This window comes from Ruegeria sp. CK2 (assembly GCF_056536585.1).
The window spans coordinates 392,808-435,001 of sequence record NZ_JBQFPW010000003.1 but is presented as its reverse complement, the minus strand read 5'-3'; the positions used below and the strand labels follow the sequence as shown (position 1 = coordinate 435,001).

The window sequence follows — 42,194 nt, the reverse complement described above, 5'->3', positions numbered from 1 at the left end:
AGCCAGTGTGGCGAGAAGCGTAAAACTCTTGCTGAGCAAATGTCCCTAAGCGGCCATTCACATTGATCTATCCAAGGTCGGCTTCGTCCGCTTAGCATTCGTTAGGCCCAACTTTGTACGCTGCGCTGCCGTTAATGATCACTCATTCTTGCACAATCAACATAGGAACCAACCGCTGCGAATTACCCGGTTCGGTGCCCCAGGAAACGGCATCTGTTCAAAAGGATCTCGTTATTTTCGGTCCGGTCGTAACGCGGGCTTGCACCCAAGGCCGTGCAGGGTGATCCTTGGGCAAGTTTACGACCCGGAGAGTCATGACAAAACCTTCGACCCTGCGTATCGGCAGTTACAACATCCAGAAATGTGTCGGGCTGGATTTCAGGCGGCAGCCGCAACGCATCATGCAGGTGCTGCACTGCATGCAGGCCGAGATTGTGGTGTTGCAGGAAGCCGACAAGCGATTGCCTCCCCGGCCGGCAGCGCTGCCACATTTCATGCTGGATGAAGCCGGGTGGCAAATTGTCGATCTGGGCGGTGCGGGGAGCTTGGGCTGGCATGGTAACGCCGTGATCTGGCGCGGCGATCACATCAAGGTTAGGCAGACCGGGCATCACGATTTGCCGGGGCTTGAGCCTCGGGGCGCGGTGCGCGTGGAGTTTGACACGCAGATCGGCCCGTTGCGGGTGATGGGGATGCATCTGGGGCTGCTGCCTGCATCCCGGAGGCAGCAGATCACGCATATTCGTCATTGCGACGCGTCTCTGGAACAGATGCCGACGGTTTGGGCAGGTGATTTTAACGAATGGTCCAGGCAGCCCGTTCTAGACAATCTGGCGCCGGAAATGCAGTTTCTGCCACCAGTACCAAGCTATCCGGCCGCGCAGCCTTTGGGCGCGCTGGACAGGATTGCGCTGGGGTATGGCGTTGAGGCGGCTGATCACGGCGTGCATGGAGAGCGTCCGGCGCATATAGCCTCGGACCATCTGCCGATCTGGGCAGATCTGCGACGCATGGTCTGAAACCTGCACCGGCCAACGAATCCCTGTGGCGCTGGGCGCGCGGACATATTAAGACAGAAACCCGAGCAATTCCTGAGGGGCATCATGTCGGACACGATCATCTCGCGGTGCGAAGGCAAAGGCCTGCGCATGACCGGACAGCGCCGCACCATTGCGCATGTGCTGGAGCAGAGTGAAGACCATCCGGATGTCGAGGAATTGTATACACGCGCCTCGGCGTTGGATTCGGGCATTTCGATTGCCACCGTGTATCGCACCGTGAAGCTGTTCGAAGAGGCCGGGATTCTGGAGCGGCTGGAGTTTGGTGACGGGCGCGCGCGCTATGAGGATGCCGAACGCGATCACCACGACCATCTGATCGACATGCAGTCTGGTGAGGTGATCGAATTCGTCGACCCCGAGATTGAAGCACTGCAGGAAAAAATCGCGGCCAAGCTGGGGTACAAGCTTATTGGCCATCGGTTGGAACTGTACGGCGTTCCTTTGGACAAGGACTGACCTATCACGAAACGCGATAGGTCGCCTCAAATCATTTCATCAATCGAATGCTGAAAATGCTTGCCACAGCGATGTCCTTCGGCTTTTGCTGAAGGTAGCAGCGGTAATCGGTGCCGCCAATTCCAACGGACATGAATATGAACAACGTTAATGGCATTTTGCTGGTCATTGCGGCTATGGCTGCGTTCACGCTTGAGGATATGTTCATCAAGCAACTGACGGCGTCGGTCGCGCCGGGTCAGATTCTGATTGTGCTGGGCCTGATCTGCGCTGGCGTTTTCTTTTGCATGGCTCTTTTTTCGCGTCAGCGGATCTTTGTCGCGGTCGCGTGGCAGCCTTTGCCCATGATCCGGGCGATGGCTGAAGCCGTTTCTGCAGTGGCGTTTGTGACCGCTTTGTCGATGGTGGATCTGTCGATGGTGGCGGCTGTGTTTCAGGCCATGCCTTTGGCAGTGACCATGGGCGCGGCCTTGTTCCTGGGCGAGCATGTCGGGTGGCGCCGCTGGAGTGCCATCGGCGTTGGCTTCATCGGTGTTCTGATGATCATCCGTCCGGGACTCGAGGGGTTTCGCCCTGAATCCTTGTTCGTTGTCGTGGCGGTCATCGGTGTGGCCGCGCGGGATTTGATCACACGCCGGCTAGACCCCCGCATATCATCGGCGGTGGTGTCATCGCAGGCCTATCTTGCACTTGTTGTCGGTGGGGCCGTCCTGATGATCCTGGGCGCGCATCCCCCTGAACCGTTGCAAGCGGGACAGATCGGTCCCTATGCAGGCGCGGTTGTTTTTGGTGTTCTTGGATACTACGGGATCGTTACAGCGATGCGAGTGGGCGAGGCCTCGGCCGTGACGCCGTTTCGCTATACGCGACTGTTGTTCTCGATTCTCGCCGGGGTTCTGGTGTTCAACGAGCGGCCTGACCTGATGACCTTAGCCGGTTCGACGCTTATCATTGGATCCGGATTGTACACTTTTATCCGCGAACGCAGATTGGCGCGCGACATGGCCATGGCCACAGCCTGAACATGTTGGCGCAAACAGAAGACTGTTAGCCCTAAACGCCGGAAAATATGAGTGTTAGCGATAACAGAGATAGTTTACTTTTCGGCGCGGGCTGGTATGAGGCTTGCAACCGAAGGCATCTTTAGGAACCGGTATCATGAGCACCATCATCGACATCCACGCACGCGAAATCCTGGACAGCCGGGGGAACCCGACGGTCGAGGTGGACGTGATCCTCGAAGACGGCACCATGGGCCGCGCCGCAGTGCCCTCGGGCGCATCGACAGGCGCCTACGAGGCGGTGGAAAAACGCGATGGCGACAAGGCACGCTATCTGGGCAAAGGCGTGTTGGAGGCTGTGGCGGCGGTCAACGGCGAAATCGCCGAAGAGCTGGTCGGCTTTGACGCGACCGAGCAAGTGGCCATCGACGCCGCGATGATCGAGTTGGACGGGACCGAAAATAAGGGCCGTCTGGGCGCGAACGCTATACTTGGTGTCTCGCTGGCAACTGCCAAAGCTGCGGCGGATTTCACCACGCAGCCTCTGTACCGCTACGTTGGCGGCACTTCGGCCCGCGTTCTGCCGGTACCGATGATGAACATCATCAACGGCGGTGAGCACGCGGATAACCCGATCGACATTCAGGAATTCATGATCATGCCGGTCTCGGCCAGCAATATCCGCGAAGCGGTTCGCATGGGTTCAGAAGTATTCCACACCCTGAAGAAAGAACTGTCTGCCGCTGGCCTGAACACAGGCATCGGCGATGAAGGTGGCTTTGCCCCCAATATCGCATCCACTCGCGAGGCGTTGGACTTCATCCTGAAGTCAATCGAGAAAGCGGGTTACAAACCGGGCGAAGAGATCCACCTGGCGCTCGATTGCGCGGCCACCGAGTATTATAAGGATGGCAAATACGTTCTGTCCGGTGAGGGCAAGACCCTGAGTTCAGAAGAAAACGCAGCCTATCTGGCGGCGCTTGTCAAAGACTATCCAATCATTTCGATCGAAGACGGTATGTCCGAGGATGACTGGGATGGCTGGAAGGCCCTGACCGATGCGATTGGCGACAAGGTGCAACTGGTCGGTGACGATCTGTTCGTGACCAATCCTGTACGTCTGGCCGAGGGGATCGAGCGTGGCTGTGCCAACTCGATGCTGGTCAAGGTGAACCAGATCGGGTCGCTGACCGAAACCCTGCGCGCCGTCGATATGGCCCACCGCGCGCGGTACACCAATGTTATGTCCCACCGCTCGGGCGAGACCGAGGACGCAACAATTGCCGATCTGGCAGTTGCGACCAATTGCGGGCAGATCAAAACCGGTTCGCTGGCGCGTTCTGACCGGTTGGCCAAGTACAACCAGTTGATTCGCATTGAAGAAACGCTGGGTGAAGTAGCGGAATATGCTGGGTCGTCGATCCTTCGTTAAGGTCTCGAACCATGTTATGGTCATCTGCTGAAAAAGGGGGTGACCATGCTGACAATTGTTAGGCCGAAAACACCCGAACAATTTGATGCCGTTAGAGCTTTGTGTTGGGAATATCGGGATTTTCTGGTCAGCCTGGGTGGCCGGGATGCCGAGGTCGTGTTGTATGCCTATCCTCAGGACAAGTTCGAAAGGTTGATGCAATCGTTGGAGTCCCAGCATGCGCCGCCCGATGGGGGCATTCGACTTGCGCTGGTGAATGGGTCAGCGGTTGGGTGCGGCATGTTCCAGCGCATTGGCGACCAGACCGCCGAGATTAAGCGTGTTTTCGTGCGCGACAGCGCGCGCGGAACTGGGGCTGGGCGCGCCCTCATGGAGGCACTGATCGCTGATTGCCGGGCACTGGGGTTCAAGCGGATACTCATGGACACAGGAAGCGCACTGACGGCGGCCCAAAAGCTATACCAGTCGCTGGGGTTTGTGCCGCGCGGACCCTACAGCGCGTTGCCAAAGTCAATTCTGGACGGATTGGTCTTTTTTGAAATGAACCTAGAAGCCGAGTGCTAGAAAACGGTGACCGATGGCCCCGTTTTCTAGGTATGCTCAAGATGTTCAGCCCCTGACGCGTTTTCCGCCTCCGATGCCGCTGAGTGGACCACCGACCAGTTACCCGATCAATTGTTCCGTCTTCGTATCTCTGGAATTTTCTGTTTTATTTGCACCGCCTTGCCTAGGTGCCGACAGGAATGCTGATCAGGGGGAAAGCCGCAACAGAAAAGCCCGCTAAGGGGAAAGGTCTTAGAAAACAGAGATTTGGTCGCTGAAACCAGATCGATGATTCACAAATATCGGATCAGAGCTTCCGGCTCATCAGCATGTAACGCTCGCGGGCTTTGAACCCGGTGCGTAGGTACAGTTTTTGTGTTGCCTCATCGGTGCGGTCGGCTTCCAGGTGCAAAGCCGTCAGACCGGCACCTGCCAGCGCTTTGGGCAGATCCAACAAGACCTCAGTCGCGATGCCGCGACCCCGAACAGCGGGCCGGATGTAGATCTCGTCCACAAATCCATCCATGCCGCCAAACTCGACTGACCAGCCGAAGGTGAGGATGATGTAACCCAGTGGCGCGCGCCCAGGGCCAATCAGGTAGATACACCCATGCGGGAGACCTTCGAGCAGCGGCAGCAGTGCATCGCGCCGTTGATCCGAGTCTTGTTCAATGCCTGTCTCGGTATGAAAAGCCCCGACAAGGCTCATCAGACGGTCAAGGTCGTCCGGGCGGGCAAGGCGAAGTGCGGCGCTCATAACCGGGCCAGACGTTCAGTGAGCAGGGCAAAGAAACCATCGGCATCGAGGTCGCCGACGAACAGCGCGTTCGGCGCGCGTTCAGTGACACGCCACCAGTCAGCGACGGTCATGCCCAACGTCAGTTCTGATGTCGTTTCGATTTCCACATTGACGTGACGGCCCGAGAACAGCTCGGGTCGGATCAAGTAGGCGGTCACGCAGGGGTCGTGCAGCGGCGCGCCTTCGCTGCCGTATTTGTTCTTGTCGAAACGTTCGAAGAAGTCCGTCATCTGTGCGGTGGCAATGCCAGCTTTGTTGCCCAGGGCGCGGAACGCATCGTTGCGGGGCTTGGTGACCAGCGCCTTGTGAGTGACGTCCAAAGGCATGACCACAATTGGTCTTCCCGATTTAAACACAATATCAGCGGCTTCGGGATCGACGTGAATGTTGAACTCAGCCGTGGGCGTGATGTTCCCAACTTCGAAATACGCCCCACCCATCAGGACGATTTCCTGAACGCGGTCGACGATATCGGGGGCTTTCTGGAAAGCAGTGGCGATATTGGTCAGCGGACCCAGCGGGCAGAGCGTGACGGAGCCAGGCTCATGCGCGCGCAGGGTGTCGATGATGAAATCGACCGCGTGTCCGTCGGTCAGCTGCATTTGCGGGTCGGGCAGATCGGGACCGTCGAGCCCAGTTTTACCATGCACATGTTCCGCGGTGATCAACGGGCGGGTCAGCGGGCGGTCGCATCCGGCATAAATCGGTATTTCGGTATGGCCGGCCAGTTCACAGACGATACGCGCATTCTTGGCGGTCAGCGCCAGCGGAACGTTGCCCGCAACGGCCGTGATACCCAGCACATCGATCTCGTCCGGGCTGGCCAGTGCCAGCAGGATTGCGACAGCGTCGTCCTGTCCGGGGTCGGTATCGATTATAATCTTGCGCGCTGACATTGCAGGCCTCCGGGGTCGTGAAGGGCGGACACTGGCAAGTGTCGTCGGACTTGTCCAGCAGTTTCAGCCGCTGGTTGCGGCGTCCACAGGCGGGAGTTTGCCGTTGGCGCGATGCTCTGCAATCTTCACCTCATCCCACAGCGCATCCATCTCGGTCAGATCGCTTTCCGAGGGGGTTTTGCCACGGTCAGCAAGACGTGCCTCGACCTGCGCAAAGCGGCGTGTGAACTTGGCATTGGTGCGGCGCAGGGCGGCCTCGGGTTCAATGCCCAAATGGCGGCCAAGGTTGACCATCACGAACAGGAGATCGCCGAATTCATCTTCCAACGCATCGGCATCCTTGCGATCACGCGCCTCTTCCAACTCAGCCGCTTCTTCGGTGATCTTGGCAAGGACATGGCTGGCGTCAGGCCAGTCAAAGCCCACACGCGCAGCGCGTTTTTGCAGCTTGTGCGCCCGCAACAGGGCGGGCAGGTTGGCCGCTACGCCGTCCAACGCGCCTTTTTGCTCTTTGCCGGCACGCTCGGCTGCTTTGACTGTTTCCCAGTCCAGCGTCTGCTGGTCGGCCGATTTGTCACGGGATTCATCACCAAAGACGTGCGGATGGCGGGACACCATCTTGTCGGACATTGTGCGCACGACATCCTGAAAGGCGAAATGGCCGGCCTCTTCGGCCATCTGCGCATGAAACACCGACTGAAACAACAGATCACCCAGCTCACCCTCCAGCTCATCCCAGGCCTGCCGTTCGATGGCGTCTGCGACCTCATACGCTTCTTCGATGGTGTAAGGCGCAATCGTGCCGAAATCCTGTTCGATATCCCAGGGGCAGCCGGATTGCGGGTCGCGCAGGCGGCGCATGATTTCCAGCAAGCGTTCGATCCCGGCGTCCGGGTCGTGGATCAGTGGATTTTCAGCCATTGCGAAGCCCCTTGTTCCAGTGTCTGATGCAGACATCCCGCAGCTTGGATCAGGAGTCCACCCCATATGCCCGTTGTGAACCGTATTGCCGACTATGCCGCTGACATGGCGACATGGCGTAAGCATCTGCATACGATCCCTGAACTCGAGTTTGAATGCTACGAAACGGCGGCATTTGTGGCCGAGCGGCTGCGTGAATTTGGCGTGGACGAGCTGCATGAAGGCATTGCCAAAACCGGAATCGTTGCGATCATCAAAGGTCAGGGCGACGGGCCGACAATTGGCCTGCGCGCCGACATGGACGGGCTGCCGATCCCCGAGGAAACGGGGTTGGACTATGCCTCGACAAACGCCGGGAAGATGCATGCCTGCGGGCATGACGGGCACACAACGATGTTGCTGGGCGCGGCGCGCTATCTGGCCGAGACGCGCAACTTCAAAGGCCGCGTCGCGCTGATCTTTCAGCCCGCCGAGGAAGAGGGCGGCGGCGCAGGCGTGATGGTCGAAGAAGGCATCATGGACCGGTTCGATATTTCTGAGGTTTACGCGTTGCACAACGACCCCGGTAACCCCGAAGGCGCATTCTATACGACACCGGGGCCGATCATGGCGGCGGTGGATACGTTTCACATCCATATTCAAGGGGTAGGTGGGCACGGGGCGATGCCGCATCAGACTCGCGACCCGGTGATGGCGGCCTGTGGGATTGCCCAGGCCATTCAGACGATTGTCAGCCGCAATCACTATGCGGTTGAAGATCTTGTGGTCTCGGTCACGCAGATCCACACCGGGACGGTCAACAACGTGATCCCCGATACCGCCTATCTGAACGGAACTGTCAGAACCTTCGATCCTGCGGTTCAGAAGATGGTGATGGAACGGATGGAACAGATCGTAAAAGGTCAGGCGGCTTCATACGGGGTTGAGGCAGAACTGGTGTATGACGTCGGTTATCCTGCGACTATCAACGACGCCAACAAGTGCGCCTTTGCGGCTGATGTTGCGCGGGAAGTTTCCGGTGAAGATCGCGTGGTGGATTCGATAGGGCGCGATATGGGGGCCGAGGATTTTTCCTACATGCTGCAGGCACGACCGGGCGCGTATCTGTTTCTGGGGCAGGGCGACGGTGCCGGACTGCATCACCCAAAATACAACTTCAATGACGACATTGCACCAGTCGGCGCGTCGTTCTTTGCGCGGGTTGTCGAAAAAGCGCAGCCGCTGAGCTGAAAATACCAAGGGGGAGCGGACCAAATGGCTTTGGAAGATTCAAAGAACTTCGTGGATGAGGCGTTTACGAACCCCGAGTTGAAAGGGGTTTCTCACGAGAATACGTTTGGTGGGGCAACATCTTTTCTGCGCCGCCTTTATACCAAGAACCTGAAGGATGTGGATATTGCAGTGACAGGCGTGCCCTTCGATCAGGCGGTCACCAACCGTCCGGGCACCCGTCTTGGCCCGCGTGCGATCCGAGAAGCCAGTACACTGCAATCCCCGGACGAACCGTATGGCTGGCCCTTTGATGCGTTAAGCGAGCTGGCCATTGTGGACTATGGCGACATGGCCTTTGACTATGCCAATATCCCAGCCTTTCCCGACACGCTGACCGATCATATTCGGACGATTTTGGCGGCGGATGTCGCCTCTGTCACGTTGGGCGGGGATCATTATATCAGTTTTCCGATCCTCAAAGCTTATGCCGAGAAATATGGGCCGATGTCCCTGGTACAATTCGATGCGCATACCGACACATGGGCCGATGATGACATGTCCCGGGTGGATCACGGGACGATGTTCTACAAGGCCGTGAAATCCGGGATCGTGGATCCCAAGCGATCGGTTCAGGTGGGGATACGAACAACCAACGAAGACACGCTGGGCGTCAACATAATCGACGCGCGCGAGGTGTATGAGGCCGGTCCGGCCGCCGTGGCGCAAAGGATCAAGGAAATCGTCGGCGACAGCCCGGTCTATCTGAGCTTTGATATCGACGGGCTGGACCCGGCTTTCGCCCCGGGAACCGGCACGCCCGTTTGGGGTGGGCTTTCGTCCATTCAGGCGCAAATCATCCTGCGCGATATTGCCGGGATCAATATCAAGGGTGGCGATGTGGTCGAGGTATCGCCCCCGTTTGACACATCCGGTGCGACGGCCATCGCGGGGGCGCATGTGGCGACTCAGATTATTTGCCTGTTGGGATGGAGCAAGCTGGTCTGACGTTAACTATTGATTAGCCATACCTCCGATATGTGCTTAACCAAGTGACCGGATGGGAGAGACAACAGGCATGACAGATTTCAACCAACCGATCAGCGGCAATGATCTGGCCCGTTTTTCGGGGCCGAATACCTTTATGCGCTTGCCTCAGGCGGCCTCGCTTGTCGGGTTGGATGTCGCGGTTCTGGGCATCCCGATGGATATAGGTACCTCGTGGCGGTCCGGGACGCGGTTTGGACCAAAGCAGATCAGGTCTGAAAGCGCGATGATCCGGCCGTACAACATGGCCACATCCGCAGCACCATTTGATAAGCTTCAGATTGCCGATATTGGCGATCTGGCGATCAATACGTTTTCGTTGGCGGACAGTCTGAAGATCATCAAGGAAAGCTATGATGCCATTCTGGCGAAAGGCGTCACGCCGGTTGCCATGGGTGGTGACCATTCGATCACCCTGCCGATCCTGCGGGCGATAGCTGCAAAACACGGGCCCGTGGCGCTGGTCCATGTAGACGCCCATGCGGATGTAAATGATGAAATGTTTGGCGAGCGTGAGACCCACGGCACCGTGTTTCGCCGCGCTTACGAAGAGCAACTGATTGTGCCTGACAAGACCTTTCAGATCGGCATCCGAGGGTCCGGTTATGCGGCGTCTGACTTTACCGAGGCCAAGGGCTGGGGTTTTCGTCAGTTCCCGGCGTGGGAGTTGTGGCAGCAGAACCTGACCCAGATTGGCTCGACAATCCGCAAAACGATCGGCGATCATCCGGTCTATATCACCTATGATATTGACAGTCTGGACCCGTCCTTTGCCCCGGGCACCGGCACACCGGAGATTGGCGGGCTTACAACGCCTCAGGCCTTGCAACTGATCCATGCCCTGGGTGGGGTCAATGTGGTGGGCTGCGACTTGGTCGAAGTATCTCCGCCGTATGATCCGTCGGGAAACACGGCGCTGACGGCCGCCAATCTGTTGTTCGAGATGTTGTGCATTCTTCCCGGCGTGACGTTGCGGTAGGGGCCGTCGCAATGGCTTGTTTGACTGTTCGTAGCAGCTAGGCTTTGGGTCAAAGAAGGTATGGGGCAATGAAATATATGATCTGGCTGCTGGTCGCGTTGGTCATTTTGGTCGGTGGCTATATCCGCCTTGCCCCATCTGATCCCGATCTTTGGCATGTGCCCCCGAACGGTGACGTAAACCGCGACATGAAGGGCGGCGTCTACCGTTTGGCAGAAACAGGCCCTGACGGTCTGGCTCAGTTGGACAAAATCGCGCGTGTTTCACCACGCACCTCGGTTCTGGCCGGTTCGGTCGATGAGGGGATGATCACGTACGTCACGCGCACAAAGTGGATCGGCTTTCCCGACTACACGACGGTGCAGCAGGACGGTGACATTCTACGCATCCATGGCCGGTTACGTTTTGGCCGGAAGGATTTTGACGTCAATCGACACCGGGTCGACGGGTGGCTTGCTTTGTTCTAGCCCTGACGACAAACACCCTTCCTGAACCTCGCGCCACATGGGGACGTTCAGGGACATCTGACACTGCGCTGTGAACATGCGCCCATCGACCTGCAGACAGATCATCTCACCCAATTCGATCCGGCTGCCGGATTTGTCAGTGCAATAGCAATCCTGAACCTTGCCTCCGGGGCCAAATACATCGGCCAAGGCAGGGGTTGCGCAAAGGGTCAGGGCTAGAATGAGCCGTTTCATATGATCAGGTTAGCATAAGGCGGGGCCTTGACCATAGCCCCGGATTGATAGACACCGCCCGGATGATCCCCGAAGAACGACTTGAACAGATCACCCAGCGTTTTCAATACCTCGAAGCAGCCATGGCCGATGGTGCCTCGGGCGGAGACATCGCGACGCTGGCGAAAGAGTATTCTGATCTGAAACCGGTGGTCGATCAGATCATGGCCTGGCGTCAGCTGGTCACCGATCTGGCCGATGCCGAGGCTATGCTGACCGACCCGGATATGAAAGAACTGGCCGAGGAAGAGATTCCTGCGTTGCAGTCGCGTATCCCGGAGGCAGAACATGCGCTGCAACTGGTGCTTTTACCCAAAGATGCCGCGGATGCCCGGCCAGCGATGCTGGAAATCCGGCCCGGAACCGGCGGGGATGAGGCCGCTCTGTTTGCCGGAGATTTGCTGCGGATGTATCAGCGCTATGCCGAGGCGCGCGGCTGGAAATTCGAGATCATCGAGGAACAGGCCTCTGATCTGGGTGGTATCAAAGAGGTTGTGGCCCATATCAAAGGCGAAAATGTCTTTGCCCGGATGAAGTACGAATCCGGCGTGCACCGGGTGCAGCGGGTGCCTGAAACCGAAAGCGGCGGGCGCATTCATACCTCGGCCGCGACGGTTGCCGTCCTGCCCGAGGCGGAAGACGTAGACATCCAGATCGACGCCAATGACATCCGGATCGATACGATGCGATCGTCAGGCGCTGGCGGGCAACATGTGAACACCACCGATTCGGCGGTGCGGATCACGCATTTGCCCAGTGGTCTGGTGGTGACCAGTTCCGAGAAGTCGCAGCACCGCAACCGTGAAATTGCCATGCAAGTGCTGAAAACACGCCTTTATGATCAGGAACGTCAGCGGATCGACAGCGAACGTTCGGCCGATCGGGCCAGTCAGGTGGGGTCGGGTGATCGGTCCGAGCGCATCAGAACCTATAATTTTCCGCAAGGCCGCATGACAGATCACCGTATCAACCTGACGCTTTATAAGCTGGATCAGGTGATGCAGGGCGATCTGGATGAGGTGATTGACGCGCTGACCGCCGACGATCAGGCGCGTTTGCTTGCTGAGATGGCGCAATGACAGGAATGCAGACAGCCGCGCAGGCGATGGTGGCCGCAACGGCGCGGCTGCGCGCAGCTGGTGTGGACGATCCGGCGCGGGATGCGCGTGTGTTGCTGGCTCATGCCGCCCGGATAGAAGCCAGCCGTGTGACGCTGATCGCGCCCGAAGAACTGTCGCCTGAGATTTCTGAGCGTTATGATCAGTTGATCTCGCTGCGCGCTATCCGGGTGCCGGTTTCGCATCTATTGGGCGAACGCGAATTCTATGGGCGCGGATTCCGCGTCAGCAGTGATGTTTTGGACCCAAGGCCTGAGACCGAGGCCTTGGTAGAGGCGGCGCTGAGCGAGCCTTTTGATCATGTTTTGGACCTGGGAACAGGCTCAGGCTGTATCCTGGTCACTTTGCTGGCCGAGCGTACCAGTGCAACAGGTGTGGGTGTAGATGTGAGCGAAGCCGCCTGCCTGCAGGCCAGCGCAAATGCCGTGAAACACAATGTTCAGGAGCGGATCGATATTCGCAAATCCAATTGGTTTGACGGCGTTAACGACGTGTTTGATCTGATCGTGTCGAACCCGCCCTATATATCGCTGGCCGAGATGAACGAATTATCGCCGGAGGTTCGTGAGCATGAACCCCGGTTGGCTTTGACGGACGAGGGCGATGGGTTGGGTGCGTATCGCCACATCGCCGCAGGCGCGCCTGACTTTCTGATGCCTGGTGGGCGTATATTGGTCGAAATTGGCCCCACACAGGCAGCGCAAGTGTCCGCCCTGTTGGATGCGTCAGGTCTGACTGACATCCGGATAATCCCCGATCTGGATAGGCGCGACCGCGTGGTTGGTGCCAGAATGCCAGGGTAAACGCAAAACTGAGGCCGAAAAACGCCGATCTCGGTAAAAAAGCTGAGAAAATTCCGAGAATCCTCTTGTCTGCGCGCGCAGGACATGTTTACTCAGGATTAGTCGGCGAGGTAGACGCTGTTTCAGCGCGCCCCTGACGCCAAGCCCAAAAAGTCGATGACGCGTTACGGCACAAGCCTCTGAGCAGCGTAAGGTACGGGTTGATCGACAGCGAATGACAAGGCTGACGTAAAGTAGATGAGATCTTCCAAATCCCGCTCGCGGGCCAAGAATAACCGCAATCGTCCTTCTGGCGGCAACGTCGTAAACCGGGTTTTTGACAGCTCGGGTCCGGAAGGAAAGGTGCGTGGCACACCGCAGCAAATCATAGATAAGTACAATCAGTTGGCGCGCGATGCCCAGCTGAGCAATGACCGTGTTGCGGCCGAGAACTTTCAGCAACATGCTGAGCATTACTTGCGATTGCTCAGCGAAGCACAGAAAGAGATGGAAGCGCGCCGCGAAGAGCAGGAGCGACAGAACCGCGAACGCCAGGCAGAACGCGATCGTGAACGCGCCGAGCGTCAGGAACGCGAAGCCGCCCGTCAGTCTGATCCGGCCGAGACGCCGCAGCCCGACGTCATGGATTTCGGGTCCGAGGCAGCTGCGCCTGAAAGCGGGCTGGTCGAAACCCCCGAAAGCCAGGGCAATGCGCCTGCAGAAGGTTCCGAGGCGCCAGAGCGCAAGGAAAAGCCAGCGCGCAAACCTCGCGCCCGCAAGCCGAAACCGGCACCCAAACCGGAAACGACCGGTGACAATGGTGATACGCCCGAGGCTGCTGAATAGTCAGCCCAAAAGGATCTGATTTAAGAAACCCCGGTATATGCGCCGGGGTTTTCTTTTTACTGTGTCAGGTTTTTTGAATTTCGCGGGCCAATGCACAAAACGCTTCGAGCGAGATTTGCTCGGCCCGGTCTGTAGGCTTGATACCGGCGGCGACCAAGCGGTCTTCGATGTCCGGGGCGACGCCCTTCAGGGACGCGCGCAGCATCTTACGCCGCTGGTTGAAGGCGGCGGCGACTGTGCGGGACAAAGTGGCGGCATCTGCCGGATAGCGCGGCTCGGGCAGGGCAGTCAGATGAACGACCGAGCTGGAGACTTTGGGCGGCGGAGTGAACGCGCCCGGCGGCAGGGACATGGCAATACGCGCCTCGGCGCGCCACTGGGCAAGAATGGCCAGACGCCCGTAGGCTTTACTGCCGGGTTGGGCAACGATGCGCTCGGCCACCTCGCGTTGGAACATCAGCGTCAGGCTTTGCCAGAACGGGGGCCATTCTGGTGGTGTCAGCCAACGCACCAAAAGCTCGGTTCCGACATTGTATGGCAGGTTGGCTGCGACCCGGATCGGCGGCGTCAGATGAGCCAGAGGATCGATTTCCAGCGCATCACCGTTGATCACCTCAAGCTTGCCGGGATAGGCCGCGGCAATGTCATTCAAGGCGGCAATACACCGGGTGTCTTTTTCCACGGCGACAACCTTGCGCGCGCCTTCGGACAACAAGCCGCGCGTCAGACCTCCGGGGCCTGGGCCGATTTCCAGAACATCGCAGTCTTGCAAATCACCGGCCTGGCGCGCGATCTTGGCAGTCAGGTTGAGGTCCAGCAAAAAGTTCTGACCCAGCGACTTGCGGGCGGACAGTTGGTGTGACGCGATAACCTCGCGCAATGGGGGAAGTGTGTCGATGGCGCTCATGATCCGACTACCGTGGCGCGGAAAGGCAGCGTGGTGCCAGAGGTTTTTTGCCTCCGGCGGGGATATTTTTGGCCAGATGAAGGATCAAGGGGTCTTTGCCATCCGTTGGGCGAGTTTCAGAGCTTCGATCAGGCTGGTGGGGTTGGCGATGTTTTTTCCCGCGATATCCAGTGCAGTGCCGTGGTCAGGTGAGGTGCGTATGAAGGGCAGACCCAGCGTCACATTGACACCGCGGTCAAAATCCAGCGTTTTGATCGGGATCAGGGCCTGATCGTGATACATCGCAATCGCCGCGTCATAGCGGGTGCGGGCGGCGCTGTGGAACATAGTGTCCGCAGGCAGCGGGCCGGTAACCGTGTAGTGGTCGCTGTTCAGGCCCACCAGCAGCGGTGATATCCAGTCCAGCTCCTCGGTGCCCATTTTGCCTCCCTCGCCGGCATGGGGGTTCAAACCAGCGACGGCAAGTCGCGGGTGAGGGATGCCGAAATACTGCCGCAGGCCTTCAGCGGTGATCGCGATAGTTTCGCGCAACACCTCCGGGGTGAGTTCCTGAGGAACGCGTGACAAGGGAATGTGGATGGTCGCAGGAACCACGCGCAGCTGATCGCTGGCGAGCATCATCACCACGCGGTTACGCCCGGCCAGCGCAGCGAGAAACTCGGTATGGCCGGGATAGGCGAACCCGGCCCCGTCGATGAGCGCCTTTTTATGGATCGGGGCGGTGCACAGCGCCGAAGCTTTGCCGGATTGCACCAAAGCAACCCCCTGTTCGATGGCATCAATGACCGACGGTGCGTTTGCTGGATCAGGATCGCCGGGTCTGTTCGCGGACGGGAACTCTAGTTGCAGCACTGGCAAGGCGGTTGAACTGACTCGTGACGCTTGCGACGGGTCTTCGATCACTTGCGTGGGCGTTTCATCCGGCAGGTGAGCGGCATCGCCGATATAGACAAACGGGCAGGCGTCACGCAGGTGATTCCACGCTTTAGCTGCGACTTCCGGGCCGATTCCAGCCGGATCACCGCAGCTAAGCGCGATAGGAGCCGTCATTGCTCGGTGATGGTTGCGTCGGCCCGTAGCTGTTCCAGCAGGCTGTCGGCAAATGCTTGCAGGCGCTGCTGGGTCAGGGCATTGGCCACATCTTCGCGTGACGTGTCTTCACCCAGGTCGCGAGTTCGGTTGCACAGCATCAGGAACACCAGCGTTTGGCCATTGTTGCGGGTTAGCGTTGTCGACACTTCGTTTCGGTCAAGTTTGGCCAGTTCGACGGCCACATCGCGCGGAATCTCGGACGGGGCTGCGTCGATGCGATCCAGAACCTCGCGCGGCTGATCCTTCGCGATGCCATAGAGGTCATCGCAAGTGTCGATCTCTTCTTTCAACCGCGCAGCAGTTGCCAGCGTGTCGGCGCTGCGGCCGCCGGGCAGGTAGTAAATGGCGTAGTCGATCTTGGAGTATCTGGGTGCGCCTGTTGCAACTTCGCGTAGACCACGTAGCTGAAACAGAGCGACGGCATTTGGCAGAGAGATCGGATCAGTGACCTCGCCATTCTGCAGGCCCAGAATCACCGGTTGCAGCGCAGGTGGCAGGTTGGAGATATTGAGCCAATCCAGGCGTCCGCCATTGTCGCGAGTGGACGCTGCGGAATATTGCGCGGCTGCGGCAGAAAACGCATCAAACCCCTGTAATTGGGCAATTTCTTCTGCCAAAAGCTCGGTCTGGGCCAAAGTTTGGGGGTTTACGGGAATAATGATCTCGGACAACAAAACTTGCAGCCCGCCACCACCTGCCTGTCCCAAAGCGCGGTTGATTTCGTCTTGCGTCGGGCGGGCCTGAGACAGGTAGCGAGAACTGATGTAGTCGCGCCAGGACAATTGATCTGCCACGAAGTCCCGAACGGTTTCAGGTGCAACGCCGGCCTCGCCGAGCAGTTGCAGGAATTGTTCTGTCGTCAATTGTCCGCGCGCTGCAAATTCATCGATTCCCAATTGCACATCTTCGGGGGCAACCTGAATTCCAGCCTCGTTCATCGCTTGTTTACGCAACCTGTCATCGATCAAAGCCTGTCGGACTTCCTCATCCGAGCCGCCGGGAATGCCCAGCACGGTCAGAAACTGAAGCCTTTGGTCCAATTCGTACCACGTGACGATGTCCTGATTGACGCGTATCGCAGGTGAGAACAAACCTTGGGCACTGACATGCGGCGCAACGAAGCTAAGCGACGCGGCGATCAAAGCCGGAGCAACCGGTTTAAGCCAACCGGAACGAAGAAACCTGAAGAAACCTGATATCAACTGCATTTTCTCTTGTATGTTTTGCCACCACCTTCGAGGGCGTAACCTGTCAGCGACAGGGTAAAGCCGAATTCGGTCGAAGGCTCAATAGTTGATGTTGAAGTAAAGCGTCGCGTTACGGACATGTTAACCTGAACGCATTCGTTCTGGTAGGTCACACCGAGCCCAAGGCGGATGGGTTCGGATTCGGCGAAATCATAGCGAGCTTCGGCTTCTGTTAGCCAGTTTTGATCGATTGGGTACCGCCCAAGCAGCCAAATCTCAGAGATCTCGTCGGTAGCATTTTCAGCGGGGTCTGTTTCTTGCCAGATGTAACTGCCTGACACGCCGGCACCATCTTTCTCCCAAGCGCCGCGAACCTCGGCTTTGACAAAACTCAGATCGCTATCCAACAAGCCGCGCCCGGCAAGTGACCAGCCATTGGCAGTGCGGATCTGGCCCGCCAACAACAGGTCTGAGGATGTGCCTTGTAATCCGGACGTCAGATTGAAATTCGGATCGGCATCCGCCCGGAACACCTGACCAACCGTAGCCAGCGCCTGCCAGCCATTTGCAGCATACCGGGCCCAATTGAGGCCCACGACCGCTGTCGCACCATCTTCTCGTTGGTCTTCTGCGGGGAACCGTGACAGCGATAGTAGGTTGCCCTGATCGAAGTCTTGAAAGGTGCTTTCGTCATTGGGGACGTCGGTGTCAGAAACATCTGTCCAGCCAAATTGCGCAATCGGTTCAAGGAATTGGGTCGCGCCGGATTTCTCACGCCGGGTCATCGGATAGCGCAGGGTGAGGGCCGCGCGCGGGGTCGAACGGGTGACTTCCGTGGGAAAGTTGCTGTCGTGGCGAATGTTGAACGTGTCAATCGACGCCCCAAGCCGGGCATCTGCCCGCAGGCCCGAGGCAAAGGTCCAGCTGCGCAACCACTCTGCATCAAACGTTGCCCGGGCTATGTCCCGCCCGACGACATCTTCGTCGCTGGTGCGTTCATGGGCATGACCGATAAAGCTCAGCCGGACTTCGCCCCCAAGTGTGCTTGGAAAAAAGCGTTTCTGGTAGTTCAGATCAAACACGCGCGACGGAATCTCGTCCTGATTTTCGCTGTCGCGCAGGGTTTTGTAGTGAATGAGACTGGTTCTGAACGCTGTGTCGCGTTTGATCCGTTCTAACGCAATTTCGCTGCGCAGGCGATCCAGATCCGGGAGGCCGTAATCGGCAAGATATGCATCGTCCGACGCGGTCTGAAGATTGAAGGTAAAACGGTAGTCGTTCTTCAGGGTGAACCAGCCGTTGGCAAACAGATAGCCGCGGTCCTGGTCCTGCTGCACATCATCTCGTGTATAGGCGCCTTCGATCTGGATGCGGCCGTTCACAAACGCCTGACGGTATCGATAGCCCAGTGTTGTGGTTTTGGGCGAGAGGTAGGGCGTCAGCGTCAGGTCCTTGTGATCTCCCAGCTTGAAGAAATACGGGACCTGCACCCCTGTGCCCAACTGCGAGGTTGTCCGGATCGACGGGACCAGAAAGCCTGTCGCGCGGTCCAGTGTCGGATCAGGCAGGCGCAGGTAAGGGAAATAGAATACCGGATAGTCCAGCACCCTAAGCTGCGCGCCTTCGAAATAGAGTTGTCGTTCCAGCTGATCATGCGTGACCTTGCGGGCCCGAATTTGCCACAGCGGCGGCTTCCCATTGTCGCAGACATGACATGAGGTAGCCGAGACCTTACTGAATTGCGTATAGCGGCCCGATGCCCTTTTCGCTTGCACCGACGCAATTTGAACTTGCTGGTCAAACACCATCCGCGCGCCGATCAGCAGGCCGTTTTGAATGCCGCTGTCTAGCTGGGCGGAATCGGCAAGAACCGTGGACCGACCACCCTGATCGATGCGAATGGGGCCTTCCAGTGTCAGCTCGCCGGTTTCCCGGTTGTAGACAACGCGCCTCGCAGACAATTTGATGTCGCCCTGGAACGCCTCGACATTGCCCTCGGCCACAAGGGCGCGATCTGAGGTGATGAACACCTTGTCGGCGACCAGAAGAGCCGGTTCCTGCTGTTCCTGCGATCCTTGCGCCTGCAGCGTTGTCGTTTGCGCAACAAGGCCATCGGGAACCGACAAGGCAATTGCGCTTGTCAGCAGCAGAGCAACAATGTGCCGCATCAGCCATCCTCCGCATGTAAGAGCAAGCCGAGAGCCAGTAAGATTGCGGCAAAGGGCGGCGCCCAGGCAGCGACATAGATGGGCAATTGTCCGTTTTCCCCGAGAATTTGCGCAAAATTGCGGATGAAATAGATACCAAAGCCCAACAGAACGGCCGTCAGCACGGCAATTCCCGTACCACCGAAACGGACATGGCGCATGGTGAAGGCTGCTCCGATCAAGACCATTGCGACCAGGAAGAAGGGGCGGGCCAGTTGGGCCTGGAGCCAGACTTCGTATTGTTTGGTCGAAAACCCGGCCTCGCGCAGATCCGATATCAGCTGTGGGAGGTCATAGACCGAGACCGAGTCTTGTTGCCCAAGAGTATCCAGAATGCGTTCGCGCGTAAGTGATGTTGGCAGCTCTAACCGGTCATGCGCCACCGAGTTGAATTCTGGGTTCTGCCCATCCTGCAGCGTCCAGATTTTCGCTTGCGACAACACCCATTTTCCATCCTGCAGCTCGGCTCGGTCAGCGATGATTTGTTGAGTTGGTTTGCCATCGGGGGCAAAAGTAATGATGGTCACGTCATTCAGACCCAGCGTATCTCCATTCGAGGTGCCACGGGCGTGAATCACAGCCTGACCGTTTTCAGCACTTTGCCGCAGCCAAAGACCCTCGCTGCTGATCGACAGCGCAGAACTGCCATTGTTGCGATAGGAATCGGACAGGCGCTGAAATTCTTCAGAAGTGGCCGCTGCGATCGGGTTCAGCAATGCCACGGCAAGCGCACCGATGGTCAGCGCCAGCAGGACAGGGGCCACCAGCGCACGGATGCCGGACCGGCCCGTGGCGCGGGTCACCACCAGTTCAGATGTACGCGCCAGCCCAACAAACAGAGCGATTGTGGACAAAATGACCAGCAAAGGCAGCATTTCGCTGATTGCGGCCGGGGTGTTCAGCAGGGTCAAGTGCAGCAAACGTCCAAAGGACAAATCAACATCGTTAAAGCGGCGCACCTGTTCGATCAGATCGATCAGAATCATCAGGGTCAGGAAAATGGCTCCTATGACCAGAAAACTCTGCAGAAATCGACGGGCGAAGTAACGATCGAGGATCACGGGCGTGCCCTCGTTAAGCTTGTGAAGTGGGGGTTCAGGCCGGAATCGACCACGCATTTGACAATGCGCGACGGCCTATGCCTGCCGTTTGGTGCCACTTCATTCTCCCCCGAGCCCGCCGGTTATTTTTTCGGGACCTTAATGCAATTGCGAGACGGGGAAAACTGCTATCTGGTCAAGTTGGGCAGCGCAGGCTAGGTCTTGGGGAACAGATTTTGAGGAGTTTGCAATGAGCAGTCTTGTACCGATCCATTTTCAGGCCTTCGACGTAGACGCAATGGCGCAGGCCGAAGGGCGCGTCGTGATCATTATTCCGTCGGACGGTAAAATGAGCCCGGCTGCGCGCCGCGCGAACCGGTTGACCAAAGGCGCTGTTGCACGGCTGGTGGAAAGTGAGAAATTTGGGAAGTCCAAATCAGGCGACGTGATCTCTCTGGCTTGGCCCGCGGGTATGGCGGCTGAGGCATTGGACGTTCTGGTTCTGCCGCGCCGCCCCGAACATGACGAAGCGCGTAAAGCCGGTGCCGCCGTGGCCAAACTGGCGGGCAGCAAAGATATATTGGTGATGGCGGGAAATCAGGTGCATGTCGAACATCTTGCGATGGGGATTGCCCTGCGCAGCTACGACTTTGACGCGCATAAAACCAAGGAAAGCGACGGTGCTGGGGCGGTGACCATCGGCCACTCGAAACACGAAGAAGCCAAGGCAGCGTTCGCACCTCTATACGCAATCGCGGATGGTGTACGGATGACGCGGGATCTGACCAACGAGCCTGCGAATGTTCTGACCACCACCGAGTTTGCAGATCGCCTGGCCGAGATGAAAGATCTTGGCCTTGAGGTCGAAGTTCTGGAAGAAGATAAATTGGCAGAGCTTGGCATGCGCACGCTGTTATGCGTCGGGCAGGGCTCGGATAGCCCGTCAAAAGTCGTTGTCATGCACTGGAAAGGCGGAGACAAGGGCGATGCCCCGCTCGCGCTGGTCGGCAAGGGTGTCGTGTTCGATACCGGTGGCATCTCGCTGAAGCCTGCAGGCGGCATGGAAGACATGACCATGGATATGGGCGGTGCGGGTGTGGTGGCCGGCACTATGCGGGCCCTGGCCAAGCGCAAGGCCAAAGCCAATGTGGTCGGGCTGGTCGGGCTGGTAGAAAACATGCCCTCAGGTAACGCAACACGTCCCGGTGATGTGGTGACGTCGATGAAGGGCGATACGGTCGAGGTTATTAATACCGACGCCGAAGGCCGTTTGGTTCTGTGTGATGTCATGTGGTACGCGCAGGAGCGGTTCGAACCGGTTGGCATGATCGATCTGGCAACACTGACCGGCGCGGTGATCATCGGTCTGGGGCACGAGAATGCCGGTGTGTTTTCGAACAACGATACGTTCTGTGATGCATTCCTGAAATCCGCCAAGGTAGAAGATGAAGGCGCGTGGCGGATGCCGCTGGGCGCCGGGTATGACAAGCTGTTAAAGTCGCGTATTGCCGACATGAAGAACGTGGGTGGCCGACCGGCGGGATCGATCACGGCTGCGCAGTTCCTCCAACGCTTTGTCAAAGAAGAAACGCCTTGGATTCATCTGGACATTGCGGGTGTCGCCTCGGTCACCACAGAGACGTCTTACGCGCCCAAAGGGGCGACTGGCTGGGGCGTGCGTGCGCTAAGCCGCTTCGTGCAGGACAATTTCGAGACCGATGAAGAATAATCTGATGGGGGCAGTCTATTTCTATCACCTGACCCGCCAGCCGTTAGAGCGGACCTTGCCGGCCCTGTTGGACAAGGCGCGGCAGGCCGGGTGGCGGATTGCCGTGCGGGGCACCGACCCTGCACGGTTGGATTGGCTGGATGAAAAACTGTGGCTGGGACCCGAAGAGGGATTTCTGCCGCATGGCCGTGCCGGTGGGCCACATGACCAGGCACAACCCATATTGCTGACGACTGAGGCCGAAGCCGCCAATGATCCGGCCTGTGTCATGGCGGTCGACGGCGCAGTGGTTGATCCCAGCGAGGTTGGGGCGCTTGAGCGGGTTTGTATCCTGTTCGACGGCAATGACGACCAGGCCGTTAGGCAGGCGCGGGGTCAGTGGAAAGATCTGACTGATGCGGGATGTTCTGCGAAATACTGGTCCGAGGAGTCGGGGCGGTGGGAAAAGAAGGCCGAGGCATAGCGCTTTGTCTTCGAACGTATTTTCAGGAGAGTGACGGATGGAAATGAAGCCTTTGGGCCGCGCTGGGATCATGGTGTCGGATCTGTGTCTTGGAACCATGACGTTTGGCACCCAAACGTCCGAGGCAGACGCGCATCAACAGATGGACATGGCGCTTGAGGCCGGGATCAACTTTGTCGATGCGGCCGAAATGTATCCGGTGAACCCGATCTCGAAAGAAACCGTTGGGCGCACCGAAGAAATCCTTGGCAATTGGAACGCCGCCAATGCGGCGCGCCGGGACAGCTATGTTCTGGCCACCAAACACTCGGGGGCGGGGTTTTCGCATGCCCGAGACGGGGCGCCGATCTCGGGTCAGACGATCCCCGAGGCGATTGAAGGGTCGCTGCGGCGACTGCAGACAGATTGCATCGATCTGTATCAGTTTCACTGGCCCAATCGCGGCAGCTATATGTTTCGACAGAACTGGAGCTATGCGCCAACCGGCCACAATACCGACGAAGTTGTCGACAACATGCAGGAGTGTCTTGAGGCGTTGCAGGCAGAGGTAGACAGGGGAACTATTCGCGCCTTTGGTCTTTCGAACGAAAGCGCCTGGGGCACGGCGCGATGGCTGCGACTGGCAGAGGAAACCGGCGGGCCGCGTGTGGCATCGGTTCAGAATGAATACTCGCTTCTGTGCCGTCTCTATGACACGGATATGGCTGAACTCAGCATGCACGAGGATGTGGGATTGTTGGCGTTCTCCCCGCTCGCCGCCGGGTTTCTGACGGGTAAGTATCAGGACGGAGCGGTGCCCGAAGGCTCTCGAATGTCGCTGGTTCCCGAGATGGGCGGGCGCAAATACGAACGCGTCTTCGGTGCGGTCGCGGCTTATCTTGAGATTGCCGCGCGACATGGTCTGGACCCGACGCATATGGCGCTGGCCTGGTGCCGGTCACGCCCCTTCATGATGTCCGCGATTTTTGGGGCCACGACGGTGAGCCAGTTGGAGCACATTCTGGCAGGGGCTGATCTGGAGTTGTCAAAAGACGTCCTGGCCGAGATCGGTGCCGCCCATAAGGCGCATCCGATGCCCTACTAAGGCAGGGCTCTGCTCCGTCACCTACGGTGATGCCCCGGGGATATTGCTTGGTCAGATGAAGGGGGCCAGTCAGTGATGGGTGGCTTGCGTGTGTTTTTGCCGCAAGTCCCGGGCCGACTGACCGTGCGCTGTGCGAAATGCGCGGGCAAAGCTGGATTGCGATACAAAGCCGGTGGCCATGGCGACATCCATCAGAGGCATATTCGTATCGGTGACCAGACGACGCGCTTCGGCCAGACGAAGTTGCAGATAGTGATCCTGCGGTGTCGTGTTCAGGCGCAGGCGGAATTGCTGTTGCAAGGTGCGGGGGCTGGTGCCCAGGTTTGAGGCGATATCGGACAGCGCCAGCGGATCGTCCAGCGAGGATTCCATCAGCGTGTTCGCGCGGGCGGTCAGCGCTGTATGGCGATGGGGCAGACCCGTGCGGCTTTGCGGTTTCGACGGTTCGGGCGCGCCTTCGTAGAGGAACAGCCCCGAGACGCGGGCCGCGAAACCGGCGCCGTGTCGGGCTGCGATAATATGCAACATCATCTCGACGGCCGGAATGGCACCGCCAGAGGTCAGGCGCCCTTCGGAGACAGTGAACCGGTCGGGGCGCATGTCGACTTCGGGGAAGCGGGCGGCGAAATTATCCAAATCTTCCCAATGGGTTGTGGCGGGGTGACCGTCCAGAAGACCGGCTTCGGCCAGCAGCCAGGGGCCGCCGTCAATCCCGGCCATGGTGGCCCCGGCGGCTGCGATGCGCCGCAAGCCGGCCAGCAGGCTGGGCGTGGCGTGGCGCGCCAATTGGAACCCCGCGACCACGATCATCAGATCGCAGCTTTGCAATCGGGCAAGCGGAGTGCCCGGAACGCTTAGCGCGCTGGTCAGCATCGCCGGTTCCGCCGTAGCGGTCACATAATCCCAATCGAACGCGGGTCGGTCCGCCAGTCGGTTGGCGGCGCGCATCGGGTCAACCGCCGAGGCAAAGCTAAGCGTGTTGCATTCATCAAGAACCAGCACCGCCGTTTTCAGGGCGCGATGTTCGGGCTGAAGTATGTTTTTTGCGGATTTCATCAAGTCTGATTCGCATATTGCCAAGTTGTTTGCCTAAGGCTGCGCCAGAGTTGGCACTGACGCAAATCGGAATCCGGGGAGAAGTCTGGGGAAAACCCATGACAAAACCGGGTATAACTTGGGGAAAACGCCATGCCTCTGGAAATGAACCGCGAAGTCTTCATCACCTGTGCCGTTACGGGCTCGGGCGGGACGCAGGACCGCAGCCCTCATGTGCCGCGCTCGCCGAAGCAAATCGCCGACAGTGCGATTGCTGCGGCCAAGGCTGGTGCCGCGGTGGTGCATTGCCATGTGCGCAATCCTGAAACCGGCGCACCCTCGCGTGATTTGGCGCTGTATCGCGAAGTCACTGATCGCATTCGGGATGCCGAAGTGGACGCCGTCCTGAACCTGACAGCGGGCATGGGCGGAGATATGGTCTTTGGCGGTGTCGAAAGCCCGCTGCCACTGGCCGAGGCGGGAACCGATCTGGTTGGGGCGACCGAGCGCGTGGCGCATGTGGCCGAATGCCTGCCCGAGATTTGCACGTTGGACTGCGGCACGATGAATTTTGCCGAAGCCGACTATGTGATGACCAACACGCCGGGTGCCTTGCGCGCGATGGGGCAGATGATGACTGATCTGGGCGTGAAGCCCGAGATCGAAGCTTTTGATACGGGCCATCTTTGGTTTGCCAAACAACTGGTGAAAGAGGGCATTCTGGAGCCAAACGCGCTGGTGCAGCTGTGCATGGGCGTGCCATGGGGCGCGCCGGATGATCTGAACACTTTCATGGCGATGGTGAACAACGTGCCTGAAGACTGGACCTTCAGTGCGTTTTCTTTGGGGCGCAATGAGATGGCTTACGTGGCGGCCTCGGTTCTGGCCGGTGGTAACGTGCGGGTTGGTTTGGAAGACAACCTGTGGCTGGAAAAAGGTGTGCTGGCCGAAAATTGGCAGCTCGTCGAACGGGCCGGAAACATCATCGAAAACATGGGCGCGCGGGTCATTGGGCCGCAAGAGGTGCGTGAGAAACTGGGTTTGGCCAAGCGGGCGCCCAAAAACTGAGCACCTGCAAGGTGCCGAATGGAAAAGCTGACCGGCGACAGCGGTGGCGTAAGGATCTGAACATGCGTTTGATCTCAGCGACGATGCTTTTACTGTGCTTCGCGGTTCAGGCAAGTTGTCAGACCGACAATCAGCCGGGTGTCGGTACGTCTGATGCGTCGGACAAACGGGTATGCGAGGCCAAAGGCGGTACCTATGAAATCGCCGGCCGGGCGCGCAGCTATGTCTGCTTCCTGCCGCTGCCGGGTGCAGGCAAGACCTGCGAAAAGGCATCCGATTGTGCCGGTTTCTGCCTGTCAGACACAAAACAATGCAGCGCGGTCACGCCGCAATTCGGATGTATTTCGCATCTGGATGAAGCCGGGCGCCTGCAGACGATCTGTATCGATTAGAGGACAGTATGACAAATACAGCAGCAATCATTGGTGGTGGCGTGATCGGTGGCGGATGGGCCGCCCGTTTTCTGCTGAACGGCTGGGATGTGCGGGTGTTCGACCCTGATCCTGAGGCGGAGCGTAAGATCCTTGAGGTTCTGGACAACGCGCGCCGGTCTTTGCCGGGGCTCAGCGACGTGCCTTTGCCGCCCGAAGGGACGCTGACCTTTCATGATGACATGGCTGAGGCCGTGTCCGGCGCCAGTTGGATTCAAGAAAGCGTGCCGGAACGTCTGGATCTGAAGCTGAAGGTCTACAAGGGTTTGCAAGAGGCATGTGATCCAGATGCCATCATTGGGTCTTCAACCAGCGGGTTCAAACCGTCCGAGTTGCAGGACGGGGCGTTGCGGCCCGAACAGATTGTGGTCACGCATCCGTTCAACCCGGTTTACCTGTTGCCGTTGATCGAAGTGGTGCCGACAGAAGTAAACCCACCCGAGATGATCCAACGGGCAAAAGACCTGTTGACCTCGGTCGGGTTCTTCCCGCTACACGTGAAGAAGGAAATCGATGCACATATTGCCGACCGGTTCCTCGAGGCTGTCTGGCGTGAGGCCTTGTGGTTGGTCAAAGACGGTGTCGCCACGACCGAAGAGATCGACGAGGCCATCCGCATGGGGTTTGGCATCCGCTGGGCGCAGATGGGCCTTTTCGAGACCTACCGCGTGGCCGGGGGCGAGGCCGGGATGCGGCATTTCATGGCGCAGTTTGGCCCGGCGTTGCAATGGCCCTGGACCAAGCTGATGGATGTGCCCGAGTTCACCGACGATCTGGTCGATATGATCGCCGATCAATCCGATGCGCAATCGGGGATGCATTCGATCCGCGAGCTGGAACGTATTAGGGACAACAATCTTGTCGGCATGATGCGCGCGCTCAAGGCGCAGAACTGGGGCGCGGGCGCGGTGCTGAACCAGCATGACCTGACGCTGAAACCCGGGGTGTTGCCGACGCTGGAGCAAGCTGACCTGAGCCAGCCGATCCTGACGCTGGCGCGCGCCGTGCCACTGGACTGGACGGATTACAACGGCCACATGAATGAGGCGCGGTATCTTGAAGCGTTTGCCGCGGCGACAGACCGGTTCATGGAGATACTCGGCTGTGACGCCGACTATATTGCCTCGGGCGGCAGCTATTTCACTGCGGAAAACCATATCCGCTATGTTGATGAGGTCCGGGCGGGCGCGAAGATCGAGGTGCGGACCCAGATGCTGCTGGGGGCCGGTAAGAAGCTGCACGTGTTCCACAGCATGTTTGAAGGTGACAAACTGCTGGCGACCGGTGAAAGCTTCCTGTTGCATGTCAGCTTGGAAACCCGCCGCCCCAGCGCGCCATCGGCAGAGATCGAGGCCGCAATGGCACGGGTTGCCAAGGCACAAGCTGGATTGCCGTATCCCGAAGGGGCCGGGGCTGCGATCCGGAAACCCGCATGAGCGGACGTGTACTGATCACCGCAGGCGCCTCGGGTGTTGGGCGGGCGATGGCCGAGGCTTTTGATGCGGCTGGATGGCAGGTCTGGGTGGCGGATGTGGATCCACAAAGGCTCGCCGATTGCCCCTCTGACTGGATGACGGCAGAGGTTGATGTGTCGGATGAATCCGCAGTTGCCGGAATGTTTGAAGCGATTGACGCCAAATGGGGCGGGTTGGATGCGCTATGCGCAAACGCCGGTATAGCGGGGCCGACGGCGTTGGTTGAGGATGTGAGCTTAACAGATTGGAAAAATTGCCTTTCTGTCAATCTTGAAGGCGCATTCTTATGCGCGAAGCACGCCACCCCGATGTTGAAGCGACAGGGCCGTGGCGCTGTGTTGATCACGGCGTCGACCGCAGGCCAGTACGGATATCCCAATCGCGCGCCTTATGCAGCAGCGAAATGGGGCATGGTGGGGCTGGGAAAAACCTTGGCAATGGAGCTTGGGCCGCACGGTGTGCGATGCAACGTGATCTGCCCGGGCTCGGTCGAAGGCCCCCGCATGGAAGGTGTTTTGCAGCGTGAAGCCGCCGCCAAGGGCATGACCCGGGATCAGGTATATGCGGGGTATGCCTCGGGTACGTCGATGGGCCGGTTTGTCGAGGCACAGGACATTGCCAATATGGCCGTGTTCCTGGCCTCAGACGCGGCGCGGCTGGTGTCGGGCCAGGTGATCGCGGTGGATGGTCACACGGTCAATCCTGACCCGAAGCTCTAGGCGCCGTCAGCCTTGATTTGGGCCGCGAATCTGGCGGATTGACTGGCGGACAGCTTGCCAATCCTGTGCTTGCTGGCGGTTTCCGGCGGCCTCGCATTCGCGCATCTTTTGCGCAGCTTCCGCCTCGGCCCGGTCGCCATGAGCGGTGTACAAGGCACGTGCGTATTGAGCGGTTTGGAGTGCGTCCATTCCTGATATCCTCCGTCTTTGGTTGGATCACCCGAAGGTTCGCGCCGGTTGACGATACCACAGGTTGAACGCTGCTGCATCACTTCGTCTTTGATTGGCCGGAAATCGCCTTCCGCAATGCGCGCAGATGGGCCAGAAAGTCGCGTGCTGTCAGGTCAGCCTCGCGTACAAGCGTGTCGAAATGACGGGTGAAAATCTCGATCCGGTCCCGGTCGCGGAAAGCCATGTAGTGGCTGCCAGCATAGAATACGCACAGCAACGGTCCGAAGATCGTCACCGGAGCGGAGTAAAGTCTTTTTGCATCAAATAGATAGATACGCATGCGTGGGTAAAGCTGCTCGCACAACGCCAGCAGATGGTCGATCTGTTCCAACCGGACATGAAGGGGCAAACCTTCATAATACCCGACAGCATGGGCAAAGCTGTGAATCTCATAGAGCGGCATCGCAATCTCATAGTCCGACTGCGCGCTGCGCATCCATTTCAGGCGGTCTTCAGACGCGCCGATGGCCTGGTCCGCAGTCCGACCCAGATGCGGCGCGTATTCCCATTCCAGCACCGCCCGGGTTTTTAGCATATCGGGCAGGGTGGCCGGGACATAGCGGATTTTGTAACCCGCAGCCTCCTGATGCCATTCAAAGATTCTCTCATCGACCAGTGCACGCGGCGCTTCTGCCATGCTTAAGGAGCTTGCCAACAGTTCCGCCGCACTTTCGGGTCGGTTCGACAGGCTTAGCAACCAATCAGCGGACACACCAAGAGCCGAGGCGCAACTGCCCACCACATGGGCATTGGGAAGGCGCGCACCTGCATCCGTCAGAAGTTGCGAGACGGTGGACCGGTCAACGCCGATACCACGCGCCAGCGCGCTTTGACTCATCTGTCGGTCCTCCATGGCCCGGGCCAAGCGGAGACGGAACTGAGCGGCGCGATCTCGTTTGTCGATTTTATCAGGCATGTGGTGATAAATATCATGAATGATGAGTTTTGTTAATCATATTCGGAATTCCCCACATGAGGCGCGGTCTGTAACGCTTTTGCAGAACAATAAAAATGGGGTCTGGAATGGAAACGCGACAAAGATCTGTCGTGAAGGCAGTCGTTTGGAATGCGATGGGCCTGGCCGTCATGACGGGTGTTGGCCTGATCGCAACGGGTTCTGCCGCTGTGGGTGGCGCCGTCGCCTTGGTTAATACGGCCATCGGTCTGACGATGTATGTGGTCTACGAACGCATCTGGGCAGGGATTTCGTGGGGTCGCAATGGCTGAACCGACGCGGCCCGAGTCCCCCGAATGGGGAACATTTGTTCTGATCGTTGCCTGCTATGCCGCGTGGCTGGCGGTGGTGTTTTTGCTTGCAAGCTGGTCGCCGTGGCTGGCCATTCCAGCGATGGGGCTTGTCGCGGCGCTGCATTCGTCGCTGACGCATGAGGCGTTGCACGGGCACCCGTTCCGCGCCACGTGGTTGAACGAAGCAATGATGGCATTGCCTCTGACATTGTTCATACCTTTTAATCGGTTTCGGGATTTGCATCTGGCACATCATCAGGATGCAAACCTGACAGATCCCTATGATGATCCCGAATCCAACTATTTGGACCCGCAGGTCTGGAGCGGTTTGTCCGGATGGCAAAAGCGGCTGTACACCGCCAACAACACATTGCTGGGCCGTGTGGTGCTGGGCCCGGCAATCGGGCAAGCAGCGTTCCTGCAGGACGAATGGCGCGGCGCTCTACGAGGAGATAAGGCTGTCTTGCTGGCCTGGGCGATGCATTTGCCTGGGGTTGCGGTTGTGCTTTGGATCGTGGCGCAGTCGGCCATGCCGGTCGGGGCCTTCATCGCCTCGGCCTATATCGGCTTGGGGCTGGTTAAGATCCGTACCTTCCTGGAACACCGTGCGCACGAAAAATCTCGGGCGCGAACGGTCATTGTCGAGGATCGCGGATTGCTGGCATTTCTGTTTTTGAACAATAACCTGCACGTTGTTCACCACATGAATCCGGCCGCGCCGTGGTATCGCTTGCCCGCACTCTATCGGTCTGGGAAAGACCGATATCTGGCCTGTAACGAGGCTTACGTATATCGGTCTTACGGCCAGATTTTCCGAGAGTATTTCTGGCATGCCAAAGATCCGGTGGCGCATCCGCTCTGGCCAAAGTCCTGATTAAGCGACACAAGGGACGCCATGAGTTTATGGATTCCCGTCGCGATCGCCGCGGCCACGTTTCAAACCGTGCGCTTCATGTTGCAGAAATCGCTAAGCAGCGTGAAGCTATCCGCTGCTGGTGCGACTTTCGCGCGGTTTGCCTATTCGATGCCGTTGGCGATTTTGGGTCTGATCATTGTGGTCTGGACTACCGGGGCAGAGCTGCCGCCGCTAACGGCCCGGTTCTGGATGTTTGTCGTTATCGGAGGCACAGCGCAGATCCTTGCGACAATCTGCGTGGTCGCCCTGTTCAAGCAGCGCAACTTTGCGGTCGGGATTACCTTCAAGAAGACCGAAGTGATTCAGACAGCCATTGTCGGGTTCGTTATCTTGGGAGACGGCATTTCCGCCGGTGCGTTTCTGGCGATCCTGATGGGGCTTACGGCTGTTTTGTTGCTGTCCAAGACACCTGGTGGCGACGGTGCATGGTGGCGCCATCTGACCAATCGGGCGTCACAACTGGGTCTTGGGTCCGGCGTATTGTTTGCGTTCTCAGCTGTCAGCTATCGCGGTGCCTCGCTTGAGCTCGGGGGGATCGAGGCATCGTTCCGCGCCCTGATCACACTGGCAACCGTTGTCACGTTTCAATTCCTGAGCATGTGGCTGTGGCTGATGTGGCGTGACCGGGCCGAATTGCGTGCGGTCTGGGACACCAGACGCACCGGCATCTTCGTCGGGCTGACCAGCCTGGGTGGATCATTCTGCTGGTTCTGGGCGTTCAGCTTGCAGAATGCAGCCTATGTCAAAGCGTTGGGGCAGGTGGAACTGATCCTAAGTCTGCTGGCTTCGACATTGTTCTTTAAGGAAACCATCACCCGGCGAGAGATCGCCGGGATTGCATTGTTGGGGCTGTCGATTTTGGTACTGGTCCTGGCCATCTAGGGTCAGTGGTTCGGTGCCTTAACCTGGTCTAACCCGTGCGACGTTCGTCAAAGCTTAGCGCGATGAAGCTGGGCAGGTGATCACCCATACCCACAACGTCAGGTCCGCGATCGTTCCGGCGGCCACGACCGCGCCCTTTAGGCTCGGGGTCCTTGCGGGGTTCAACTTTTTTATCGTCGTTCTTTTTCGGGGCCGGAGCTTTGGATTTCCGCTCGGGCTTTGGCGCCTCGGCTTTAGGCTCCTCGGCCTTGATCGGGTTGTCGAGGCGCGGAATGTCTTTCTGAATCAGCTTCTCAACTGCGGCCAACGCTTTTTCATCGCGAGAGGAGCAAATCGTGATCGCCTTGCCCTCGCGTCCAGCGCGACCGGTTCGGCCGATGCGGTGGACGTAATCCTCGGGGTGGCCGGGGACATCGAAATTGATCACATGGCTGACAGAAGGCACATCCAACCCACGCGCGGCCACGTCCGAGGCAACCAGCAGGCGCAGGGTTCCATCGCGGAATCCGTCCAGCGTTTTCGTACGTTGGGACTGATCCAGATCACCATGGATGGCTGCGGCATCATATCCGTGTTTTTTCAGTGACTTGGCGCAGATGTCCACGTCGGTCTTACGGTTGCAAAAGATGATCGCGTTGGTGCACTTTTCACCTTCGGCATCAATCAATGCGCGCAATACGTTGCGTTTCTGGCTGGCTTCGCGATCGCGGCGACCGCCTTTGAACATGACCACGCCTTGCTCGATCGTCTCGGAGGCGGTGGCCTGACGGGCAACCTCGACCCGTTTTGGCGCGGACAGGAACGTGTCGGTGATCCGCTCGATCTCCGACGCCATGGTGGCCGAGAAGAACAGGGTCTGCCGGGTGAATGGTGTCAGCGAGAAGATGCGCTCGATATCAGGAATGAAGCCCATGTCGAGCATCCGGTCGGCTTCGTCCACCACCATTATCTGAACGCCAGTCAGCAGCAGCTTGCCGCGTTCAAAATGATCCAGCAGACGGCCCGGAGTGGCGATCAGCACATCGACACCCCGGTCGATCAGTGCATCTTGTTCCTTGAAGCTGACACCGCCGATCAACAGCGCTTTTGTCAGCTTGAGATGTTTGGCGTAAGTATCGAAGTTCTCAGCCACTTGCGCAGCCAGTTCCCGTGTCGGGCACAGCACAAGCGAGCGCGGCATCCGCGCCCGTGCGCGACCGCGGGCCAACAGCGTTATCATTGGCAGCGTGAAACTTGCGGTCTTGCCGGTTCCCGTTTGGGCGATGCCTAAAACATCGCGCCCTTCAAGCGCGGCAGGGATCGCGCCTTCTTGAATTGGAGTTGGGGTTTCGTATCCAGCTTCCTCAATCGCTTTGAGGACCTTCGGGTTCAGGTTTAGTTCGTTAAACTTTGTCATGTATGTCCGGTTCATGCGGACACTTGACCTGGCCCGCGCGTCTGAAATGTGCCGGGCCCGGATGGCCATGCGCCTTGTGCGCTGTTTCGGCTTGAGCGCGGACATAACAAAAACGTGGGTCAGGGTCAAACAAAGACCTGTGGATCAGCGGGTTGTGGTGCCTGTCCCCGAATTTTTGCAACAATTCAGCTACTTCCGGGAAAGTGTTTCGCAACTTTTTCATCCAGACTCAGTGGCCGGTGCTTGATCATGCCATGCGCTTCCAGTCTGGCACGTACATCAGGGTCTGCGCCGCTCATTTCAGTGTAGAATGCGCGAAGGCCATCGGGCCCTTGTTCAGCCTCGATCCAGCTGAGCAATTCGTTCTTGTTCAACCCGCCTTGATCGCGCGGAACATTCGGGGACATACCCGGTTGATACGAACCGCGATCCATTCGAAACTTGTAGTGTGCAATCCAATGTTCCCAGTCCGGCGCATGGCGGTGGCAGAGTTCGATTTGTGGTACTTCAAACTTACAAGGCAGCAGCTTCTTGTTCTGAAACAGGTTGTGGATACGAAAGTTTAGGTTCTCCATGCCGGATCGCACGAACAGCTTGCCCTGCACATGGCTTAAGAAGCCGCCCAGAACAAAAGCGCCGTAATTCGGATAGATTTCCTCGACGATGGCCTCTCGGTCAGCTGAGTTCGGGATATGTGCCTTGTACAAGTCTTCGCTGCCACCGATTGCTTCGATAGGTCGAACGCGCACGGCCGGTTTGTCGGCAGGAACTGAACTCAGAAGGTCTGTAATTGGCTCTGGCGACCAAAGGAATTCGTCAACATCGATGTGGGCCAGCCAATCCAGCTTGGTATAACGATAGGCGAATGTCGCATGAACGGTCTGGCGGATCTGGTGCTTTTCGGGGCGATTGCGCCGCCGTTCCTGCCAGAATGCGTCGTCACAGTTCCGAACCCGGATCTTAGGATGACAGGACAATGCCTCAAACGCGCCCGGGTTAGGTTCATCCATGTAGATGTACAAAAAATCCGCGCCCAGATCGAGATGATGGGCGGCAAAACCAAGAATAGTGTCCGTTGGCCCCCGGACCATTGAAACGATCCCCCAGGTGATCATGCGCGGGCTTGCCGGGACAGGCGTGTGTCGCGCATCAGCTTTAACCTGCGAAAAACGCTGCCGGGGTCTTTGTTCAATTCGGTCATCAGGTGATCGACCAGCGGTGCGATGGTGGTATCCTGCAATGCTTTGGTCCAGATGGGCGCGATGAGATTGACGTCTAATCCGCCTTTTTCAAGGGAAAAAGATTTCATTTCGTAGGGCAGCGACGCCTCGCTTTTGCCGCGCATCCTGTGCGGCGTATCGGGGGCCACACCGGAAAATAACCGTTCGAATTCATAGAGCTTCATCATGCCGAATAGCATACGCAGGGCCTGACCGACCTCACGCTGCGTCGATGTTTCCCCGTGGATGGCAAAGGTTTGAACCGACGAGACCAACCAGCGCAGATTTAACGCAGATATCAGGTGATCGGGGTGTTCGCCCCAAAGACGGCAGAAAAGCGCGGGGGCGCGGCGAGGGTATGAGCGTTTCCGCAGGTTTGACACCAGTTGTGCGTTCAGAAAGGCAAGCTCGGAATTGCCGACAAATTCTGTGGCGATTTTTGCGCGCTTGCGGTTCCATGAGGTTCTTAGATCTGGTTCAGGCAGAACTGTGGCGCTTTCGGGCACGATCTGCTGGACCATCGAGGCAAGGTCTGCGTCCAATGGTGGCAGCGTTTCCAAACCAAACTCAAATGGGCTGCGCCGGTTTTCATAGCTGTCCAGCATGTCGGGCAGGCCGCCCGGGAAAGTCAGATCGTCTTCGCTCATGAGCGCAGAATTGCACAGCCAGACTCGACTGCGCAATCAGCCAGTTGCGTCACGTCATCATCTCTTTCGTCGCCGTCAGGGTAAGCTCGGGATAGTCGCGAACAACGCGGTCAATGTCCCATTGCAAACGAGTCAGATAGACGATGTCGCCATCATGGTCATGGGCGATATGTTGTTTGTTGGCGTTGACGAATTTCTCAACCTCGGCTTTGTCACCGCTGACCCAGCGGGCCGAGGTGAATTGCGAGACTTCGAAACGCACCGGCAGGCCGTATTCCATCTCGATCCGGCTGGCCAGAACCTCGAATTGCAGTGCGCCGACCACGCCGACGATAAATCCTGAGCCAATCGATGGTTTGAACACCTTGGCGGCACCTTCTTCGGCGAACTGCATCAGGGCCTTCTCTAGGTGTTTGGCCTTCATCGGGTCACCCGGGCGCACGGTTTGCAGCAGTTCCGGCGCGAACGACGGAATGCCCTTGACCCGGATCGCCTCACCTTCGGTCAGCGTGTCGCCGATGCGCAACTGGCCGTGGTTGGGAATGCCGATGATGTCACCAGCCCAAGCCTCTTCCGCAAGCTCGCGATCCGAAGCGAGGAACAGCACCGGGTTCGAGATTGCCATCGGTTTTTTCGTGCGGACATGCGTCAACTTCATGCCGCGCTTGAAATGTCCCGAGGCCATGCGCACAAAGGCCACCCGATCGCGGTGCTTGGGGTCCATATTGGCCTGTACTTTGAAGACAAAGCCTGCGACCTTCTTTTCCTCGGGCGAGATCTGCCGGGGTTCGGCGGACTGAATCTGCGGTTGCGGACCGTATGAGCCTATGCCTTCCATCAGCTCCTTAACCCCAAACGAGTTAATGGCCGAGCCGAACCAAATCGGAGTCATATGCCCCTCAAGCACTGCCTGCGGGTCCATGGCGGGCAGCAGCTCGCGTGCCATCTCAACTTCTTCCAGGAACTTTTCCAACAGATGCTCGGGCACGTGTTCGGCCAGTTTCGGGTCGTCCAACCCGTTGATCTCGATGCTTTCGGCCACCTTGTTACGGTCGGCACGGTCCATCAGTTCCAGCCGGTCGCGCAGCATGTCATAGCAGCCGACGAAGTCACGACCCGCGCCAATCGGCCACGCGGCGGGCGTGACGTCGATGGCCAGCATTTCCTGAATTTCGTCGATGATCTCGAACGTATCGCGGCTTTCGCGGTCCATCTTGTTACAGAAGGTCAGGATCGGCAGATCGCGCAGGCGGCAAACTTCAAACAGCTTCTGCGTCTGGCTTTCTACACCTTTCGCACCGTCAATCACCATCACCGCCGCATCCACGGCGGTCAGCGTGCGATAGGTGTCTTCCGAAAAGTCCGAGTGTCCGGGTGTATCCACCAGATTGAACCGGAAGGTGTCATAGTCAAACGACATGGCCGAGGCCGAGACCGAGATCCCCCGATCCTTCTCCATCTGCATGAAGTCCGATCGTGTGCGGCGCGCCTCACCCTTGGCACGCACCTGGCCCGCCATCTGGATCGCACCCCCATATAGAAGGAACTTTTCAGTCAGGGTCGTCTTGCCCGCATCCGGATGCGAAATGATGGCGAATGTCCGACGCCGCGCGATCTCCGGCGGCAATACAGGTTGGTTCGTGGCGGTATCAAGCATGAGCGCGCGTATAGGCGGGGAAACCTGCCGAGGCAAGACAAAGGGGGTGTTCCGAATCGGATCGCTATGGCAAAAAGAACATAAAGTGAACAAAAAAGTGGAGTGGAGCAATGAATTTGAAAGAAATAGCTCTGGAACTTGTGGCCGGATGCCGAGAAAACCGGACAACCGAGAATCTGGGCAAGATCTATGCAGCAGATGCTGTTTCGGTCGAGGCTGTGGATGATCAGGGTATGGGGCGGGAAGCCCATGGCCTGGATGCGATCCGGGGCAAACATGCTTGGTGGGACAATGCCACCGAGGTCAGCGACTTCAGCGCCAGCGATCCAATGTTACACGGCGATGACCGCTTTGCCGTGATTTTTAAGGTTCAGGGCAAATTCAAAGAAACCGGTGAGAGCTTTGATATGAACGAAGTCGCCATCTACCACGTCGCTGATGGCAAGATCGTGCGGGAAGAGTTCTTCGACTAAGCGTTGATCGTGCTTGAAAAATCCGTTTCTAGCCTTCCTTGCCGGACCGGTGCTAGATGTTTGGCAAGAATTGGTTGGGAGGGTTAGAATGGATCTTGGAATTCACGGAAAACGCGCACTGGTATGCGCCAGCAGCAAAGGGCTCGGTCTGGGCTGTGCCGAGGCTCTGGCGGGTGCTGGTGTAAACTTGGTGATGAACGCGCGCGGGGCTGAGGCGCTGGTAACCGAGGCCGCGCGCATTCGTGCGGATCATGGTGTTTCGGTCGAAACCGTTGCCTGTGATGTGACCAGTCCTGAGGGACAGGCGCAGGTGATCGAAGCCGCGCAGGGGGTGGATATTATGGTGACCAATGCGGGTGGACCGCCCCCCGGCTTGTGGTCGGATTGGGATCGGGAAGATTTCATCAAGGCGCTGGACGCCAACATGCTGACGCCGATTGCCTTCATGAAAGCCCTGTTGCCGGGCATGATGGACAAAGGCTGGGGCAGGGTGGTCAACATCACCTCGCAATCCGTGCGCGCGCCGATTGCGGTTCTGGGGCTGTCGAATGCCGCGCGGACAGGGCTGACCGGGTATGTGGCCGGAACAGCGCGGCAAGTTGCGCCGCATGGCGTGACGATCAACAATCTGTTGCCGGGAATTCACGCCACAGACCGGGCGAATTCGCTGGATGGCGGGGTTGCGGCGCAAAAGGGCATCTCGATGGATGAGGCGCGCGCCGAACGTGCCGCAACGATTCCCGCGCGCAGGTATGGGACACGGCAGGAGTTTGGCGCGACCTGTGCTTTCCTGTGTTCGCAGCACGCCGGTTTTGTCGTCGGGCAGAACATCCTGCTGGATGGCGGCGCAACCAATTTGACGATGTAACAATGGCACAGGCTTTTTCGCTGAAGGATCAGTTGTTTAACGCCGAAAAGACTCGCTACCTTGCGGGTCTGTTCGCCGATGCCGACCCGTCCTTTGATGCAGGTGCGTTCGAGGCGCGGGTTATGTCCCGGCTTCTAGAGCTTGAATTGAAGGAGCGTATGGCGTGGATCGCCGAGTGTTTGCAGTACGCCGTTCCCGGCGATTTGCCAGATGTCGCGCCCGTCATCCTTAGTGCCCTGCCACCGCCATTGGATCCCGACAAAACGGATGATGATTTTGGCGATTTCATCTTTGCGCCCCTGGGGGATTGGGTGGTTTCTATCGGGTTGGATCATCCCGAACTGGCGTTGGATGTGATCGAAGAACTGACACAGCGCTTTTCGATGGAATGGGCTATTCGTCCGTTCCTCAACCAACATCCCGATCAGGTCATGGAACGCATGGATCGGTGGTGTGGGCATGACAGTTACCACGTGCGCCGTCTTGTCAGCGAAGGCACGCGGCCGCGTTTGCCCTGGGGGCAGGCGATCGGGCTCGGCCTGAACGATCCGCTGCCATTGCTGGACCGGTTGCATGGGGACAAGACGCGCTATGTCACGCGGTCGGTCGCGAACCACTTGAACGACATCACCAAGAAAGACCCAGAACTTGTTCTGAACCAGTTACAGACCTGGCAGAAACAGGATCAGCAGCACCGGGATGAGTTGGACTGGATGACAGCGCATACGCTGCGGGGGTTGGTGAAATCCGGGCACCCGCAGGCGATGAAGATGCTGGGCTATGACCCGGATGCTAAGGTTGCGGTGGACGTTCAGGTGAATGGCTCGCCCCGGATCGGTGACGCGCTTGAGTTCTCAGTCGATTTGACCGGAGCCTCGGGGCAGCCGGTGCTGGTTGACTATATCATTCACTTTCAACGCCCGGGCGGGAAAACAACTGCAAAGGTGCATAAGCTGAAACAGTCGGTTTTGAAGGACGGGCAACTCTCGCTGACCAAGCGCCACAAGCTGAAGGCAGACGCTACCACATTCAAACTGGTGCCCGGCGCGCACAGGTTAGAGGTTCAGGTGAATGGCAAAGTTTGTGCGGGTGTGAATTTTGAACTGCTGGGGTAAGCCATCCCCTCGCCCCTCACGCTTTTGTCAAAACAGGTTCTAGCGGATTGCGCAGCACCTATACCTGCTTTAGCTGAGAGACATTCGAGAACAAAGGAGCACCGGGATGAAGCATGAATCCGTACAGAACTATTATGGTGAAGTGCTGCAAGGCAGTGCCGATCTGCAAACCAATGCCTGCTGCACACCGGATGACATGCCAGATCACCTTAAGGGTATTCTGTCGCAAATTCATGATGATGTGCTGACCCGTTACTATGGCTGCGGATTGATCGCGCCGCTGGATCTTGAAGGGATGCATATTCTTGATCTGGGATGTGGCGCAGGACGGGACGTCTACGCTCTGTCCGCGATGGTGGGCGAAAACGGTCGCGTTGTTGGCGTCGACATGACCCCCGAACAGCTGGACGTGGCGCGCGCGCATCAAGACTATCACGCAAAGACCTTTGGTCATGCGAGCAGCAACGTGGAATTCCATCACGGCTTTATCGAAAAGCTGGAGGAACTGGACCTTGCGCCCGGTTCCTTTGACATCATCGTGTCAAACTGCGTGATCAATCTGGCCACCGATAAAGAGGCTGTTCTGAGAGGAGCGCACCACCTGCTAAAAGACGTTGGCGAGATGTATTTCTCGGATGTGTATGCCGATCGCCGCGTGCCAAAAGCGATGGCCGAAGATGAGGTGCTGTATGGTGAGTGTCTATCCGGCGCACTGTATTGGAACGACTTCCTGTCTATGTCGCGTGCTGCTGGCTTTGGCGACCCACGCCGGGTGACGCATCGCCCGCTGACCATCGAAAACCCCGCGCTGGAACAGCGCGTGGCCCCGTTGAACTTCCTGTCGGCCACGTATCGTCTGTTCAAACTGCCCGAACTGGAACCAGCCTGTGAAGATTATGGCCAGGCCGTCATCTACAAGGGCACGGTGCCACACGCACCGCATGAGTTTGCGCTGGATGATCATCACATAATCGAGGCCGGCAAGGTCTTTCCGGTTTGCGGTAATACTTGGATGATGCTGAAAGACACCCGCTTTGCCCGGCACTTTGAGTTCATAGGCGATTTCTCGACCCATTATGGCATTTTCGAAGGCTGCGGCGGAGAAAGCCCGTTTGAAGCCAACGGCGAGGTTGCTTCCGGCGGCTGTTGCTGAGGTTGTCGGACCTAATAAGGCGCGATCTGGAAGCTTTCGGTAAACCTGTCGAACTAGGTTGGCAGGTTCTTTTGACATAGTGTCCGCTTTGCGGACAAAGCGGACTTTTGAGATTGGATAAGGCATGTCCGCTTTGCGCCTGGTCCTCAACCTTGGCGTCAGGATGTCTGAAAGCGCACTTGACCTACCCTGCGCTCATGTTTCCCAAGGAGGCTTTGCGCCAATCTCCGCGACCAGAAAGTCCATGAACACCCGCACTTTCGGGGACAATACGTTGGACTTGGGATAGATCAGCCACAAGACATTGTCTTCACTGGCCTCAAAGCTTGGAAGAACCCGTATCAAACGGCCTGACTTCAGTTGGTCATGCACGCTCCATAGAGCGTTCAATGAAATACCTGCTCCAGCAAGCGTGGCGCGGACCTGGCTTTTACCGTCATCGATAATCAATTGACCCTTCGCAGATGCAGGATCGAAAATGGCGTTCTCGCCTTCCGGCCCTGTCAGTGGCCGCGGCTGGAGGTTTTGGAAAGCGATCAGACGGTGGCTTTTCAAATCGGCTGGTGTTTCGGGAACGCCGTGCTTGTCGAGGTAGTGTGGCGCAGCACAAAGAATACGCTGGTCATCAGCCAGTTTGCGGCCCTTCAGGCTGGTGTCGACGAGTGGCGCGTTCCTGAGTGCTAGATCATAGCTTCCTTCGATCAGGTCGAACTGCACATCCGACAGGCGCAGATCGAGCTTGAGATCGGGGTGCTGTTCAAGGAACTTAGGCAGGATTGGCGCGATGTAGAGCTGAGCAAAGCTGCTTGGCGCGGCAAAACGCAATGTACCCTTGATCGTTGTCGTTTGCTTACCCAACGCAGCAAGTGCTGCCTCTTCCTGCGCAACGATCTCGCGGGCGAAGGGCAGGAAATCGGCTCCTTCAACCGACAGCGACACTTTGCGCGTCGTGCGGTGCAAAAGCTCGGAACCCAGGTTCTGCTCCAGCTTGGCAAGCCTTGCGCTGGAGACCGCTGGGACCATGCCCAGGTCACGCCCCGCAGCGCTGATGTTCAGCAATTCTGCCGCCCTTACAAACAATCGAAGCGCATCTGTGTCTAAGCCCATTATATTCAATATCCGAATTATAAATCCATAATTGAGCAGTTTATCTGCAGTCTGATCGAAGTTAAATCCCTTTCACAGACACAACAGAGCTTATGCAGGAGGCGCAAATGACACGGACAGCCACAGTCAACTACCATGTTCACAAGTCTTATCGGCAAGCCTTTGAACTTGATGCTGGCGGGATCGCAGGCAACCTGATTTCCCCTGAACTGGCAGCGACATCTGTTGTGCTAGCGGACAACCGCACAACGACTTCTTCAGTTTCATTTGCGTGTGATGCCGTTGAAATCACGTCACTGAAAACGCAGGTCCGAGACTTTGCAGGCGACGGCTGGAAACCGATTTACGATACGGAACTAAAGGCGATGCTGCAGGACAGGCTGGGTGCGCGAGAGGTTGTGGTTTTTGATCACACCGTCCGGGTGGATGACCCCGAAGCAACGCGTAAACCGGCGCGCAATGTCCACAGTGACTACAGTAGAAATGGAGCCGAGAAACGCCTCGTCGATCTGTTGGGCGTCGAGACCGCAGCGGAATGGGCGCAAGGACACTATGCCTTTGTCAATGTATGGCGTCCTGTGGATCATCCTATAAACTCGGCACCCCTAGGCTTTGTTCGCCCGTCGTCCGTTGACCCGTCTGACTGGATTCTGCTGGACCTGGTCTATCCCGACCGCAAGGGGCAAATCATGGGGCTGGTGGGAAATCCTGATCATGAATGGATATATCAATCCAAGATGACGCCGGATGAGGTCGCAATCTTCAACATCTATGACAATCAAGGACTACCGTCGATTGCGCATAGCGCGCTCGATATGGTCGAGGATCCAAACGTCACTACCATTCGCAAAAGCATCGAGAGCCGCACTTTGGTGCGCTATTGAAGGAGGGCCAGATATGTTGGATGAAATGCAGCCGACTGGGTTTGCCCAAGTCAACGTGGCCTACAACCGAGTGTTCCGTCCCGGGCGACTGAGTGTTGGCCTTGTGTTGCCTCTCGAAGCATATGCCGTC

General features: G+C 58.0%; 45 protein-coding genes (1 of these 45 only partly in view). 28 read left to right on the top strand and 17 right to left on the bottom strand.

Features of this window, described 5'->3' with window-relative positions; all coding sequences use genetic code 11:
* Positions 1 to 314 precede the first annotated feature (314 nt).
* From ACR0BU_RS07660 to ACR0BU_RS07640, 5 genes are all read left to right on the top strand, one after another.
* The gene (locus tag ACR0BU_RS07660; protein WP_480735790.1) at positions 315 to 1,019 is read left to right on the top strand and encodes an endonuclease/exonuclease/phosphatase family protein; all 705 of its coding nucleotides are present in this window, start codon (positions 315 to 317) and stop codon (positions 1,017 to 1,019) included.
* An 84-nt stretch (positions 1,020 to 1,103) separates the two neighbouring features.
* Positions 1,104 to 1,517, top strand: a complete 414-nt coding sequence (locus ACR0BU_RS07655) for a Fur family transcriptional regulator (RefSeq protein WP_298934788.1) — start codon at positions 1,104 to 1,106, stop codon at positions 1,515 to 1,517.
* 137 nt (positions 1,518 to 1,654) lie between these two features.
* Positions 1,655 to 2,539: a DMT family transporter gene (locus tag ACR0BU_RS07650; protein ID WP_480735788.1), complete on the top strand. Its 885-nt coding sequence runs from the start codon at positions 1,655 to 1,657 to the stop codon at positions 2,537 to 2,539.
* A 136-nt stretch (positions 2,540 to 2,675) separates the two neighbouring features.
* Positions 2,676 to 3,950, top strand: a complete 1,275-nt coding sequence (gene eno / locus ACR0BU_RS07645) for a phosphopyruvate hydratase (RefSeq protein ID WP_299887474.1) — start codon at positions 2,676 to 2,678, stop codon at positions 3,948 to 3,950.
* Between the two features lie 45 nt (positions 3,951 to 3,995).
* Positions 3,996 to 4,514 carry a GNAT family N-acetyltransferase gene (locus ACR0BU_RS07640; RefSeq protein WP_480735785.1) on the top strand — a complete coding sequence of 173 codons (519 nt, stop codon included), beginning with the start codon at positions 3,996 to 3,998 and terminating at the stop codon, positions 4,512 to 4,514.
* 286 nt (positions 4,515 to 4,800) lie between these two features.
* Here ACR0BU_RS07640 and ACR0BU_RS07635 read toward each other — a convergent pair whose 3' ends face one another.
* The 3 genes from ACR0BU_RS07635 to mazG form a co-directional block, all read right to left on the bottom strand.
* Positions 4,801 to 5,250, bottom strand: coding sequence for a GNAT family N-acetyltransferase (locus ACR0BU_RS07635; protein ID WP_480735784.1), 450 nt, complete (start codon positions 5,248 to 5,250; stop codon positions 4,801 to 4,803).
* A complete protein-coding gene (locus ACR0BU_RS07630) occupies positions 5,247 to 6,188 on the bottom strand; it encodes a nucleoside hydrolase (RefSeq protein WP_480735782.1) in 942 nt (313 codons plus the stop codon). The genes ACR0BU_RS07635 and ACR0BU_RS07630 overlap by 4 nt, the downstream gene beginning before the upstream one ends.
* 63 nt (positions 6,189 to 6,251) lie before the next feature.
* Entirely contained in the window at positions 6,252 to 7,109 is an 858-nt protein-coding gene (mazG, locus tag ACR0BU_RS07625; protein ID WP_480735781.1) for a nucleoside triphosphate pyrophosphohydrolase, read from the bottom strand.
* Positions 7,110 to 7,175: 66 nt separating this feature from the next.
* On the opposite strand from mazG, the gene ACR0BU_RS07620 reads away from it, so the two are divergent.
* The 4 genes from ACR0BU_RS07620 (at position 7,176) to ACR0BU_RS07605 (ending at position 10,811) form a co-directional block, all read left to right on the top strand.
* A complete protein-coding gene (locus ACR0BU_RS07620) occupies positions 7,176 to 8,339 on the top strand; it encodes a M20 aminoacylase family protein (RefSeq protein WP_298934795.1) in 1,164 nt (387 codons plus the stop codon).
* 24 nt (positions 8,340 to 8,363) lie between these two features.
* Positions 8,364 to 9,326 (top strand): agmatinase, encoded by a 963-nt coding sequence (gene speB, locus ACR0BU_RS07615; RefSeq protein WP_298934796.1) that lies wholly within the window; start codon positions 8,364 to 8,366, stop codon positions 9,324 to 9,326.
* Between the two features lie 70 nt (positions 9,327 to 9,396).
* Positions 9,397 to 10,344: an agmatinase gene (speB, locus tag ACR0BU_RS07610; protein WP_480735779.1), complete on the top strand. Its 948-nt coding sequence runs from the start codon at positions 9,397 to 9,399 to the stop codon at positions 10,342 to 10,344.
* A 68-nt stretch (positions 10,345 to 10,412) separates the two neighbouring features.
* Positions 10,413 to 10,811: a DUF1499 domain-containing protein gene (locus ACR0BU_RS07605; protein WP_480735777.1), complete on the top strand. Its 399-nt coding sequence runs from the start codon at positions 10,413 to 10,415 to the stop codon at positions 10,809 to 10,811.
* Here ACR0BU_RS07605 and ACR0BU_RS07600 read toward each other — a convergent pair.
* The gene (locus ACR0BU_RS07600) at positions 10,743 to 11,045 is read right to left on the bottom strand and encodes a hypothetical protein (protein ID WP_480735776.1); all 303 of its coding nucleotides are present in this window, start codon (positions 11,043 to 11,045) and stop codon (positions 10,743 to 10,745) included. The genes ACR0BU_RS07605 and ACR0BU_RS07600 overlap by 69 nt on opposite strands.
* Before the next feature lie 62 nt (positions 11,046 to 11,107).
* Between ACR0BU_RS07600 and prfA the strand changes: the two genes are divergently transcribed.
* From prfA to ACR0BU_RS07585, 3 genes are all read left to right on the top strand, one after another.
* Complete coding sequence (prfA, locus tag ACR0BU_RS07595) at positions 11,108 to 12,163, top strand: peptide chain release factor 1 (protein WP_298934984.1); 1,056 nt, start codon at positions 11,108 to 11,110, stop codon at positions 12,161 to 12,163.
* On the top strand, positions 12,160 to 13,005 hold the full coding sequence (gene prmC / locus ACR0BU_RS07590; RefSeq protein ID WP_480735774.1) for a peptide chain release factor N(5)-glutamine methyltransferase: 846 nt from the start codon (positions 12,160 to 12,162) through the stop codon (positions 13,003 to 13,005). Before prfA ends, prmC begins: the two co-directional genes overlap by 4 nt.
* Before the next feature lie 237 nt (positions 13,006 to 13,242).
* Positions 13,243 to 13,830, top strand: coding sequence for a DUF4167 domain-containing protein (locus tag ACR0BU_RS07585; protein ID WP_298934801.1), 588 nt, complete (start codon positions 13,243 to 13,245; stop codon positions 13,828 to 13,830).
* 64 nt (positions 13,831 to 13,894) lie between these two features.
* Here ACR0BU_RS07585 and rsmA read toward each other — a convergent pair whose 3' ends face one another.
* The 5 genes from rsmA to lptG all read right to left on the bottom strand — a co-directional run bounded on the left by rsmA (position 13,895) and on the right by lptG (position 20,284).
* Positions 13,895 to 14,737, bottom strand: a complete 843-nt coding sequence (gene rsmA, locus ACR0BU_RS07580; protein ID WP_480735773.1) for a 16S rRNA (adenine(1518)-N(6)/adenine(1519)-N(6))-dimethyltransferase RsmA — start codon at positions 14,735 to 14,737, stop codon at positions 13,895 to 13,897.
* An 84-nt stretch (positions 14,738 to 14,821) separates the two neighbouring features.
* Complete coding sequence (pdxA, locus tag ACR0BU_RS07575) at positions 14,822 to 15,787, bottom strand: 4-hydroxythreonine-4-phosphate dehydrogenase PdxA (RefSeq protein ID WP_480735771.1); 966 nt, start codon at positions 15,785 to 15,787, stop codon at positions 14,822 to 14,824.
* The gene (locus ACR0BU_RS07570) at positions 15,784 to 17,037 is read right to left on the bottom strand and encodes a peptidylprolyl isomerase (RefSeq protein ID WP_480735770.1); all 1,254 of its coding nucleotides are present in this window, start codon (positions 17,035 to 17,037) and stop codon (positions 15,784 to 15,786) included. The genes pdxA and ACR0BU_RS07570 overlap by 4 nt, the downstream gene beginning before the upstream one ends.
* Positions 17,028 to 19,184: an LPS-assembly protein LptD gene (locus tag ACR0BU_RS07565; protein WP_480735768.1), complete on the bottom strand. Its 2,157-nt coding sequence runs from the start codon at positions 19,182 to 19,184 to the stop codon at positions 17,028 to 17,030. Before ACR0BU_RS07565 ends, ACR0BU_RS07570 begins: the two co-directional genes overlap by 10 nt.
* Positions 19,184 to 20,284, bottom strand: coding sequence for an LPS export ABC transporter permease LptG (gene lptG / locus ACR0BU_RS07560; protein ID WP_299075828.1), 1,101 nt, complete (start codon positions 20,282 to 20,284; stop codon positions 19,184 to 19,186). The genes ACR0BU_RS07565 and lptG overlap by 1 nt, the downstream gene beginning before the upstream one ends.
* A 229-nt stretch (positions 20,285 to 20,513) precedes the next feature.
* Between lptG and ACR0BU_RS07555 the strand changes: the two genes are divergently transcribed.
* Genes ACR0BU_RS07555 through ACR0BU_RS07545 form a run of 3 tightly spaced genes read left to right on the top strand, consistent with a single transcriptional unit; the run spans position 20,514 to position 23,539 of the window.
* Positions 20,514 to 21,992, top strand: coding sequence for a leucyl aminopeptidase (locus tag ACR0BU_RS07555; RefSeq protein ID WP_480735766.1), 1,479 nt, complete (start codon positions 20,514 to 20,516; stop codon positions 21,990 to 21,992).
* A gap of 4 nt (positions 21,993 to 21,996) precedes the next feature.
* The gene (locus tag ACR0BU_RS07550) at positions 21,997 to 22,455 is read left to right on the top strand and encodes a DNA polymerase III subunit chi (RefSeq protein WP_480735824.1); all 459 of its coding nucleotides are present in this window, start codon (positions 21,997 to 21,999) and stop codon (positions 22,453 to 22,455) included.
* 37 nt (positions 22,456 to 22,492) lie between these two features.
* On the top strand, positions 22,493 to 23,539 hold the full coding sequence (locus tag ACR0BU_RS07545; RefSeq protein WP_480735764.1) for an aldo/keto reductase: 1,047 nt from the start codon (positions 22,493 to 22,495) through the stop codon (positions 23,537 to 23,539).
* Between the two features lie 69 nt (positions 23,540 to 23,608).
* Here ACR0BU_RS07545 and ACR0BU_RS07540 read toward each other — a convergent pair whose 3' ends face one another.
* Positions 23,609 to 24,595, bottom strand: a complete 987-nt coding sequence (locus ACR0BU_RS07540; protein WP_480735763.1) for a GlxA family transcriptional regulator — start codon at positions 24,593 to 24,595, stop codon at positions 23,609 to 23,611.
* 132 nt (positions 24,596 to 24,727) lie between these two features.
* Between ACR0BU_RS07540 and bcoG the strand changes: the two genes are divergently transcribed.
* From bcoG to ACR0BU_RS07520, 4 genes are all read left to right on the top strand, one after another.
* Positions 24,728 to 25,642 (top strand): 3-dehydrocarnitine:acetyl-CoA trimethylamine transferase BcoG, encoded by a 915-nt coding sequence (bcoG, locus tag ACR0BU_RS07535; protein ID WP_480735761.1) that lies wholly within the window; start codon positions 24,728 to 24,730, stop codon positions 25,640 to 25,642.
* A 62-nt stretch (positions 25,643 to 25,704) separates the two neighbouring features.
* Positions 25,705 to 26,034 (top strand): hypothetical protein, encoded by a 330-nt coding sequence (locus ACR0BU_RS07530; protein WP_298934811.1) that lies wholly within the window; start codon positions 25,705 to 25,707, stop codon positions 26,032 to 26,034.
* A gap of 8 nt (positions 26,035 to 26,042) precedes the next feature.
* Positions 26,043 to 27,509, top strand: coding sequence for a carnitine 3-dehydrogenase (locus ACR0BU_RS07525; protein WP_299075808.1), 1,467 nt, complete (start codon positions 26,043 to 26,045; stop codon positions 27,507 to 27,509).
* Positions 27,506 to 28,267, top strand: a complete 762-nt coding sequence (locus ACR0BU_RS07520) for an SDR family oxidoreductase (RefSeq protein ID WP_299075805.1) — start codon at positions 27,506 to 27,508, stop codon at positions 28,265 to 28,267. The genes ACR0BU_RS07525 and ACR0BU_RS07520 overlap by 4 nt, the downstream gene beginning before the upstream one ends.
* Positions 28,268 to 28,273: 6 nt before the next feature.
* Here ACR0BU_RS07520 and ACR0BU_RS07515 read toward each other — a convergent pair whose 3' ends face one another.
* Entirely contained in the window at positions 28,274 to 28,456 is a 183-nt protein-coding gene (locus tag ACR0BU_RS07515) for a hypothetical protein (RefSeq protein WP_299075802.1), read from the bottom strand.
* 79 nt (positions 28,457 to 28,535) lie between these two features.
* The gene (locus ACR0BU_RS07510; protein ID WP_480735759.1) at positions 28,536 to 29,414 is read right to left on the bottom strand and encodes a helix-turn-helix domain-containing protein; all 879 of its coding nucleotides are present in this window, start codon (positions 29,412 to 29,414) and stop codon (positions 28,536 to 28,538) included.
* Positions 29,415 to 29,521: 107 nt separating this feature from the next.
* On the opposite strand from ACR0BU_RS07510, the gene ACR0BU_RS07505 reads away from it, so the two are divergent.
* The 3 genes from ACR0BU_RS07505 to ACR0BU_RS07495 are packed head-to-tail and all read left to right on the top strand — an operon-like array spanning position 29,522 to position 31,544.
* Positions 29,522 to 29,725 carry a DUF2061 domain-containing protein gene (locus tag ACR0BU_RS07505; RefSeq protein WP_298934816.1) on the top strand — a complete coding sequence of 68 codons (204 nt, stop codon included), beginning with the start codon at positions 29,522 to 29,524 and terminating at the stop codon, positions 29,723 to 29,725.
* On the top strand, positions 29,718 to 30,620 hold the full coding sequence (locus ACR0BU_RS07500; protein WP_480735757.1) for a fatty acid desaturase: 903 nt from the start codon (positions 29,718 to 29,720) through the stop codon (positions 30,618 to 30,620). Before ACR0BU_RS07505 ends, ACR0BU_RS07500 begins: the two co-directional genes overlap by 8 nt.
* Positions 30,621 to 30,641: 21 nt before the next feature.
* Entirely contained in the window at positions 30,642 to 31,544 is a 903-nt protein-coding gene (locus tag ACR0BU_RS07495; protein ID WP_480735756.1) for an EamA family transporter, read from the top strand.
* A 28-nt stretch (positions 31,545 to 31,572) separates the two neighbouring features.
* Here ACR0BU_RS07495 and ACR0BU_RS07490 read toward each other — a convergent pair whose 3' ends face one another.
* From ACR0BU_RS07490 to ACR0BU_RS07475, 4 genes are all read right to left on the bottom strand, one after another.
* Positions 31,573 to 32,940, bottom strand: coding sequence for a DEAD/DEAH box helicase (locus ACR0BU_RS07490; RefSeq protein WP_298934819.1), 1,368 nt, complete (start codon positions 32,938 to 32,940; stop codon positions 31,573 to 31,575).
* Between the two features lie 185 nt (positions 32,941 to 33,125).
* Entirely contained in the window at positions 33,126 to 34,055 is a 930-nt protein-coding gene (locus ACR0BU_RS07485; protein WP_480735754.1) for a glycosyltransferase family 2 protein, read from the bottom strand.
* Positions 34,052 to 34,807 carry a hypothetical protein gene (locus ACR0BU_RS07480; RefSeq protein WP_300066572.1) on the bottom strand — a complete coding sequence of 252 codons (756 nt, stop codon included), beginning with the start codon at positions 34,805 to 34,807 and terminating at the stop codon, positions 34,052 to 34,054. The genes ACR0BU_RS07485 and ACR0BU_RS07480 overlap by 4 nt, the downstream gene beginning before the upstream one ends.
* 49 nt (positions 34,808 to 34,856) lie before the next feature.
* Positions 34,857 to 36,464, bottom strand: coding sequence for a peptide chain release factor 3 (locus ACR0BU_RS07475; RefSeq protein ID WP_480735753.1), 1,608 nt, complete (start codon positions 36,462 to 36,464; stop codon positions 34,857 to 34,859).
* Positions 36,465 to 36,574: 110 nt separating this feature from the next.
* Between ACR0BU_RS07475 and ACR0BU_RS07470 the strand changes: the two genes are divergently transcribed.
* The 4 genes from ACR0BU_RS07470 to ACR0BU_RS07455 all read left to right on the top strand — a co-directional run bounded on the left by ACR0BU_RS07470 (position 36,575) and on the right by ACR0BU_RS07455 (position 40,073).
* Positions 36,575 to 36,937, top strand: coding sequence for a SnoaL-like domain-containing protein (locus tag ACR0BU_RS07470; protein WP_480735751.1), 363 nt, complete (start codon positions 36,575 to 36,577; stop codon positions 36,935 to 36,937).
* Between the two features lie 88 nt (positions 36,938 to 37,025).
* Entirely contained in the window at positions 37,026 to 37,805 is a 780-nt protein-coding gene (locus ACR0BU_RS07465) for an SDR family oxidoreductase (protein ID WP_480735750.1), read from the top strand.
* A 2-nt stretch (positions 37,806 to 37,807) separates the two neighbouring features.
* Entirely contained in the window at positions 37,808 to 38,920 is a 1,113-nt protein-coding gene (locus ACR0BU_RS07460) for a DNA alkylation repair protein (RefSeq protein WP_480735748.1), read from the top strand.
* A 106-nt stretch (positions 38,921 to 39,026) separates the two neighbouring features.
* Positions 39,027 to 40,073, top strand: a complete 1,047-nt coding sequence (locus tag ACR0BU_RS07455; protein WP_480735747.1) for a methyltransferase domain-containing protein — start codon at positions 39,027 to 39,029, stop codon at positions 40,071 to 40,073.
* 195 nt (positions 40,074 to 40,268) lie between these two features.
* Here ACR0BU_RS07455 and ACR0BU_RS07450 read toward each other — a convergent pair whose 3' ends face one another.
* Entirely contained in the window at positions 40,269 to 41,180 is a 912-nt protein-coding gene (locus tag ACR0BU_RS07450) for a LysR family transcriptional regulator (RefSeq protein ID WP_480735745.1), read from the bottom strand.
* A gap of 107 nt (positions 41,181 to 41,287) precedes the next feature.
* Here ACR0BU_RS07450 and ACR0BU_RS07445 point away from each other — a divergent pair, with 107 nt between their 5' ends.
* Positions 41,288 to 42,064 carry a CmcJ/NvfI family oxidoreductase gene (locus ACR0BU_RS07445; RefSeq protein ID WP_480735744.1) on the top strand — a complete coding sequence of 259 codons (777 nt, stop codon included), beginning with the start codon at positions 41,288 to 41,290 and terminating at the stop codon, positions 42,062 to 42,064.
* A gap of 13 nt (positions 42,065 to 42,077) precedes the next feature.
* Positions 42,078 to 42,194: the 5' end (the start) of an LLM class oxidoreductase gene (locus ACR0BU_RS07440; protein WP_480735742.1), read on the top strand. The gene runs 849 nt beyond the window's last position; 117 of the gene's 966 nt are visible here — the first part of the coding sequence; the start codon lies at positions 42,078 to 42,080; its stop codon lies off the right edge, out of view.

What these genes read in the sequence shown, in the direction of transcription:
- rsmA (WP_480735773.1), bottom strand. Translation starts at nt 14,737, where the DNA reads ATGAGCGCCATCGACACACTTCCCCCATTGCGCGAGGTTATCGCGTCA.
- speB (WP_480735779.1), top strand. Translation starts at nt 9,397, where the DNA reads ATGACAGATTTCAACCAACCGATCAGCGGCAATGATCTGGCCCGTTTT.
- ACR0BU_RS07635 (WP_480735784.1), bottom strand. Translation starts at nt 5,250, where the DNA reads ATGAGCGCCGCACTTCGCCTTGCCCGCCCGGACGACCTTGACCGTCTG.
- ACR0BU_RS07515 (WP_299075802.1), bottom strand. Translation starts at nt 28,456, where the DNA reads ATGGACGCACTCCAAACCGCTCAATACGCACGTGCCTTGTACACCGCT.
- prfA (WP_298934984.1), top strand. Translation starts at nt 11,108, where the DNA reads ATGATCCCCGAAGAACGACTTGAACAGATCACCCAGCGTTTTCAATAC.
- ACR0BU_RS07470 (WP_480735751.1), top strand. Translation starts at nt 36,575, where the DNA reads ATGAATTTGAAAGAAATAGCTCTGGAACTTGTGGCCGGATGCCGAGAA.
- ACR0BU_RS07485 (WP_480735754.1), bottom strand. Translation starts at nt 34,055, where the DNA reads ATGATCACCTGGGGGATCGTTTCAATGGTCCGGGGGCCAACGGACACT.
- ACR0BU_RS07480 (WP_300066572.1), bottom strand. Translation starts at nt 34,807, where the DNA reads ATGAGCGAAGACGATCTGACTTTCCCGGGCGGCCTGCCCGACATGCTG.
- ACR0BU_RS07585 (WP_298934801.1), top strand. Translation starts at nt 13,243, where the DNA reads ATGAGATCTTCCAAATCCCGCTCGCGGGCCAAGAATAACCGCAATCGT.
- mazG (WP_480735781.1), bottom strand. Translation starts at nt 7,109, where the DNA reads ATGGCTGAAAATCCACTGATCCACGACCCGGACGCCGGGATCGAACGC.
- ACR0BU_RS07475 (WP_480735753.1), bottom strand. Translation starts at nt 36,464, where the DNA reads ATGCTTGATACCGCCACGAACCAACCTGTATTGCCGCCGGAGATCGCG.
- ACR0BU_RS07450 (WP_480735745.1), bottom strand. Translation starts at nt 41,180, where the DNA reads ATGGGCTTAGACACAGATGCGCTTCGATTGTTTGTAAGGGCGGCAGAA.
- speB (WP_298934796.1), top strand. Translation starts at nt 8,364, where the DNA reads ATGGCTTTGGAAGATTCAAAGAACTTCGTGGATGAGGCGTTTACGAAC.
- ACR0BU_RS07520 (WP_299075805.1), top strand. Translation starts at nt 27,506, where the DNA reads ATGAGCGGACGTGTACTGATCACCGCAGGCGCCTCGGGTGTTGGGCGG.
- ACR0BU_RS07605 (WP_480735777.1), top strand. Translation starts at nt 10,413, where the DNA reads ATGAAATATATGATCTGGCTGCTGGTCGCGTTGGTCATTTTGGTCGGT.
- prmC (WP_480735774.1), top strand. Translation starts at nt 12,160, where the DNA reads ATGACAGGAATGCAGACAGCCGCGCAGGCGATGGTGGCCGCAACGGCG.
- ACR0BU_RS07655 (WP_298934788.1), top strand. Translation starts at nt 1,104, where the DNA reads ATGTCGGACACGATCATCTCGCGGTGCGAAGGCAAAGGCCTGCGCATG.
- ACR0BU_RS07455 (WP_480735747.1), top strand. Translation starts at nt 39,027, where the DNA reads ATGAAGCATGAATCCGTACAGAACTATTATGGTGAAGTGCTGCAAGGC.
- ACR0BU_RS07460 (WP_480735748.1), top strand. Translation starts at nt 37,808, where the DNA reads ATGGCACAGGCTTTTTCGCTGAAGGATCAGTTGTTTAACGCCGAAAAG.
- ACR0BU_RS07465 (WP_480735750.1), top strand. Translation starts at nt 37,026, where the DNA reads ATGGATCTTGGAATTCACGGAAAACGCGCACTGGTATGCGCCAGCAGC.
- ACR0BU_RS07445 (WP_480735744.1), top strand. Translation starts at nt 41,288, where the DNA reads ATGACACGGACAGCCACAGTCAACTACCATGTTCACAAGTCTTATCGG.
- ACR0BU_RS07660 (WP_480735790.1), top strand. Translation starts at nt 315, where the DNA reads ATGACAAAACCTTCGACCCTGCGTATCGGCAGTTACAACATCCAGAAA.
- ACR0BU_RS07530 (WP_298934811.1), top strand. Translation starts at nt 25,705, where the DNA reads ATGCGTTTGATCTCAGCGACGATGCTTTTACTGTGCTTCGCGGTTCAG.
- ACR0BU_RS07570 (WP_480735770.1), bottom strand. Translation starts at nt 17,037, where the DNA reads ATGCAGTTGATATCAGGTTTCTTCAGGTTTCTTCGTTCCGGTTGGCTT.
- ACR0BU_RS07565 (WP_480735768.1), bottom strand. Translation starts at nt 19,184, where the DNA reads ATGCGGCACATTGTTGCTCTGCTGCTGACAAGCGCAATTGCCTTGTCG.
- ACR0BU_RS07490 (WP_298934819.1), bottom strand. Translation starts at nt 32,940, where the DNA reads ATGACAAAGTTTAACGAACTAAACCTGAACCCGAAGGTCCTCAAAGCG.
- eno (WP_299887474.1), top strand. Translation starts at nt 2,676, where the DNA reads ATGAGCACCATCATCGACATCCACGCACGCGAAATCCTGGACAGCCGG.
- ACR0BU_RS07630 (WP_480735782.1), bottom strand. Translation starts at nt 6,188, where the DNA reads ATGTCAGCGCGCAAGATTATAATCGATACCGACCCCGGACAGGACGAC.
- bcoG (WP_480735761.1), top strand. Translation starts at nt 24,728, where the DNA reads ATGCCTCTGGAAATGAACCGCGAAGTCTTCATCACCTGTGCCGTTACG.
- ACR0BU_RS07550 (WP_480735824.1), top strand. Translation starts at nt 21,997, where the DNA reads ATGGGGGCAGTCTATTTCTATCACCTGACCCGCCAGCCGTTAGAGCGG.
- ACR0BU_RS07495 (WP_480735756.1), top strand. Translation starts at nt 30,642, where the DNA reads ATGAGTTTATGGATTCCCGTCGCGATCGCCGCGGCCACGTTTCAAACC.
- ACR0BU_RS07640 (WP_480735785.1), top strand. Translation starts at nt 3,996, where the DNA reads ATGCTGACAATTGTTAGGCCGAAAACACCCGAACAATTTGATGCCGTT.
- ACR0BU_RS07620 (WP_298934795.1), top strand. Translation starts at nt 7,176, where the DNA reads ATGCCCGTTGTGAACCGTATTGCCGACTATGCCGCTGACATGGCGACA.
- ACR0BU_RS07510 (WP_480735759.1), bottom strand. Translation starts at nt 29,414, where the DNA reads ATGCCTGATAAAATCGACAAACGAGATCGCGCCGCTCAGTTCCGTCTC.
- ACR0BU_RS07650 (WP_480735788.1), top strand. Translation starts at nt 1,655, where the DNA reads ATGAACAACGTTAATGGCATTTTGCTGGTCATTGCGGCTATGGCTGCG.
- ACR0BU_RS07555 (WP_480735766.1), top strand. Translation starts at nt 20,514, where the DNA reads ATGAGCAGTCTTGTACCGATCCATTTTCAGGCCTTCGACGTAGACGCA.
- ACR0BU_RS07545 (WP_480735764.1), top strand. Translation starts at nt 22,493, where the DNA reads ATGGAAATGAAGCCTTTGGGCCGCGCTGGGATCATGGTGTCGGATCTG.
- ACR0BU_RS07540 (WP_480735763.1), bottom strand. Translation starts at nt 24,595, where the DNA reads ATGAAATCCGCAAAAAACATACTTCAGCCCGAACATCGCGCCCTGAAA.
- ACR0BU_RS07600 (WP_480735776.1), bottom strand. Translation starts at nt 11,045, where the DNA reads ATGAAACGGCTCATTCTAGCCCTGACCCTTTGCGCAACCCCTGCCTTG.
- ACR0BU_RS07525 (WP_299075808.1), top strand. Translation starts at nt 26,043, where the DNA reads ATGACAAATACAGCAGCAATCATTGGTGGTGGCGTGATCGGTGGCGGA.
- ACR0BU_RS07500 (WP_480735757.1), top strand. Translation starts at nt 29,718, where the DNA reads ATGGCTGAACCGACGCGGCCCGAGTCCCCCGAATGGGGAACATTTGTT.
- pdxA (WP_480735771.1), bottom strand. Translation starts at nt 15,787, where the DNA reads ATGACGGCTCCTATCGCGCTTAGCTGCGGTGATCCGGCTGGAATCGGC.
- ACR0BU_RS07505 (WP_298934816.1), top strand. Translation starts at nt 29,522, where the DNA reads ATGGAAACGCGACAAAGATCTGTCGTGAAGGCAGTCGTTTGGAATGCG.